Origin of the sequence: Streptomyces verrucosisporus (assembly GCF_017114865.1) — a bacterium.
Lineage (GTDB): Bacteria > Actinomycetota > Actinomycetes > Streptomycetales > Streptomycetaceae > Streptomyces > Streptomyces fenghuangensis.
Genome location: NZ_JADEYH010000020.1, coordinates 56,460 through 110,012, shown reverse-complemented (window position 1 = coordinate 110,012; position 53,553 = coordinate 56,460). Strand labels below are relative to the sequence as shown.

General features: G+C 72.4%; 39 protein-coding genes and 3 pseudogenes (1 of these 42 cut by a window edge). 29 read left to right on the top strand and 13 right to left on the bottom strand.

Annotation, left to right across the window (positions count from 1 at the left end; all coding sequences use genetic code 11):
• Positions 1-676 (top strand): annotated as a pseudogene (gene recX / locus IQ279_RS20530) (recombination regulator RecX); the annotation flags it as partial.
• Between the two features lie 59 nt (positions 677-735).
• Here recX and IQ279_RS20525 read toward each other — a convergent pair.
• From IQ279_RS20525 to IQ279_RS20505, 5 genes are all read right to left on the bottom strand, one after another.
• On the bottom strand, positions 736-2,301 hold the full coding sequence (locus IQ279_RS20525; protein WP_206350301.1) for an FAD-dependent monooxygenase: 1,566 nt from the start codon (positions 2,299-2,301) through the stop codon (positions 736-738).
• A gap of 189 nt (positions 2,302-2,490) precedes the next feature.
• Complete coding sequence (locus tag IQ279_RS20520) at positions 2,491-3,399, bottom strand: amino acid ABC transporter permease (RefSeq protein WP_206350300.1); 909 nt, start codon at positions 3,397-3,399, stop codon at positions 2,491-2,493.
• Positions 3,396-4,073, bottom strand: a complete 678-nt coding sequence (locus IQ279_RS20515; protein WP_206350331.1) for an amino acid ABC transporter permease — start codon at positions 4,071-4,073, stop codon at positions 3,396-3,398. The genes IQ279_RS20520 and IQ279_RS20515 overlap by 4 nt, the downstream gene beginning before the upstream one ends.
• A gap of 105 nt (positions 4,074-4,178) precedes the next feature.
• Positions 4,179-5,009, bottom strand: coding sequence for a glutamate ABC transporter substrate-binding protein (locus IQ279_RS20510; protein WP_372445193.1), 831 nt, complete (start codon positions 5,007-5,009; stop codon positions 4,179-4,181).
• A gap of 53 nt (positions 5,010-5,062) precedes the next feature.
• Positions 5,063-5,839, bottom strand: a complete 777-nt coding sequence (locus IQ279_RS20505) for an amino acid ABC transporter ATP-binding protein (protein WP_206350298.1) — start codon at positions 5,837-5,839, stop codon at positions 5,063-5,065.
• A 282-nt stretch (positions 5,840-6,121) separates the two neighbouring features.
• Between IQ279_RS20505 and IQ279_RS20500 the strand changes: the two genes are divergently transcribed.
• Together IQ279_RS20500 and IQ279_RS20495 are read left to right on the top strand one after the other, a co-directional pair.
• Positions 6,122-6,880, top strand: coding sequence for a response regulator transcription factor (locus IQ279_RS20500; RefSeq protein WP_206350297.1), 759 nt, complete (start codon positions 6,122-6,124; stop codon positions 6,878-6,880).
• Between the two features lie 39 nt (positions 6,881-6,919).
• Positions 6,920-8,347: a sensor histidine kinase gene (locus IQ279_RS20495; RefSeq protein WP_206350296.1), complete on the top strand. Its 1,428-nt coding sequence runs from the start codon at positions 6,920-6,922 to the stop codon at positions 8,345-8,347.
• 132 nt (positions 8,348-8,479) lie between these two features.
• Here the strand turns inward: IQ279_RS20495 and IQ279_RS20490 are convergent, their stop codons facing one another.
• Positions 8,480-9,478 carry a TAXI family TRAP transporter solute-binding subunit gene (locus IQ279_RS20490; RefSeq protein WP_206350295.1) on the bottom strand — a complete coding sequence of 333 codons (999 nt, stop codon included), beginning with the start codon at positions 9,476-9,478 and terminating at the stop codon, positions 8,480-8,482.
• Positions 9,479-9,555: 77 nt separating this feature from the next.
• On the opposite strand from IQ279_RS20490, the gene miaB reads away from it, so the two are divergent.
• Positions 9,556-11,043: a tRNA (N6-isopentenyl adenosine(37)-C2)-methylthiotransferase MiaB gene (miaB, locus tag IQ279_RS20485; RefSeq protein ID WP_206350294.1), complete on the top strand. Its 1,488-nt coding sequence runs from the start codon at positions 9,556-9,558 to the stop codon at positions 11,041-11,043.
• A 151-nt stretch (positions 11,044-11,194) separates the two neighbouring features.
• Entirely contained in the window at positions 11,195-11,908 is a 714-nt protein-coding gene (locus IQ279_RS20480; RefSeq protein ID WP_206350292.1) for a class III extradiol dioxygenase subunit B-like domain-containing protein, read from the top strand.
• Between the two features lie 48 nt (positions 11,909-11,956).
• Here the strand turns inward: IQ279_RS20480 and IQ279_RS20475 are convergent, their stop codons facing one another.
• Positions 11,957-12,148, bottom strand: a complete 192-nt coding sequence (locus IQ279_RS20475) for a hypothetical protein (RefSeq protein WP_206350291.1) — start codon at positions 12,146-12,148, stop codon at positions 11,957-11,959.
• Between the two features lie 284 nt (positions 12,149-12,432).
• Between IQ279_RS20475 and miaA the strand changes: the two genes are divergently transcribed.
• The 6 genes from miaA (at position 12,433) to IQ279_RS20445 (ending at position 19,593) form a co-directional block, all read left to right on the top strand.
• Positions 12,433-13,371, top strand: a complete 939-nt coding sequence (gene miaA, locus IQ279_RS20470) for a tRNA (adenosine(37)-N6)-dimethylallyltransferase MiaA (protein ID WP_206350290.1) — start codon at positions 12,433-12,435, stop codon at positions 13,369-13,371.
• 125 nt (positions 13,372-13,496) lie between these two features.
• A complete protein-coding gene (locus IQ279_RS20465; protein ID WP_206350329.1) occupies positions 13,497-13,979 on the top strand; it encodes a hypothetical protein in 483 nt (160 codons plus the stop codon).
• 37 nt (positions 13,980-14,016) lie between these two features.
• Entirely contained in the window at positions 14,017-14,919 is a 903-nt protein-coding gene (gene dapF, locus IQ279_RS20460) for a diaminopimelate epimerase (protein ID WP_206350289.1), read from the top strand.
• A 105-nt stretch (positions 14,920-15,024) separates the two neighbouring features.
• A complete protein-coding gene (locus tag IQ279_RS20455) occupies positions 15,025-17,172 on the top strand; it encodes a RelA/SpoT family protein (RefSeq protein ID WP_206350288.1) in 2,148 nt (715 codons plus the stop codon).
• 209 nt (positions 17,173-17,381) lie between these two features.
• Positions 17,382-18,881 carry a GTPase HflX gene (gene hflX / locus IQ279_RS20450; RefSeq protein ID WP_206350287.1) on the top strand — a complete coding sequence of 500 codons (1,500 nt, stop codon included), beginning with the start codon at positions 17,382-17,384 and terminating at the stop codon, positions 18,879-18,881.
• 106 nt (positions 18,882-18,987) lie between these two features.
• Entirely contained in the window at positions 18,988-19,593 is a 606-nt protein-coding gene (locus IQ279_RS20445) for a response regulator transcription factor (protein WP_206350286.1), read from the top strand.
• Here IQ279_RS20445 and IQ279_RS20440 read toward each other — a convergent pair.
• Positions 19,480-20,724 carry a sensor histidine kinase gene (locus IQ279_RS20440; RefSeq protein WP_206350285.1) on the bottom strand — a complete coding sequence of 415 codons (1,245 nt, stop codon included), beginning with the start codon at positions 20,722-20,724 and terminating at the stop codon, positions 19,480-19,482. The genes IQ279_RS20445 and IQ279_RS20440 overlap by 114 nt on opposite strands.
• 260 nt (positions 20,725-20,984) lie before the next feature.
• Between IQ279_RS20440 and IQ279_RS20435 the strand changes: the two genes are divergently transcribed.
• The 5 genes and pseudogenes from IQ279_RS20435 (at position 20,985) to panD (ending at position 30,535) form a co-directional block, all read left to right on the top strand.
• Positions 20,985-27,164: a DNRLRE domain-containing protein gene (locus IQ279_RS20435; protein WP_372445192.1), complete on the top strand. Its 6,180-nt coding sequence runs from the start codon at positions 20,985-20,987 to the stop codon at positions 27,162-27,164.
• A 21-nt stretch (positions 27,165-27,185) separates the two neighbouring features.
• Positions 27,186-27,503: a hypothetical protein gene (locus tag IQ279_RS20430; RefSeq protein ID WP_206350284.1), complete on the top strand. Its 318-nt coding sequence runs from the start codon at positions 27,186-27,188 to the stop codon at positions 27,501-27,503.
• Positions 27,504-27,739: 236 nt separating this feature from the next.
• Positions 27,740-28,229: pseudogene (locus tag IQ279_RS28855) on the top strand (RHS repeat-associated core domain-containing protein); the annotation flags it as partial.
• Positions 28,230-28,316: 87 nt separating this feature from the next.
• On the top strand, positions 28,317-29,609 hold the full coding sequence (locus IQ279_RS20420) for an IS256 family transposase (RefSeq protein ID WP_241028441.1): 1,293 nt from the start codon (positions 28,317-28,319) through the stop codon (positions 29,607-29,609).
• Between the two features lie 509 nt (positions 29,610-30,118).
• Positions 30,119-30,535 carry an aspartate 1-decarboxylase gene (panD, locus tag IQ279_RS20415; protein ID WP_093662665.1) on the top strand — a complete coding sequence of 139 codons (417 nt, stop codon included), beginning with the start codon at positions 30,119-30,121 and terminating at the stop codon, positions 30,533-30,535.
• 93 nt (positions 30,536-30,628) lie between these two features.
• On the opposite strand, the gene IQ279_RS20410 is transcribed toward panD, so the two are convergent.
• Positions 30,629-31,852 (bottom strand): trypsin-like serine peptidase, encoded by a 1,224-nt coding sequence (locus IQ279_RS20410; RefSeq protein WP_206350283.1) that lies wholly within the window; start codon positions 31,850-31,852, stop codon positions 30,629-30,631.
• A gap of 280 nt (positions 31,853-32,132) precedes the next feature.
• Here IQ279_RS20410 and IQ279_RS20405 point away from each other — a divergent pair, with 280 nt between their 5' ends.
• From IQ279_RS20405 to IQ279_RS20395, 3 genes are all read left to right on the top strand, one after another.
• Positions 32,133-34,148 (top strand): IucA/IucC family protein, encoded by a 2,016-nt coding sequence (locus IQ279_RS20405; protein ID WP_307792450.1) that lies wholly within the window; start codon positions 32,133-32,135, stop codon positions 34,146-34,148.
• A gap of 29 nt (positions 34,149-34,177) precedes the next feature.
• Positions 34,178-34,924 carry a GNAT family N-acetyltransferase gene (locus IQ279_RS20400; RefSeq protein WP_206350281.1) on the top strand — a complete coding sequence of 249 codons (747 nt, stop codon included), beginning with the start codon at positions 34,178-34,180 and terminating at the stop codon, positions 34,922-34,924.
• A gap of 68 nt (positions 34,925-34,992) precedes the next feature.
• Positions 34,993-37,065, top strand: a complete 2,073-nt coding sequence (locus tag IQ279_RS20395; RefSeq protein ID WP_206350279.1) for an ATP-dependent DNA helicase — start codon at positions 34,993-34,995, stop codon at positions 37,063-37,065.
• 182 nt (positions 37,066-37,247) lie between these two features.
• On the opposite strand, the pseudogene lexA reads toward IQ279_RS20395, so the two are convergent.
• A pseudogene (gene lexA, locus IQ279_RS20390) lies at positions 37,248-37,925 on the bottom strand (transcriptional repressor LexA); the annotation flags it as partial.
• Positions 37,926-38,461: 536 nt separating this feature from the next.
• Between lexA and nrdR the strand changes: the two are divergent.
• Both nrdR and IQ279_RS20380 read left to right on the top strand, forming a co-directional pair.
• Entirely contained in the window at positions 38,462-39,079 is a 618-nt protein-coding gene (gene nrdR / locus IQ279_RS20385; protein WP_241028439.1) for a transcriptional regulator NrdR, read from the top strand.
• A 113-nt stretch (positions 39,080-39,192) separates the two neighbouring features.
• Positions 39,193-42,060: a vitamin B12-dependent ribonucleotide reductase gene (locus IQ279_RS20380; RefSeq protein ID WP_206350275.1), complete on the top strand. Its 2,868-nt coding sequence runs from the start codon at positions 39,193-39,195 to the stop codon at positions 42,058-42,060.
• A gap of 143 nt (positions 42,061-42,203) precedes the next feature.
• On the opposite strand, the gene IQ279_RS20375 is transcribed toward IQ279_RS20380, so the two are convergent.
• Positions 42,204-42,734, bottom strand: coding sequence for a TerD family protein (locus IQ279_RS20375; RefSeq protein WP_206350273.1), 531 nt, complete (start codon positions 42,732-42,734; stop codon positions 42,204-42,206).
• Positions 42,735-43,040: 306 nt separating this feature from the next.
• On the opposite strand from IQ279_RS20375, the gene IQ279_RS20370 reads away from it, so the two are divergent.
• The 5 genes from IQ279_RS20370 to IQ279_RS20350 all read left to right on the top strand — a co-directional run bounded on the left by IQ279_RS20370 (position 43,041) and on the right by IQ279_RS20350 (position 47,939).
• Positions 43,041-43,649, top strand: a complete 609-nt coding sequence (locus IQ279_RS20370; protein WP_206350271.1) for a YdbC family protein — start codon at positions 43,041-43,043, stop codon at positions 43,647-43,649.
• A gap of 103 nt (positions 43,650-43,752) precedes the next feature.
• On the top strand, positions 43,753-44,475 hold the full coding sequence (locus IQ279_RS20365) for a histidine phosphatase family protein (protein WP_206350269.1): 723 nt from the start codon (positions 43,753-43,755) through the stop codon (positions 44,473-44,475).
• A gap of 202 nt (positions 44,476-44,677) precedes the next feature.
• Complete coding sequence (locus tag IQ279_RS20360) at positions 44,678-46,435, top strand: DUF4153 domain-containing protein (protein ID WP_206350267.1); 1,758 nt, start codon at positions 44,678-44,680, stop codon at positions 46,433-46,435.
• 126 nt (positions 46,436-46,561) lie between these two features.
• Complete coding sequence (rnhB, locus tag IQ279_RS20355) at positions 46,562-47,239, top strand: ribonuclease HII (protein WP_206350265.1); 678 nt, start codon at positions 46,562-46,564, stop codon at positions 47,237-47,239.
• Positions 47,240-47,306: 67 nt separating this feature from the next.
• The gene (locus tag IQ279_RS20350; RefSeq protein WP_206350263.1) at positions 47,307-47,939 is read left to right on the top strand and encodes a hypothetical protein; all 633 of its coding nucleotides are present in this window, start codon (positions 47,307-47,309) and stop codon (positions 47,937-47,939) included.
• Positions 47,940-47,976: 37 nt separating this feature from the next.
• Here IQ279_RS20350 and IQ279_RS20345 read toward each other — a convergent pair whose 3' ends face one another.
• Together IQ279_RS20345 and IQ279_RS20340 are read right to left on the bottom strand one after the other, a co-directional pair.
• Positions 47,977-48,624 carry a hypothetical protein gene (locus tag IQ279_RS20345; protein WP_241028438.1) on the bottom strand — a complete coding sequence of 216 codons (648 nt, stop codon included), beginning with the start codon at positions 48,622-48,624 and terminating at the stop codon, positions 47,977-47,979.
• Positions 48,625-48,744: 120 nt separating this feature from the next.
• Positions 48,745-50,910: a RecQ family ATP-dependent DNA helicase gene (locus IQ279_RS20340; RefSeq protein WP_206350261.1), complete on the bottom strand. Its 2,166-nt coding sequence runs from the start codon at positions 50,908-50,910 to the stop codon at positions 48,745-48,747.
• A 163-nt stretch (positions 50,911-51,073) separates the two neighbouring features.
• On the opposite strand from IQ279_RS20340, the gene IQ279_RS20335 reads away from it, so the two are divergent.
• From IQ279_RS20335 to IQ279_RS20325, 3 genes are all read left to right on the top strand, one after another.
• Entirely contained in the window at positions 51,074-52,243 is a 1,170-nt protein-coding gene (locus tag IQ279_RS20335; RefSeq protein ID WP_206350259.1) for a DUF4192 domain-containing protein, read from the top strand.
• A gap of 55 nt (positions 52,244-52,298) precedes the next feature.
• Positions 52,299-53,066 (top strand): NUDIX hydrolase, encoded by a 768-nt coding sequence (locus IQ279_RS20330; protein WP_206350258.1) that lies wholly within the window; start codon positions 52,299-52,301, stop codon positions 53,064-53,066.
• Positions 53,067-53,278: 212 nt separating this feature from the next.
• A protein-coding gene (locus tag IQ279_RS20325) for a FadR/GntR family transcriptional regulator (RefSeq protein ID WP_307792449.1) crosses the window boundary here: on the top strand, positions 53,279-53,553 show its start. The gene runs 763 nt beyond the window's last position; the window shows 275 of its 1,038 coding nt (coding positions 1-275); its start codon is at positions 53,279-53,281; the stop codon falls past the right edge of the window.

Genomic DNA, 53,553 nt, shown 5'->3' with positions numbered 1-53,553 from the left:
CGCGAAGACCGAGGCCCCCGAGGGCGAGCCGGGCGCGGACGCGGCCAAGACCGAGGCCGCCCCCGCCGCGGCGGCGAAGACGGTGCCCGCGCCGGCGACGCGAGCCAAGGCGGTCAAGAGCACCGCAGCGGCCAAGAGCTGAGCCGTGGCGGGACGTCAGGGGGAGCCACCGGCAGATCCGGAGGAGCGGGCGCGGGCGATCTGCCTGCGCCTGCTCACCGGAACGCCGCGCACCCGCGGGCAACTCGCCGAGGCACTGCGCAAGCGGGAGATCCCCGAGGACGTCGCCGAGTCGGTGCTCTCCAGGCTGGAGGACGTCGGGTTGATCGACGACGCGGCGTTCGCCGACGCCTGGGTGGAGTCCCGTCACCATGGCCGGGGTCTCGCCCGCCGGGCCCTCGCCCGGGAACTGCGGCACAAGGGCGTTGACTCCGAGTTGATCGACCATGCGGTGGAGCAACTGGATCCGGGGCGGGAGGAGCGGACCGCCCGAGCCCTTGTGGAGCGCAAACTGCGCGCCACCAAAGGGCTGGAGCGCGACAGGCGGCTGCGCCGGCTCGCCGGGATGCTGGCGCGCAAGGGCTACTCAGAGGGGCTCGCTCTCCGGGTTGTGAGAGAGGCGCTGGAAGCGGAAGGGGAGGATATGGAGGAGTACCCCCTGTACGGCGGGGACTGAGCCGCACGGTATCTGTCGGCGGCGGCACCGATCGAAGGCACCACCGGTCGACGACGGAGTCACGAGTCCGCTGCGGCCGCCTCCCCGATCAGGGTGCCGCGTACCACGTCCACGCAGGCGCGCAGCTCACCGGTCCGGGCACCGGGCAGCGCGGTCACCAGATGCCCGTCCGGGCGGATCACCAGGGCGGTGTGGGCGACCGCGCCCGGATAACCCTCTGCCACCAGCAGCTCAGCGGGCACCGTCAGCCCCTCCACCACGGCGGCCAGCTCCGGCATCAGCCCGGCCGACAGCCAGTGGCGGCTGTCCCACACATGGGTGCCGGGCGCGATCAGCAGTACCAGCAGATCACCGCCCAGCCGCTCCCACAGCCGTCCCCGCGTCCCGTCCAGGGCCGTCACCGGCACATCCCGCACAGGTGACCCCGGATCGGTCCCGACAGCGAGTGCTCCTGGAACGGTGTCCTGCCCCGGTGCCAGCGGCGAACGCCCGTGGCACGGGGGCGCGCCCAGCGGTCCCCGGCCCAGATGCCCGTCCGTCAGCAGCTCCAGGTGTCCCCGTGAGGCACCGGACAGCAGGGTGCGCAGTCCCCCGCCCCCGCGTACCAGAGGCAGCGCCTGGTCGAGGGCGCGCAGCCGGGCCCCCACCGCGCCGCGGCGCTCGGTCTCATAGCTGTCAAGCAGTTCCCCGGGCGCCCGGCCGCGCAGGCACAACGCCAGCTTCCAGGCCAGATTGGCCGCGTCCCGCAGACCCTCGTCGACGGACTGGGTGCCCAGCGCCCCCAGCAGATGCGCCGCGTCCCCGGCGAGGAAGGCCCGGTCCGAGCGCCAGTGCCGAGCCAGCCGCTGGTGCGCGATGTGCACGCCGGTGTCCAGCAGTTCGTAAGGGGGAGGATCCTCCCCGCACCATGCGGCCAGGGTGTCGCGTATCCGGGCCAGCAGCGCGTCCGGGGTGACCAGATCGCCGCGCGGTGGCAGCAGCCAGTCCAGCCGCCACACGCCGTTGGGCAGCGGACGCGCCACCACCTCGCCCTCACCACCGGGCACATCGCGGTGCAGCAGCGCCTCGCCGTCCCAGGGCAGCTGCATCCGCAGGGCCGCCACCGCGTGCCGCTCGACGGAGGTGCGCCCGAGGAAGCGGATCCCCAGCAGCTTGCGCACCGTGGAGCGGGCGCCGTCGCAGCCCACCAGATAACTGCCCCGCCACCAGGCGCCGGCGGAGCCGGAAACGCCGCGGGTGTGGGCCGACACCCCCCGCTCGTCCTGCTCCAGCTCGTCCAGGCGGGCCCCGGTGACGATCTCGGCCAGCGGCTCCCGCTCCAGCGCGGCCCGCATACCCCGCTCCAGCGCGTACTGCTGTATGTGCACCGGCGAGGTCCGGGCGTCCAACTCGATCCGCCGCACCGGTTGCCGCCGCCGCTCGGTGCGCCACGCCGCCCACCGGGCGCCGCCCAGCGTCGCCGCGTACGCCGCAGTGTCCGGCCGCAGGACGCAGGTGCGCGCCGTACGCTGCTCCACCTCGCCGTCACCGCCGTCCAGCACCACCGACGGCACACCGTGGCGTGCCAGCGCCAGTGCCAGCGCCAGCCCGACAGGTCCCGCGCCGACGACGATCACCGGGTCCACGACGAGCGGTCCTCGCAGTTCTCACGGCCCGGGCGGTTCTCACGGTCGGGGGAGGGGAGAGGGGGTGGAGCCGATGGAGCCCGGTACACGATCACACCTCGTATGCAACCCACTGCCTGTGCCCCCGTCAAGCGACGGGGGCACAGGCAGTGGGCGCACAACGGGCGCGGAAGGGGGAGCGGCGCGCGGCTACTTCCGGGCGTGGGGCTCGACGTGGGGCTCGTCGAACTCCATCTCCGTGTCGGCGCCGCCGTGCAGCACGGCCCCGGTGGACCGCTTGCCGCGCCGCAGCCGTCCCTCGAGCCAGCTCGCGAAGCTGGTGAGCAGGAAGTTCAGCACGATGAAGATCAGCGCGATCACGGTGAAGGCCGCGATGGTGTTGGCACCGTAGTTGGCGGTGATCACCCGTACCTGGCTGAGCAGTTCCATGTAGCCCAGCAGCGCGCCGCCCAGCGCGGTGTCCTTCACGATCACCACGAGCTGGCTGACCAGCGCCGGCAGCATCGCCGTGACCGCCTGCGGCAGCAGCACGTAGAGCATGATCTGCCCCTTGCGCATGCCGATGGCCTTGGCCGCGTCCGTCTGGCCCGAGGGCAGCGACAGGATGCCCGCCCGTACGATCTCCGCGATCACCGAGGCGTTGTAGAGCACCAGGCCCGTCACCACGGCGTACAGCGGGCGCACATCGGAGGACAGGTCGGTGAACTGCGCGTACGCCGCGTTGGCGAAGAACATCATCAGCAGCACCGGAATGGAGCGGAAGAACTCCACCACCGCGCCGGCGGGGACGCGGACCCACCGGTGGTCGGACAGCCGGGCCATGCCGAACAGCGCACCCAGCGGAAGCGCTATGACGATCGACAGGAAGGCGGCCTTGAGAGTGTTGAGCAGGCCGGGGATCAGATATGTCGTCCACACCCGGCCGTCGGCGACGAACGGCTCCCACTTCGCCGCCTCGAGCTGGTTCTTGTCGGCCATGGTGTCCAGCGCCCACCACAGGGCGAGGGCGAGGAGGAGCAGGAACACCACGGAGTAGAGGATGTTGCGCGCCTTGGCCCGCGGGCCCGGTGCGTCGTACAGAACGGAGAGGTTGCTCATCGCTTCACCGCCACGCGCTTGCTGACCCAGCCCAGCAGCATGCCGGTCGGGAGTGTCAGGACAACGAACCCGAAGGCGAACATCGCGGAGACCAGGAAGATGGCGTCGCTCTCGTACTCGATCATCGTCTTCATCAGCGCCGCGGCCTCCGCCACCCCGATGGCGGCCGCCACCGTGGTGTTCTTGGTCAGGGCGATCAGGACGTTCGCCAGAGGCGCCACGACGGCGCGGAACGCCTGCGGGAGGATGATGAGGAACAGCACCTGGAAGAAGCTCAGCCCCAGGGCGCGCGCCGCCTCTGCCTGCCCGACGGGCACCGTGTTGATGCCCGAGCGCAGCGCCTCGCACACGAAGGTGGCGTGGTAGGCGATCAGTCCGAGCACGGCGAGCCTGAAGCCGATCGTCTCGAAGTCGCTGCCGCCGGCGAGCGTGATGCCCAGCGTCTGGAACAACCCCAGCGAGGCGGCCAGGATGATGACCGTCAGCGGGGTGTTCCGCACGACGTTGACGTAGGCGGTGCCGAAGGCGCGCATCAGCGGCACCGGGCTGACCCGCATGGCGGCCAGGATCGTTCCCCAGACCAGGGAGCCGATCGCCGAATAAACGGTGAGCTGCACCGTCACCCAGAAGGCTCCGAGCACGTCGTACTGCCCGGAATCAAGAAAGTCGAACACGTTCTCCCGCGCTCTCGCCTCGTCGGATGGCGTCTCGTCGGACACCGTCGGAGGTGCGGTGTGCCGTCGCCGCCCGCGGACGGCGACGGCACACCGCGGACGGCGTCAGTTCGTCTCGGTGATCTCCGGGGCGGGCTCGTACTCGTAGTTGGCCGGGCCGAAGTGCTTCTTCGCGGCCTCTTCCCAGGCGCCCTCGTCGACCATCTTCTTGAGGGCGTCGTTGATCTTCTTGCGCAGCTCGGTGTCACCCTTCTTCAGGCCGATGCCGTACGGCTCGTCGCTGAGGCTGAGGCCGGCGAGCTTGAACTTGCCCTGGTGCTCCTTCTGCGCCGCGTAGCCGGCCAGGATGGAGTCATCGGTGGTCAGGGCGTCGACGGCCTCGTTCTCCAGGCCGGTCAGGCACTCCGAGTAACCGCCGTACTCGATCAGGTTGGCTTTCGGTGCGAACTTCTTGTTGGCGTTCTGCGCCGAGGTGGAGCCGACGACCGAGCAGAGCTTCAGCTCCTTGGTGTTCAGCTCGTCCTTGTTCCACGCGGAGTCGTCCTCGGCGCGGACCAGGAAGTCCTGGTGGGCGAGGAAGTACGGGCCGGCGAAGTCCACCCGCTCCTTGCGCTCGTCGTTGATCGTGTAGGTGGCGGCGATGAACTTCACGTCGCCGTTGGCGATCATGTTCTCGCGCTCGGCGCTGGGAGCCTGCTTCCAGGTGATGTCCTTCTCGTCGTAGCCCAGCTCCTTGGCGACGTACTTGGCCACGTCCACGTCGAAGCCGGTGTACTCGCCGTCCTGGGTCTTCAGGCCCAGACCCGGCTGGTCGAACTTGATGCCGATGTTGATCTTCTCGTCGTCGGAGCCGCTGGCGCCGCCGCCGCACGCGGTGGCGGTCAGGGCGAGGACGACGGCGGTGGCGGCCACGAGGCCGGGCTTGCGGAAGGTCATGGTGAACATCCCTGGAGTCGTATCGTGCAAAAATCCGCTGAGCCGTTGCCGGATCAGTGGTGAAGGATCTTCGACAGGAAGTCCTTGGCGCGGTCGCTGCGCGGGTTGCTGAAGAACTGGTCGGGAGTGGCCTCCTCGACGATCCGCCCGTCGGCCATGAAGACCACCCGGTTCGCCGCGGAGCGGGCGAAGCCCATCTCATGGGTGACGACGACCATCGTCATACCGCCCTGTGCGAGCTGCTGCATGACCTCCAGGACCTCGTTGATCATCTCGGGGTCGAGCGCGGAGGTCGGCTCGTCGAAGAGCATCACCTTCGGGTCCATCGCCAGCGCGCGGGCGATGGCCACGCGCTGCTGCTGACCGCCGGAGAGCTGTGCGGGGTACTTGTCGGCCTGGTTGGCCACCCCGACCCGGTCGAGCAGGGAGCGGGCCTTCTCCTCCGCCGCCTTCTTGTCGACGCGGCGGACCTTGAGCTGGCCCAGCATGACGTTCTCCAGCACCGTCTTGTGCGCGAAGAGGTTGAACGACTGGAAGACCATGCCGACATCGGCGCGGAGCCGGGCCAGTTCCCTGCCCTCGGCGGGCAGCGGCTTGCCGTCGATCAGGATCGTCCCGGAATCGATCGTCTCCAGGCGGTTGATGGTGCGGCACAGCGTGGACTTCCCGGACCCCGAGGGTCCGATGACGACGACGACCTCGCCCCGCGCAATGGTCAGGTCGATGTCCTGAAGGACGTGCAGGGCACCGAAGTGCTTGTTGACATTGTCCAGGACGACCAGGTTCTCCGCCGTCGGTGCGGCGTCCTTGGTCACCGATACATTGCTCATCGGCGTCATTCGCTCCGTCCTCGTCGGTTGAGGGGACCTTAGTGACCACCGTTGAGCAACGTCATCCCATCTGAGCTGAACTTGAGCATAACGATCCAGCCGCAAAGGGACTTATCGCCCGAAATGTTCACCGGCCGGCGTATCGGCTGCTTAACGTGGGGGTTCGCGTGGAGAAGAGGCCCGCCGGGTCTTGACGCGCCGGGCCGGATCGGAGTGGATGACTGCCACACCCGGGAGGGGCTGGACGGACACACGGGGGAACACCTGGGGAGAAGAGGGGCCATGAGACTGCTGCTGGTCGAGGACGACGACCGGGTGGCCGCGGCGCTGTCCGCCGTGCTCGCCCGGCACGGCTTCGACGTGGTGCACGCCCGCGGAGGCGAGGAGGCCCTGCGGCGCCTGCTCCCGGACGGAGCCGCGGCGCCCTTCGACGTGGTGCTGCTCGATCTCGGTCTGCCCGACATCGACGGTTTCGAGGTCTGCGGCCGCATTCGCCGGTTGACCAGCACCCCGGTGATCATGGTCACGGCGCGGGCCGATGTGCGCTCCCGCGTCCACGGCCTCAACCTCGGTGCCGACGACTACGTGGTCAAGCCGTACGACACCGCCGAACTCCTCGCCCGGATCCATGCCGTCAGCCGCCGCACCGCCCCCGCCCCCGCGGCTCCGGCCGGCGCACCGGCCGGCCCCGGCGCCGACCGCCCCGCGGGCGGGGAGGCGGGAAGCGCCCGGGCCGCGGGGACCGGAGAGCTGAGCCTGGGGCCGCTGACCATCGAGACCGACACCCGCCGGGTCACGGTGCGCGGCGAGGCGGTCCCTCTGACCCGCAAGGAGTTCGACCTGCTCGCACTGCTCGCCCAGCGCCCCGGCGTCGTCTTCCGCCGTGAGCAGATCATCAGCGAGGTCTGGCGCACCAACTGGGAGGGCACCGGCCGCACCCTGGAGGTCCACATCGCCTCGCTCCGCTCCAAGCTGGCCCTGCCCGCCCTGATAGAGACGGTGCGCGGAGTCGGCTACCGGCTCGTCGCCCCCACCGGCTGAGGCCGGGACCAGGACCGGGACGAAAGCGGACCGCCCGCCGTGCGCACACGCCTCCTCGCCCTCCTCAACGCCCTGATGGCCGCCGTTCTGCTCGCCCTCGGCTTCCCGCTCGCCGCGAGCATGGCCGCCGCCGAACAGCAGCACGTCGTCGTCGACCGCATCGACGACACCGCGCGCTTCGCCTCCCTGGCGCAGTACGTCACCACCCGCCCCCCGGCCCGCAGCCCCACCACCGCCGAGGCCCGCCAGCAGGACGAGCGGCTGGCCACCCTGCGGGACGAACTCACCCGGTACCACGATCTTTACGGCATCAGGGCCGGCGTCTTCTACCGCGACGGCAGCCCGATGGCCGCGGCCCCGGCGACCTGGCGGCCCCCGCGCCGGGGAGAGGGCGCCGCGGCCTTCGCCGAGGCCCTGGCCGGGCGCCGCAGCCACGACCCGCCCCAGGTGTGGCCCTGGCAGGAGGGCCGGATCGCGGTCGCCTCACCGGTCGTACGCGACGGCGACGTCGTCGCCGTCGTCCTCACGGACTCCCCCACCGGGGCGATGCGCTCGCGCATCCTGCACGGCTGGCTGCCGCTGGCCGTCGGGGAGGCGGCCGCCATGCTCGTCGCCGTCGCCTTCGCCGTCCGGCTGACCGGCTGGGTGCTCAAACCGGTGCGCGTACTGGACAAGGCCAGCCACGACATCGCCACCGGGCGGCTGGCCTCCCGGGTGGCCGCCCTGAGCGGGCCGCCGGAACTCCAGCGCCTGGCCCGGTCCTTCAACGAGATGGCCGACCACGTCGAGACCGTCCTGGAGCAGCAGCGCGCCTTCGTCGCCGACGCCTCCCACCAGCTGCGCAACCCGCTGGCGGCGCTGCTGCTCCGCATCGAACTGCTGGCCCTGGAACTGCCCGAGGACAACGAGGAGATCGCCTCGGTGCGGGCCGAGGGCAAGCGGCTGGCCCGGGTACTCGACGACCTCCTCGACCTCGCATTGGCCGAGCACACACCCGCCGACCTGCGGCTGACCGACATCGCCGCGCTCGCCGCCGAACGCGTGGCCGCCTGGCGTCCGGTCGCCGACCGCGAGGGGGTGGAGCTGCGTGCGGCCGGGCAGGGTGCGGTGACCGGCTGGGCCGACCCGGTCGCGCTCTCCAGCGCGCTGGACGCGGTCGTGGACAACGCGGTGAAGTTCACCCCCGCCGGGGAGTCGGTCACGGTCACCGTCGCCGCGGCCGGCGGGCGGGTGATCATCGAGGTCGCCGACCACGGGCCCGGCCTCACCGAGGACGAGCTGAACCGGATCGGGGACCGCTTCTGGCGCAGCGGCCGCCACCAGAACGTCTCCGGCTCCGGCCTGGGCCTGTCCATCTCCCGCGCGCTGCTCGCCGCCGGCGGGGCGGACATCTCCTTCGCCCGCAACGAACCGCACGGACTGCGTGTGGTGATCGGCCTGCCGAGGAACGCGCCGGACGCGGGGTGAGGCCCGGAGGGGGCCGCGGTCGCGGGGTGCCGCAGCCCGCCGCTCGGCCCGCGGCGTCCGTACCGGGTCCCGACGGCCTCCGCCGACCACCGCCGGCCGCCATCGGCCCCGCCCGCCCCTGGCGGGACGGGATCAGGACTTCACGGAGCGGTAGTAGCGCTCGGCGCCCCGGTGCAGCGGAAGCGGATGGGTGTAGATGGCCGTGCGCAGGTCGACCTTCTGCGCGGCGTGGACCGCGCGGCCGATGCGGTCCCGGCTGTTGATCACCGAGCGGGTGATCCCCTCGGTCAGCGCGGCGTCCGTGCCCTCCATGGTGACCAGCAGGTTCGCCACCGCGATCGTCTCGACGGCCTTGCCGTCCCGGACGGCCGGGTAGGCGTCGGAGGGCATCAGGGCCGCCCGGTAGGAGCGGGTCTGCGGCTCCTGGGCGTGCAGCACCGGCACCAGGTCGCCCAGCGGTACGAGGCGGATCTCGGTGGCCTCGGCGAGCTGCTCGATCGCGCCGGTCGGCAGCCCGCCCGACCAGAAGAAGGCGTCCAGTTCCCCACGGACCAGCAGTTCCGGCATCCTGTCGATGCCCTGGAGCACCGGCTGGACGTCCTTGTCCGGGTCCAGACCGGCGGCCTTCAGCAGCCGGCCCGCGATCAGGTTGACGCCGGAGCGCCGCTGCCCGAGCCCGACCCGCAGCCCCTTCAGGTCCTCGGCGGCGCGCACCGGCGAGCCGGCCGGGACGACGAGCTGGATGTAGTCGTCGTACAGCCGTGCGCAGGCCCGCAGCCGGTCGGCGTCCTTTCCGCCGGAGTTGACGTAGGCGGCGACCGCGTCGGCCGCGGCGATGGTGAAGGAGGCCTCGCCGGAGATCAGCCGCTCTATGTTCTGCACCGAGCCCTGGCTGGGCACGAGGGTCACGTCCACCCCGGGCAGGTCGCTGCCCAGCTGCTCCTTCAGCAGCTCCCCGTAGCGTTCGTAGACCCCGCCCCGGGCGCCGGTGGTGAAGACGACCTGGCCACTGGGCGCCGGGCCGCCGTCGGGCAGCAGCCACCACAGCAGCAGCGCGAGCACGGCGGTCGCGGCCCCGGCGGCCGTCAGCGGCCGCCGCGCCCATGGGCGCCGTATGTGCGGGGAGACCATGACACCGATCCTGCCAGGACCGCTGTGCGGAAGGGAGAGGCGGGGCGGACGGGGGAGCGCGTACCCTGTCGACTGAGATGAGTGCGAAGACTTACCAGGTGCGCACCTACGGGTGCCAGATGAACGTCCACGACTCCGAGCGCCTGTCGGGCCTGCTGGAGGACGCGGGCTATGTCCGGGCCCCGGGGGACACCGACGACGCCGACGTGGTCGTCTTCAACACCTGCGCGGTGCGGGAGAACGCCGACAACAAGCTGTACGGCAACCTCGGCCACCTCGCCCCGAAGAAGGCGTCCCGGCCGGGCATGCAGATCGCGGTCGGCGGCTGCCTGGCGCAGAAGGACCGCGACACCATCGTGCGGCGCGCGCCCTGGGTCGACGTGGTCTTCGGCACCCACAACATCGGCAGCCTGCCGGTGCTGCTGGAGCGCGCCCGCGTCGAGCAGGAGGCGCAGGTCGAGATCGCCGAGTCGCTGGAGGCGTTCCCCTCCACGCTGCCGACCCGGCGCGAGAGCGCGTACGCGGCCTGGGTCTCCATCTCGGTCGGCTGCAACAACACCTGCACGTTCTGCATCGTCCCCGCTCTGCGGGGCAAGGAGAAGGACCGCCGGCCCGGCGACATCCTGGCCGAGGTCGAGGCGCTGGTCGCCGAGGGCGTCACCGAGATCACGCTGCTGGGGCAGAACGTCAACGCCTACGGATCCGACATCGGCGACCGCGAGGCCTTCTCCAAGCTGCTGCGCGCCTGCGGGAAGGTCGAGGGCCTGGAGCGGGTCCGCTTCACCTCTCCCCACCCGCGCGACTTCACCGACGACGTCATCGCCGCCATGGCCGAGACGGAGAACGTGATGCCGCAGCTGCACATGCCGTTGCAGTCCGGCTCCGACCGCGTGCTGAAGGCGATGCGCCGCTCCTACCGGCAGGAGCGCTTCCTGGGCATCATCGAGAAGGTCCGGGCCTCGATCCCCGACGCCGCGATCTCCACCGACATCATCGTGGGCTTCCCCGGCGAGACCGAGGAGGACTTCGAGCAGACCCTCCACACCGTCCGCGAGGCCCGCTTCGCGCAGGCGTTCACCTTCCAGTACTCCAAGCGGCCCGGCACCCCGGCCGCCGAGATGGACGGGCAGATCCCCAAGGAGGTCGTGCAGGCGCGGTACGAGCGGCTGGTGGCCCTCCAGGAGGAGATCTCCTGGGCGGAGAACAGGAGGCAGGTCGGGCGGACGCTGGAGGTCATGGTCGCCGAGGGCGAGGGCCGCAAGGACGGTGCCACCCGCAGGCTGTCCGGCCGCGCCCCCGACAACCGCCTGGTCCACTTCACCCGCCCCGACGGCGATGTGCCGCGCCCGGGGGACATGGCGACCGTCGAGGTCACCTACGCCGCCCCGCACCACCTGCTGGCCGAGGGCGCGGTGCTGGGGGTGCGGCGCACCCGTGCGGGCGACGCCTGGGAGCGGCGCAACGCCGCGCCCGAGGCCGGGCCCCGGGGCGTGATGCTCGGGCTGCCGACCGTCGGCGTCCCCGAGCAGCCGCCCGCTGCGCCGGGCGGCTGCACCGCCCGCTGACGCACCCGCTTTCCGGAACGCACAGGCGCGCGGGCCCGGCGTACGCGCGCCGGTCGTGAGCCCGGCGTGCACCGGTTGCGCGCTGGTCAGGCGTGTGCGGGCCCCTGTGCGCCCGACCGCGGGGAGGGAGTGCGGCGGTAGGCTGCGAGCCATGCTTGTCGCCGCCGCCGTATGCCCCTGTCCGCCGCTGCTGGTGCCCGAGGTGGCGGGGGGCGCCGCCCATGAGACGGACGAAGCCCGGGCCGCCTGCTACGACGCCATCGGCGTTCTGGCCGCCGCTCGCCCCGACCGGCTCGTCGTCGTCGGCACCGCCGACCAGGCGGGCCGGGGCAGGTATCCGCAGGGCGCCACCGGGTCCTTCCGCCCCTTCGGGGTCGGCCTGGAGGTCCGGCTGGGGCCGGGCGAGGGTCCGTCCGCCGGGCATCCGCTGCCGCCGTCCCTGGCCGTGGGCGCCTGGCTGCTGGAACGTACGGGCTGGGGCGCGGCGCCCGTGGAGGGGATCGCGGTGGGGGAGCCGCTGCCGAAGGAGCGCTGCGCGCGGACCGGGCGGGAGCTGGCCGCCTCGGCGGAGCGTGTCGCGCTGCTGGCGATGGGCGACGGCAGCGCCTGCCGGACGATCAAGGCCCCCGGCTACTTCGACGAGCGCGCCCCCGCCTTCGACGCGGACGCGGCCCGCGCCCTGGACGCCGCCGACCCCGCCGGGCTGCTGGCCCTCGACGAGGAGCTGGCCTACGAGCTGAAGGCGTCCGGCCGGGCCTGCTGGCAGGTGCTGGCCGGTGCCGCCGAGGGTGCGGGGCTCCAGGGGCGGCTGCTGTACGACCAGGCACCGTACGGTGTCGGCTACCTGGTGGCGAGCTGGTCGTAGACCGACCAGACCCCGCCGTCCCCGCCGCACGGCGGGGACGGCGGCCGCTCAGGCGGCGGGGCCGGCGGTGTCCCCCTTCTCGTCCCTCTCACGTGTCAGCCGCTCCCGCGCCTCCCGGATCTTCGCGTCGCGGGTCCCGGTACGGCGCCGGTGCCTGCCCCTGCTCCCGCCACCGGACGTCTCCCCGGCTTTCCCGCCGTGCCGACCGGCCACGCCCCTGACCCTGTCCATGATGCCCATGGCGGTCACTCCGTTCTCTCGCGCGCCTCTCGCGCCCTGCCGACGACCCCCGCCCCGGGGCGGAGTCCCCGACTCCCCCTCCCGTGTATCACCACCAATGGTGCGAATAACCTCATATGAGCCAAAGACCTTACTCGCGCGGCGGGAGTCCCGCGTTTCACGGAGCGGTTCACCGGCCCGCGCTCCGGGCACCCGCCCACGGCCGGTGCGCGCGGCGCACGACGGCCGCGGGGCGCCGCGTGACTCGTTCGGACTCCTCCCCGTGCGTTTGCGAGACTTGGGCCGTGAGCAGCTCACCCCCCAACCCCCGTGTCATCGCCGTGGTCGGACCCACCGCGGCCGGAAAGTCCGACCTGGGCGTCGCCCTCGCCCGGCACCTCGGCGGCGAGGTGATCAACGCCGACTCCATGCAGCTCTACCGAGGCATGGACATCGGCACCGCCAAGCTGACGCCAAAGGAGCGCCAGGGCGTTCCGCACCGCCTTCTGGACGTCTGGGAGGTGACGGTCACCGCCAGCGTCGCCGAGTACCAGCGCCTGGCCCGCGCCGAGATCGACCGTCTGCTCGCCCAGGGGCGCACCCCCGTGCTCGTGGGCGGATCCGGGCTGTACGTGCGCGGCGCCGTCGACGCCCTTGAGTTCCCCGGCACCGACCCGGCCGTACGGGCCCGGCTGGAGGCCGAACTGGCCGAGTCCGGCTCCGGGGCGCTGCACGCCCGGCTCGCCGCCGTCGACCCCGGGGCGGCCCGCGCGATCCTGCCGGGCAACGGCCGCCGGATCGTCCGCGCCCTGGAGGTCGTGGAGATCACCGGCCGCCCCTTCACCGCCAACCTCCCCGGCCCCGACCCCGTCTACGACACCCTCCAGATCGGAGTCGACGTCGCACGCCCCGAGCTCGACGAGCGGATCGCCCGGCGGGTGGACCGGATGTGGGAGGCCGGGCTGGTCGAGGAGGTGCGCGGGCTGGAGCGTGCTGGACTGCGAGAGGGCCGCACGGCCTCACGGGCCCTGGGCTACCAGCAGATCCTGGCCGCCCTGGCCGGCGAGTGCACCGAGGACGAGGCGCGCGCCGAGACCGTACGCGCCACCAAGCGCTTCGCGCGGCGCCAGGACTCCTGGTTCCGGCGCGACCCGCGTGTCCACTGGCTCAGCGGTGCGGCGGACGATCGCGGCGAACTCCCCGACAAGGCGCTGGCCCTCCTCGAACGAGCGGTCACAGCCTGATCACGTGATGGCATCGGGACGCCCAGTGGGCGCTGGACGGCCGCCCAGGCGTGCCATCATCGAGCATCGGCGAGCATCGACCGTCGATTGAGCCGCAGAGCCGGGAGTTGGGAGGGCACGTGGCGATGGAGGCCGGCCCCCGCAACAGCGACGAACCGGTCGTCGAGCAGCTCCGCGCCGCCGGCGACGGCCCGAGGGCCCTGGACTGCGTGGGCCCACCGGAGGACGGGAACGGACTCGAGGTGCTGGAGGAAGCGGCCCCCGAGGAGGACGAGTCCTACGCGGAACTCCGTCCGCCCCGGAAACTGCGGCTGTGGCAGCTCGCCCCCGTCGTCGGCCTCGGCGCGGCCGGCTCGCTGATGTTCGCCTTCCCGCTCGCCTTCGGGCTCGGCGAGGGCGGGGCGGTGGTCGCCATGCTCGGGCTGCTCCTCAGCTGCTGCGCCGCCGGCTGGGGCATGATGGCCGCCCGCCGTGCCGGCCTCGCCTGGCCGGGCCTGCCTGCGCGCGGATCCGGGGAGCGTCCCGACTGGCGTCTGGTCGTCCTGTACGCGCTGATCGCCGGCACCCTGGTGGCGCTGGCCGTCTGGCGCGTCGCCCGACTCCGCTAGCGCCGGCCCGGCCGGTGGCCGGACCCCGCCCCGTACGATGGGCACCGTGAACAGCGCAGCAGGGGCCGCAGGCGCGCCCGTGCCGTTCCTCAAGGGACACGGCACCGAGAACGACTTCGTGATCATCCCCGACCCGGACGGAACGCTTGACCTCCCCGCCGGGACCGTGGCCCGGCTGTGCGACCGGCGGGCCGGGATCGGCGGGGACGGCCTGCTGCGGGTGGTGCGCTCCGCGGCCCACCCCGAGGCGCACCCGATGGCCGGCGAGGCCGAGTGGTTCATGGACTACCGCAACGCCGACGGCAGCATCGCGGAGATGTGCGGCAACGGCGTACGGGTCTTCGCACGCTACCTCCAGCGCGCCGGGCTGGCCGGGGCCGGCGACCTCGCCGTCGCCACCCGGGCCGGTGTGCGCCGGGTACGCCTGGCCGAGGACGGCGGCGTCACCGTCCACATGGGCGCCGCCAAGTTGCCCGGCGGCACGGAGGCGGACATCACCGTCACGGTGGGGGAACGCAGCTGGCCCGCGCTCCACGTCGACATGGGCAACCCGCACGCCGTCGCCTTCGTCGACGACCTCGCCCACGCCGGTGACCTGTACACCGCCCCGGCCGTGGCGCCGGCCACCGCCTACCCCGAGGGCGTCAACGTCGAGTTCGCCGTCGGCCGGGGGCAGGGCCACGTGGCCCTGCGGGTGCACGAGCGCGGTTCCGGCGAGACCCGCTCCTGCGGTACGGGCGCCTGCGCGGTCATGGTCGCGGCCGCCCGCCGCGACGGCGCGGATCCGGCCGCGGACGGCGCTCCGGCCACCTACACCGTCGACGTCCCCGGCGGGCGGCTGGTGATCACCGAACGCCCGGACGGCGGCGTCGAGATGACCGGCCCCGCCGTGATCGTCGCCGAGGGCACGATCGACCCCGGCCTGCTCACCGCTTCCTGAGGGCGACCGCTCGAACGGGTGATCCCGGCCACTGCGGACGGGAGGCGGCCCGCGGGGTGTGGGAGGCTCGGTAGGATCAAGCCCCCCGACGCAGTGGGAGGTGCCATGAGCGCAGTACGGAGCCTTCGCAAGCTCGGTCGTGCGGCCCTCCTGGGCCCGTCGCCCCGGCACGCCCTCCCCGACGCCATCGAGCACGTGGCCAAGGCGCACCGCGCCCACCACCCGGGCGCCGACCTCGACATCCTGCGCCGCGCCTACGTTCTGGCGGAGTCCTCGCACCGGGGGCAGACGCGCAAGAGCGGCGAGCCGTACATCACCCACCCGCTGGCCGTCACCCTGATCCTGGCCGAACTCGGCGCCGAGACGACGACCCTGACGGCCTCCCTGCTCCACGACACCGTCGAGGACACCGAGGTGACGCTGGAACAGGTGCGGGCGGAGTTCGGCGAGGAGGTGGGCTACCTCGTCGACGGCGTCACCAAACTGGAGAAGGTGGACTACGGCGCCGCCGCCGAGTCGGAGACCTTCCGCAAGATGCTGGTGGCCACCGGCAACGACGTGCGGGTGATGTCCATCAAGCTCGCCGACCGGCTGCACAACATGCGCACCCTGGGCGTGATGCGGCCCGAGAAGCAGGCGCGCATCGCCCGCGTCACCCGGGACGTGCTGGTCCCGCTGGCCGAGCGGCTGGGCGTGCAGGCGCTCAAGACCGAGCTGGAGGACCTGGTCTTCGCCGTACTCCACCCCGAGGAGTACGACCGCACCCGGGAGCTGATCCGCGAGCACAACGCCGGTGCCGACCCGCTCGCCGGGATCGCCGAGTCGGTGCGGGCCGTACTGCGCGATGCGGACATCGCCGCCGAGGTCCTCATCCGGCCGCGGCACTTCCTCTCCGTCCACCGGGCCCGCGCCAAACGCGGCGAGCTGGGGTCCTGCGACTTCGGGCGGCTGCTGATCCTGGTCGCCGAGAACGCCGACTGCTACGCGGTCCTGGGGGAGCTGCACACCTGCTTCACACCGATGATGTCGGAGTTCAAGGACTTCATCGCGGTGCCGAAGTTCAACCTGTACCAGTCGCTGCACACCGCGGTCGCCGACACCGGGGGGCGGGTGGCCGAGGTACTGGTCCGCACCCACCGGATGCACCGGGTCGCCGAGGCGGGGGTGATCGCCCTCGGCGACCCGCACCGGACCTCCGGCGCCCCCGGCTCCGACCCCGCCGGCGAGGCGGCCGCCGCGGACGACGGACGTGCCGACCCCACCCGTCCCGGCTGGCTGGAGCGGCTGCTGGAGTGGCAGAGCCACGCACCCGACCCGGACACCTTCTGGGCCGAGCTGCGCGACGACCTCGCCCAGGACCGCGAGATCACCGTCTTCTGCACCGATCCGGGCGGCCCCGGCCGGACCGCCGCCCTACACCTGCCCGCGGGCGCCACCTGCGTGGACGCGGCCTACGCCCGCTACGGCGCGGCCGGGCACGCCCTGGTCGGAGCCCGGGTGGACGGACGGCTCGCGGCGCTGGGCACCGTGCTGAGCGACGGCGACTCGCTGCAGCTGCTGATGGCTCCCGAGGGCACGTCCGGTCCCTCCCCGCAGTGGCTGGAGCACGCCCGCACCCCCACCGCGCGGATCGCCATCCGCACCTGGCTCGACGCCTGTGCGGAGGATGTGGAGGGCGGCGAGCGGCCGGAGGGGGCGGGCGGGGAGGTCCGTCGTGAGGCCCGGTCGGCCGCGGCCCGGGAGCCGGGCTCCCCTCCAGCCGCCGTACCGTACGGCCCGGACCGGGCCGTACGGGCCCGCGAGAGGCCCGCGGCCGTGGCCGGGCTGCCCGGCGCACCCGTACGGCTGGCCCGCTGCTGCACGCCGGTGCCGCCCGACGCCGTGGTCGGCTTCGCGGTGCGCGGCGGCGCGGTGACCGCCCACCGGGAGGGCTGCCCCACCGTGGGCCGGATGACCGCCGCCGGGCGCGAGACCGTGGCCGTGCGGTGGCAGGACTCCGGCGCGGGCTGCCGGGTGACACTGCACGCCGAGTCGCTGAGCCGCCCGCACCTCCTGGCCGACCTGACCGAGGCCATCGCGGCGGAGGGGGCCGCCGTGGTCTCCGCCGAGGTGGAACCGCCCAGGGAGCACCGGGTGCGGCACACCTACACCCTGCGGCTGGAGGACGCCGGCGAGCTGCCCCGGCTGATGCGCGCCATGCGGGAGGTGCCCGGCGTCTACGACGTCGTCCGGGCCGCCCGCCCCCAGCTCTGAGGGGCCCGATCAGGGGAGTCCGGCCCCGCGGAAGGGCGGGAGGCCGCGCAAACCAGGTGACGGCCGGGCCGGACCGTGCCACCATCATCGTGTCCGGGGCGGGCCGCGGTCCGTATCCGTACAGGTCCCCGTGCTCATGCCGGCGGGAATGTTCCGGGCGCCGCGCACGTTGACCCGGACGCCTTGACTCCATCGACGTAAGGACTCACTTGACCTTCTCTTCCTCCCTTCCGCAGAACGGCCAGCGCCTCGCCGAGACGTACCGCCGAGCCGACGCCCTGATGGAGGAGGACGTCGCTTGGAGCCAGGACACCGACGGCGAGCGTGACGGCGACCAGTACGACCGCTCCGAGCGCGCCGCCCTGCGCCGCGTCGCGGGCCTGTCCACCGAACTCCAGGACGTCACGGAGGTCGAGTACCGGCAGCTGCGGCTGGAGCGCGTGGTACTCGTGGGCGTGTGGACCTCCGGCACCGCGCAGGACGCCGAGAACTCCCTCGCCGAGCTCGCAGCCCTCGCCGAGACCGCGGGCGCGCTCGTCCTCGACGGTGTGATCCAGCGCCGTGACAGGCCGGACCCGGCCACCTACATCGGCTCCGGCAAGGCGCACGAACTGCGCGACATCGTGGTCGAGACGGCGGCCGACACCGTCGTGTGCGACGGTGAGCTCAGCCCCGGCCAGCTCATCCACCTCGAGGACGTCGTCAAGGTCAAGGTGGTGGACCGCACCGCCCTGATCCTGGACATCTTCGCCCAGCACGCCAAGTCCCGCGAGGGCAAGGCACAGGTCTCGCTCGCACAGATGCAGTACATGCTGCCCAGGCTGCGCGGCTGGGGCCAGTCGCTGTCCCGGCAGATGGGCGGTGGCGGCTCCGGATCCTCCGGCGGCGGCATGGCCACCCGAGGTCCCGGTGAGACCAAGATCGAGACGGACCGGCGGCGGATCCGCGAGAAGATGGCGAGGATGCGCCGGGAGATCGCGGAGATGAAGACCGGCCGCGACGTCAAGCGGCAGGAGCGGCGCCGCAACAAGGTGCCCTCGGTCGCCATCGCCGGATACACCAACGCGGGCAAGTCCTCGCTGCTCAACCGCCTCACGGGTGCGGGCGTGCTGGTGGAGAACGCGCTGTTCGCCACCCTCGACCCGACCGTGCGCCGTGCCGAGACCCCCAGCGGGCGCTCGTACACCCTGGCCGACACCGTCGGCTTCGTACGCCATCTGCCGCACCACCTCGTCGAGGCGTTCCGCTCCACGATGGAGGAGGTCGGCGACGCCGACCTGATCCTCCACGTGGTCGACGGCTCGCACCCGGCGCCGGAGGAGCAGCTCGCCGCCGTGCGCGAGGTGATCCGGGACGTCGGCGCGGTGGACGTGCCCGAGATCGTGGTGGTCAACAAGGCGGACGCGGCCGATCCGCTCATGCTGGCGCGGCTGCTGCGCGCGGAGAAGCACGCCATCGCCGTCTCCGCCCGCACCGGGCAGGGCATCGAGGAGCTGCTGGAGCTGATCGACCGGGAGCTGCCGCGCCCGGCCGTGGAGCTGACGGCGCTGGTGCCCTACACCCGCGGCGACCTGGTGTCCCGGGTCCACGCCGACGGGGAGGTCCTCTCCACGGAGCACACCGAGGGCGGCACGCTCCTCGCGGCCCGTGTCCACGAGGAGCTGGCGGCCGAACTCAGGGCGTACGTCACCGCGGGCACGGGGGCCTGACCCCCGGCACCGCACACGTCCCGCGACAGCGCGCACCGGGCCCGTCCCCTCTCCAGGGGGCGGGCCCGCGGCCGTGCGGCGGGGGAGGGGCGGGCATACTGAGTCCATGATCAGAGTGCTGGTCGCCGAGGACATGCACGTGGTGCGGGCGGGGCTGGCGGAGATCCTGGACGGACAACTGGGCATCGAGGTCGCCGGGCAGGCGGCCGACGGCCCGGCCGCACTGGAGGCGGCCCTGCGGCACGGGCCCGACGTCGTGCTCCTCGACATCGATCTGCCCGGTCTGGACGGCATCTCGGTGGCCGCACGGCTGCGCGAGAGGCTTCCGTCGTGCCGTTGCCTGATGCTCACCGCACTGGACCGCCCCGGACTGTTACGCAGGGCCCTGGACGCCGGAGCGGCGGGCTATCTGCTGAAGACCGCCACGCCGGGTGAGCTCGCCTCGGCCGTGCGCACCGTCGCGGCCGGGGGACGGGCCGTCGACCCCCGTCTGGCCGAACAGAGCTCGGAACTGGGGGAGAACCCGCTGACCGCGCGTGAGGCCGAGGTGCTGCGGCTGTCCGCGGGCGGGGCGGGGGCCCGGGAGATCGCCGCGGAGCTATTCCTCGGCGTGGGTACGGTGCGCAACCGCATATCCACCGCGGTGGGCAAACTCCACGCCCGCACCCTCGTCGACGCCGTCAGGATCGCCGAGCGCAACGGCTGGATCTAGCGGCAGCACGACCGACAGCCGGAACGATCCGTCCCCGGCCGCGAAGGTCAGGGCACCGCCGAGCACCGCCGACCGGGCCGCCAGGCCGGCCAGCCCCGCGCCGGTGAGCGGCCGGCGGCGCGGAGCGCCGTCGTTGGCGACGGTGAGCTCCACCCGCCCGTCGTGCTGGTTCACGGCGATCTCGCAGTTCACGGCCCGGCTGTGCCGCAGGAGGTTGCCGGTGGCCTCCCGCAGCGCCGCGCCCAGGCAGTTGCCCACGGCCGGCGACAGCCGGCTGTCCGGCGGGGCGGTGACCCGGGTGGTGATGCCGGCCTGGGTGAGCAGCCGCCGGGCGTGGACGATCTCGACCTGCAGCGACACCGACAGCCGCCCGTGCGCCACCGCCCGTACCTCGGTGTGCGTACGGCGGGCCAGCGCCGCGGCATCGGCCAGCGCGCGCCGGGTTGAGTCCTGTGAAGCGGGCGAGCCCGCGCCACAGGTCTCCGCACGGTGCAGCGCGGACTCGCACCGGACCGCTATCGACACCAGCGAGGACCCCAGCAGATCGTGCAGGTCCCGGGCGACCCGGTCGCGTTCGCGCTGCTCGGCCAGCCGGGCGGACTGGGCCTGCGCGGCCTGCGTCCGGGAGGCGAGCAGGGCCAGGTGCGCCACGCCGTAGACGCTGCTGGCCGTGATCACGGTGGACACCAGCACGTTCAGGGAGCTGCGCGGGGTGTCGACCAGCGTCCCCGCCAGCAGCGGCCCGCTGGCGACGACACCGGCCGCGATCACCACCGAGGAGGGCGGAGGGACGGTCAGCAGGACCGCTCCGGCCAGAAAGCCCAGCAGGCTGAGCCAGGGACTGGGGAAGAGCAGGATCGGCAGATAGGTCAGTAGTGCCTGCGCACCCAGCAGCCACCACCGCCAGCGGTAGGGGAGCCGGTAGGGAGGAGGCGCGTACTGGCCGAGCAGCACGGCGGGCAGGACGATCAGCAGCAGGAGGCCGGTGACCACCGTACGGCGGCTCAGCGGCTGGCTGAGCACGTCCAGCGCGACCAGGGTGAGCGATCCGGCGATCACCAGGGCGACCGTCCCGAAGGCGATCCACGAGCTCTGCGGCGCCCGGACGCGGCTCCGCTTTCCGTTGGCCATCCAACCCTCCTTTCGGCGGCGGGGGTTGAGGAGTACCCGGCACCCGTGAAGCCTGTGGGAAGTTGTACGCGGAATCGGTGAAGATCTCACTTCTTTTGCGGTCGGGCCGGTGGTCGGATCAGCGGCGACCTGTGCTGCCGAGGAGAAGGACACACCCGGTGAGAGACCACACACCCCCGCCCGAGGAGTGGGAGGGGTCCGTACCGGCGCTGCAGCGCCGCAGACGCCTGCTGCCCCGTATAGCCCTGGCCGCCGCGGCCCTGCTCACCGCCGAGACGGCGCTCGTCGTCGCCACGTCGGGCCAGGCCGTCGCACTCCCGGCGAAGAAGACCCAGGCCCCGGCCCGGCCGGAGAGCGGGAAGGGACCGCGGAGCGCCGCGGACATCCCGTCGGCGAAGGTGGCGGCGCGGTTGTCGGGCCGGCGGGTCGAGGCGCTGTCCGAGCGGACGGAGACCTCGACGACGTGGGTGAACGAGGACGGCAGCCTGACCACCGAGCTGTCGGCCGGCCCGGTCCGCTTCGAGCGCGACGGCGAGTGGACCGAGGTGGACGTCGAGCTGGTGCGGCGGCCGGACGGCTCGGTCGGGGCCGCCGCCCACCCGGCGGGGCTGAGCCTGGCGGGCAAGGGCGGCGCGCTGCCCACGTCCCTGGCGGCGGCGGAGAAGGCTCCGGCCCGCGACCTGGTGACGCTGGGGGAGGGGGATGAGCAGATCACCCTGCGGTGGAAGGGCGGCCTGCCCGCCCCGACCCTGGAGGGCACCCGCGCCACCTACGCCGGTGCGCTGCCGGACGCCGACCTGATCGTGGAGGCCACCCGGACCGGGTTCGAGCAGTTCGTCGAGATCGACAAGCGCCCCGTGGCGAAGGAGTACTCCTATACGCTGCCGCTGAGGACCGACGGGCTGAAGATCAAGCAGCAGAAGGACGGCAGCCTGCTGTTCACCGACGCCGCCTCCGGCAGGAGGAAACGGGCGGTGATGCCCGCACCGGTGATGTGGGACGCCGCCGTGGACAAGGTCTCCGGCGAGCACACCAACCGGGCCAAGGTCGACTGGGAGATCGTCAAAACCGGCGACGGCGTCGACCTGGTCATCACCCCCGACGCCGACTTCCTCGCCGACCCGGACACCCGGTACCCGGTGACGGTGGACCCCTCCACCTCGGCGCTGTCCAACGTCTTCGACACCTACGTCCAGCAGGGCGAGACGCGGGACTGGTCCACCGACACCGAGCTGGACTGGGGCAACCCCGGCACCACCAATCCGGACGGCACCCCCCGCTACGCACGGTCGTTCATCACCTGGGACACCGCGCCGATCTCCGACGCGCTGGTGACCGGCGCGAAGCTGTCGCTGTGGAACTTCCACTCCGGCAACACCGACTGCAAGCCGTACGAGTGGACGGTCTGGGAGACCGGCGCCCCCTCCACCTCCTCGCGGTGGACCAGCCAGCCGTCCTGGATCGAGCAGTACGCCGCCTCCACCGAGACCCGCGGCAACCCCGGCTGTTCCACCCAGCCCGACGGCTGGATCAACGCCGACGTCACCGGTCTGGTGCAGACGTGGGCGTCGGCGAAGACCTCCCGCGGCCACATGGGCCTGCGCGCCCCGTCGGCCGCCACCGACCAGTGGAAGCGGGTGAACTCCGCCAACGCCGCCGCCAATCCGCCGAAGCTGGTGGTGGACTACAACTACCGGCCGCGCACCGGCACCAAGCAGGAGGCCGGTCCGCCGTACTTCTCCTACGGCGGCGCCTACACGGTCAACACCACCACGCCCACGCTGCGGGACACCTTCGTCGACGCCGACGGGGACAAGGTCAACGGCACCTTCCAGATCTACGACAACGCCACCAACACCCAGGTCGGCGACGTGATCGTCTCCAAGTACGTGCCCAGCGGCCAGGTCGCCTCCGTCACCGTCCCCGCCGGGGTACTGGCCAACGGCAAGACGTACAGGTTCCGCACCAGCCCGTATGACGGGGCGCACTACAACACCGGCTGGTCGGCGTGGAAGACCTTCACCGTCGACACCACGGCCCCCTCCGCCCCCACCAAGATCACTTCCACAGACTACCCGTCGGGTTCCTGGGTCAGGGGCGCCGGGCAGGTCGGCACCTTCACCGTCACCCCGCCCGCCGGCGGCGACCACCACTGGCTGGAGTGGACGCTGGACGGCGTGACCTGGACCAAGGTCGCCACCGGCGGCGCCGGCGCGGACAAGGCCCTCTCCATCGCCCCGCCCAAGGACGGCACCCACACCCTCCAGGTGCGGGCCGTTGACAAGGCCGACAACAAGTCCGAACCGGCCGAGTACACCTTCCACGTTGGACCCGGCGGCTTCCTCCAGCCCGCCGACGGCGAGCGCACCGCCCGCCGCCTGGCGCTGGCCGCCGAGGCCGACGGGGCCAGGTACGACGCCGTGTCCTTCTCCTGGCGCCGCTCCGAAGCCGACGACTGGACGCGCATCCCGGCCGGGGACGTCACCTTGGGCGGCACGGCGCTGACCGCCTGGCCGGTGCCGCTGACGGGCGGCAGGAACGCGCCGCTGAGCTGGGACGCGGCCGGTACGGTCAGCCCGGACGGAGCCATCCGTATCCGTGCCGAGTTCACCGGCCCGGCATCCGCCGCGGGGATCAGCGACCCGCTGACGGTGGTCGTAGACCGCGCCGCCGACAACGCCGCCACGCAGGAGGTGGGACCGGGCTCGGTCAACCTCCTCACCGGCGACTACACCCTGTCCGCTACAGACGTGGCCTCCTACGGCCTCTCCGTCAGCCGGACCGCTTCCTCCCGGACGCCCACCGAGGCGGCCGACCAGCAGGGACAGGCCGCGATCTTCGGGTCGGCCTGGGTGTCGGGTGTGTCCGCGCAGTTGACGGAATCGGACTACTCCCACCTGAAGCGTATCTCCGACACTGCGGTCACGCTCGTCAAGAGCGACGGTACCAAGGTCAGCTTTACAGCGAACACGGCTCGCACTGCCTGGATCTCTGAGCCCGGAGCGGCCGACCTCAGCCTTGGCGGCAGCGTCAGCGCCACCTTCACCCTCAAGGACAGCGAAGGCGTCGTAACCGATTTCGCCAAGACGTCCGCCGGTGTGGACACCTGGCAACTGACCTCCTCGCGCCTCGAAGGTCTCGACGAGACCACCACGACCATCCTGTCCGAGACCGTGCAGGCGGGTGGCAGGAGCGTGGCCCGGCCGGTGCGTATCGTCGCCCCGAGCTCGGCCGTCGACAACGCCACCTGCCTCTCGACGCCAGCCACCAAGGGCTGCCGAGTCCTGGAACTTGTCTACGCAACCTCCACCACGGCCACTGACGGGGCCTTCGGCGATGTGACGGGCCAGGTGCAGGAGATCCGCCTGTGGTCCACCGCCCCTGGCGCCGCCGCAGCCACATCCAAGCCGGTCCAGAAGTATCTGTACGACGGCGCCGCCCGGCTGCGTGAGACCTGGAACCCGCAGATCAGCCCCGCGCTGAAGACTGTCTACGGCTACGACGCGGCGGGCCGGGTCACCGGCCTCACCCCCGCAGGCGAGCTCCCCTGGTCCTTCACCTACGGCCAGGTGGGCAACGCCGCCACCGCCGGACCGGGCATGCTCCTCAAGGCGTCCCGCTCCGGCCTCAAGCAGGGCACCAAGGACGTCCTGGAAGACACCTCGTCCATCACGCTCGTCTACGACGTCCCGCTGACCGGGTCCAAGGCCCCGCACCAGATGGGCGCGAAGGACGTGGAGACCTGGGGCCAGACTGGCGTTCCTACGGACGCCACGGCCGTCTTCCCGGCCGATGCGGTGCCCGTCTCCTCCACCGGCGGTGATCTCGCCGCAGCGGCCTACGGCCGCGCGAGCCTGAGCTACCTCGACGCCTCTGGCCGCACCGTGAACGAGGCCACCCCCGGCGGCCACCTCACGAGCAGTGAGTCCGACCGCTTCGGTAACCCGGTCCGTGAACTGACTGCGGGTAACCGTTCCATCGCCCTCGGTCTTACCGCCGCGGACCGGGCCGCCCAGGCCGACCTCGGCATTGGACAGCTCGGCAGCGCGGAGCGGGCCCAGTTGCTGTCCACCATCCGCGTCTACGACGCAACGGGAACCCGTGAACTCCAGGAGTTCGGTCCGCTCCGACGGCTCGACCTGACCTCTGACCTCACGTCCGGAACCACCGTCCTGGTGGCGGCGGACACTTCCGTGACCGGACGTGCCTGGACAGTCAGGGAGTACGACGAAGGCCGTCCCACTGACGGCAGCGCCAAGGTCAAGGACCAAATCACCCTCACCACCACCGGGGTCCAGGTGCGCGAGCACCCCACCGTCCACGGTGATACCAGGGCCGAACAGACCGTCTACGACTGGTCCCGCGGCCTGCCGATCAAGAAGATCAAGGACCCGGCCGGTCTGGCCCTGATCACCGACTACCAGTACGACGCCAAGGGCCAGCTGACCAAGGAGACGCCGCCCGGCGCGACCGGCACGGACGCCGCCACCCGCGTGACGGCGTACTGGTCAGCGACCGGCACCGGCGCCTGCCAGGGCCGCCCGGAGTGGGCCGATCTGCTTTGCTCCACGGGTCCCGCAGGCGCCATCACCGGCGGCGGTGCCAACCCCGCCGCGCTGGCCACCAGCACCTACCAGTACGACGTGTGGGGCAACACGGCGGTCATCACCAACACCGCCAACGGTGTCACCCGTACCACCACCACCACCTACGACGGTGCGGGTCGCGCCACCACCGCCACCGTCACCGGTGGCCTGGGCCAGGCCGTCCCCGCGACGACCACGGCGTACGACCCTGCCACCGGCCGGGTCGTAACCGTCAGCTCGGCCTCCGCCGGGACCATCACCAAGGCGTACGACAAGCTCGGCCGCCTGATCTCCTACACCGACGCCGACGGCGGGAGAACCACCACCGAGTACGACCGGCTGGACCGCCCGGTCAAGGTCACCGACAGCGTGCCCTCGACCCAGACCTTCACATACGATCACAGCGTCGAACCCCGTGGTCTGGTCACCGCAATCACCGACTCCGTCGCCGGAACGTTCAAGGGCGCCTACAACGCGGACGGCACGCTGGTCAGTGAGAAGCTGCCCGGCGGATACACCCTGTCGGTCCATACCGACACTGTCGGCTCGCCCATACAGCGCGACTACACCCGGGACAGTGACGGCACCCTCGTCTACGGCAATGTCGTCACCGAGTCCGTCCACAACCAGAACACGAGCAGCGCCGGCTGGTCCGACCAGAAGTTCGGCTACGACGCCGTCGGCAATCTGACCAGCGTGCAGGACACCGCGGGCACGGTGTGCACCCGGCGGATGTACACGTTCGACGGCCGGACCAACCGCACCCGCCTGACCACGGCCAAGGGCGGACCGGGCGAGGACTGCCCAGTCTCCGGCGGGACCACCGTCACCACCGCTTACGACTCGGCCGACCGGGCCGTGGCCGCGGGCTACGTCTACGACGCCTTCGGCCGAACAACCTCCCAGCCGGGTGGCGTCACCACCGGCTACTTCGCGAACGACATCGCGCGGCAGCAGACTACGGCCACCCAGCGGCAGACCTGGACCCTGGACGCCGCGCTGCGCTTCCGCTCCTGGACGGTCGAGAGCAAGACCGGCACCACGTGGACGCAGATCGGCAGCAAGACCAACCACTACAACTGCGATGCGGACAGCCCGCGGTGGATCGTCGAAGACAACACCACCGGAGCGGTCACCCGCAACGTGTCCACCCTCTCCGGCGATCTGTCCGCCACGACGGGCGCGACCGGCGACACGGTGCTCCAGTTCACCACCATCCACGGTGACGTCGCGCTCCAACTGCCGTTGGACACCTCCGTCGCTCCGACGGCACTCGACACCGACGAGTACGGCAACGCCCGCGCGGGCCAGCAGATACCCCGCTACGGCTGGCTGGGCGCCAAACAGCGGACCGCGGAGACGGTAACCGGCCAGATACTCATGGGCATCCGGCTGTACGATCCGGCGACCGGCCGCTTCCTCTCGGTTGACCCGGTCTTCGGCGGCGGTGACAACCGCTACGGCTACCCCGGCGACCCGGTCAACAAGAACGACCTCGACGGCCGCAAGTGGAAGTGCAAGGCCAAGTGCCAGCTCGCCGGACGCGGTTCGCACTGCACCGGGTACATCTGGGGCGCGGGCTCGGGCCACAGCAAGGAGGAGGCCGCCCGGGATGCCAAGCGCGATACCGTGCACCAGGCCCCCCGCGGCTGCTACGCCCGCCACTGCAGGGCGTACGACTGCACGAAGAACCGTGCCCGCCAGTGGTGGGATAGCAACTACAGCCCGCGTAACATCCACCGCCGCAACCCGCCCAACTGGATGCGCAGGGCCAACCACAACTCGTGGGGCATCCTGTTCCGCAGCGAGGTGTGGCGGGGCACCTACGGCAGCTGGTGTGGCTGCAGCCCCTGATCTGCCCGGAGGACGTCCGAAATGCCCGAGACCGCCCCTGACACCGACCCCGGTGCCAGCCCCGACGCCGACAGCGGTTCCGAGGAGCCGAGGCTCTGGCAGGTGAAGATCGCCGTGATCGCCACCTCCGCCGAGCACGAGGAGCTGATGGACCGCCTGGCGGACGTGCTCTGCCCGGACCCCGATCACGAAGGCCCCTGCCCCGTTCCGTGGGGAATGCACAGTGTCAACGGGGACTCACTGACCGACGAGGAGCGCTCCGCACTCCTCACGGAGATCGAGGAGACCAACTGGGATCCTGAGGAGGACCCGAAGGACGGCGGAGGCCGAGAGCAGTAGCGAGACCGGAGGCCCCCGGACAGTCCGACTGACACTGTTGGTCACTTCGGGGCCTGGCGTGACGTCGGCCTTCAAGACCCGGTCGTGGTCTTGAAGGCCGACTCTCGAAGATTCCGGACAGGAACCGTCGACAACGGTGCCAAATGGCGGGCCCTGCCTGCGGATCTCCCGCCCCGGGAGGGGGTTTACGGGTTTTCCGGAGGTGGAACCGGGTCAGGGGGTGGTCCGGCCCCGCGCCCGGCGTCGACTGCCCCACCACAGGCACCGCCACCAGCCACACCTACGACAGCGCCGACCGCCTCGTCGACTCCGGCCACACCTACGACGCCTTCGGCCGTACCACCACCGCCCCCGGCCAGGGCACCATCGGCTACTACGCCGACGACCTGGTCCACCGGCAGGACCGGCGACACCGTCCTGCAGCTGTCCAACATCCACGGCTACGTGGCCCTCCGGTTCCCGCTGGACACCACCAAGGCGCCCGTCGCCCTGGACAGCGACGAGTACGGCAACCCCCGGGCAGGTCAGCCGGTCACCCGCTGCAACCGGCTCGGCGCCAAGCAGCGTTCCACCGAGACCCTCACCGGCCTCACCCTCATGGGCGTCCGCCTCTACAACCCGGCCACGGGCCGGTTCCTGTCCATCGACCCCGTCTACGGCGGCAACGCCAATGCCTACGAGTATGTCAACGCCGACCCGCTCAACCGCTACGACCTCGATGACAAATGAGGCTGGGCCAAGAACAAGTGGAAGAGATCCAAAAAGGGGACTGTAAAACGTTCGGTGTAACTCCTGATCAAGGAAGATGCACCGATGACCAGTGAGAACGTGACCGAGGCCGAGACCGTCGAGCCGAGTAGGCCGCAGCCGTCGAAGGCCGTGGACGACCGGCTGATCGACGAGCTGGTGGGCCGCGCTCAGGCCGAGGGCCTGCAGCTGACCGGGGAGGGCGGGCTGCTGCAGCAGCTGACCAAGCGGCTGCTGGAGTCCGCCCTGGAGGGTGAGATCACCGACCACCTCGGTTATGACAAGCATGATCCGGCGGGGAAGAACGGCGGCAACTCGCGTAACGGCACCCGGGCCAAGACCGTGCTCACGGACGTCGGCCCGGTGGAGATAGCCGTGCCCCGTGACCGTGAGGGCTCCTTCGAGCCGAAGATCGTCAAGAAGCGGCAGAAGCGCTTGTCCGGCGTGGACGAGATGGTGATCTCGCTGTCCGCGAAGGGGCTGACGACCGGTGAGGTCCAGGCCCACCTGGCCGAGGTCTACGGCGCGGAGGTCTCCCGGCAGACGATCTCCACGATCACCGACAAGGTCATGGACGGCATGGCCGAGTGGCAGAACCGGCCGCTCGATGCGGTCTATCCCGTGATCTTCATCGACGCCATCCACGTCAAGATCCGGGACGGCGCGGTGGCCAACCGGCCGATCTATGTGGCCCTGGCAGTCACCGTCGAGGGCCGGCGGGACATCCTGGGCCTGTGGGCCGGCGACGGCGGGGAGGGCGCCAAGCACTGGATGCACATCCTCACCGAGATCAAGAACCGCGGCGTGAACGACGTCCTCATGCTGGTCTGCGACGGGCTGAGGGGCCTGCCCGACGCGGTCGAGACCGTCTGGCCTCGCACAGTGGTGCAGACCTGCGTGGTCCATCTGCTGCGCAACAGTTTCCGCTACGCCGCCCGCCAGGACTGGGACAAAATCGCCAAGCTCCTCAAGCCCGTCTACACGGCGCCGACCGAGGAAGCCGCACTGGAGCGGTTCGCCGAGTTCGCCGACACCTGGGGCAAGAAGTACCCGGCGGTCGTGCGGCTGTGGGAGAACGCCTGGGAAGAGTTCACCCCGTTCCTGCGCTTCGATGCCGAGATCCGCCGCATCGTCTGCACCACCAACGCGATCGAGTCCGTCAACGCCAGGATCCGGCGGGCGGTCAAGGCCCGCGGACACTTTCCCAACGAAACCGCCGCACTCAAGTGCGTCTACATGGCGATCATGTCGCTGGACCCCACCGGCAAGGGTCAGACCCGCTGGACCAGCCGTTGGAAGACCGCGCTGAACGCCTTTGACATCACCTTCGACGGCCGCCTGTCGGCGGCCCGCCAGTAACCTCAACCACCCCGGTTACACCGAACGTTTGACAGACCCCCAAAAAGTCCCGAGTCGCCAAGTGGGCCTGGCGGAACAAGTGGGACATGGCCGGACGGTGGCGTGAGGGGGTTCCGCGTGCCTCGGCCGCCGAGCGGTTCGCCTGGTTCCTGTCCTGGCTGGCCGCCGGGGTCGTGGTGGTGTTCGCAGTGGGGATCGTCTGCGGCCTGGTCTTCTTCGGAGGAGGCCTCGACGGCCTTCTGGACGGTGCCGTTTCCCTTCTGCTCGATCCGGTCTCCGCCGTGCCGGTGGCGGTTTTGGCGGCCTGGTGCGCGCTGTCCCCGGTGGTGTGGCCGGTCAGGGGGCTTTATCTGTGGTGCCGGAGTCTGCGCCGCGGGAGGCGGCGGCCGACCGACCGTGATCCGGGTCACGCTCCACCGGGTGGCCGGGGGCGCGGCCGTACGATGGGCAAGACGGCGCGCATCCCGCCCCGGGAGCGCGACCCTACCCACCTTCGAGGAGTCGGCACCGTGCTGCGCACCATGTTCAAGTCGAAGATCCACCGTGCCACGGTCACCGAGGCGGATCTCCACTACGTGGGGTCCGTCACGATCGACGCGGACCTGATGGAGGCCGCCGACCTGCTGCCCGGAGAGCTGGTCCACATCGTCGACATCACCAACGGCGCCCGCCTGGAGACCTACGTCATCGAGGGGCGGCGCGGCTCCGGAGTGATCGGGATCAACGGCGCGGCCGCGCATCTGGTCCACCCCGGGGATCTGGTGATCCTCATCAGCTACGCGCAGATGGACGACGCCGAGGCCCGCTCCCACCGGCCCGCGGTGGTGCACGTCGACGCCGACAACCGCATCGTGGAGCTGGGCAGCGACCCGTCCGAGCCGGTGCCCGGCAGCGACACGGTGCGCAGCCCGATGGCCATGGTCTGACCGCCCGGCGCGGCACTCCCGCCCGCGCGCGAGGGCCCCGCCGCTTCCCTTCGGGGAAGCGGCGGGGCCCTTTGCGTACCGTCTCCGGCGCGCTCAGTTCTTGCCGGCGAACTTCTCGCTGACGCCCTCCAGGACGCCCTCGGCCTCCTCGCCCAGCCGCGGACCGGCCAGCCAGGTGTGGTCGATCGTGCCGATGGAGGTGACCGACACCAGCCTCTGCTCACCGGAGCCCTTCCCGGCGAACCAGCCGCCGCCGGAGGAGCCGCCGGTCATGGTGCAGCCGATGCGGTACATCGTGGACTCCGACTCGCTCAGGGTCAGCCGGCCCGGGCGGTCGGTGCAGGTGTGCATGGTGAGCCCGTCGAAGGGCGGGGCGGCGGGGTATCCGTAGGCCCGTACCGATGAGAGGGAGGCCACCGGCGGCTTGCCGAAGTCGACCGGTACGGCGGTGCCGACGGTCTCCTCCAGCGACCTGCCGCCCTTGTCCTCGGCCTCCACCCGCAGCACGGCGAAGTCCTGCGAGGCGCCCAGACCGCCGGTCTCGGCGCCGTCGGAGATCCAGTGCTCGGCCGTCTGCGCCCAGGTCGCCCAGAACACGCCGTGCGGCGCGACATCGGTGGGGGAGGCCTGCTCCAGTTCGGAGACCTTCAGCGCCGAGTCGTTGTAGGCGGGCACGAAGACGACGTTGCGGAACCAGCCGCCGGAAGAGCCCGCGTGCACGCAGTGCCCGGCGGTGGCCACCAGGTTGGACTTCCCCGGGCTGCGGGGGTCCTCGACGACGGTGCCGGAGCAGACCATGGGGCCCTTGGGGGTGTCCATGAACACCTTGCCCACCGCCGGTGCGTTCTCCCGGTACGGCGTCGCGACCGGCCGGGCCCTCCTCGGCGCGGGGTCGGGGTCGGTGACGCCCTCGTCGCCCTCACCGCCGGTGCTCCCCTCACCGGTGTCGGGGTCGACCCTGCGGTCATTCTCCTCGGCGTCCTTCATCCGGTCCGGGTCCCACAGGCCCTCGATGATCGGGTTGACGAAGTCCCGGGCCTCACGCAGCCAGTCGTCCTTGTCCCAGTTCCGCCACTCCCCGTTCTTCCACTTCTCGGGGTCGAAGTCCCTCAGGGCCGCGGGCAGTTCCTCCGGCAGACGCAGGTCGTCGATGCCGGGTCCGCCCTTCCCGCCCTCCCCGTCCGGCGCGGTGGCGCTCGGACCGGCCTGCGCACCGGACTCGTCCTCGGCGGGGCCGCACGCGGTGGCGGTGACGGCCAGGGCCGCGGCGATCGCCGCTGCGGCCAGCACGGACCGCCTCCTGCTCGTAGCTGACATGGACTGAGAATCCCCCGAAACGGAACGCCGCACCTGGCGGCCTGTCATGGGCCCCGCCGAACGGGGCGGGCCCCACTATGCCGGTGCTCCGGGGGACGGCGCACGGTGGGTCGGCGGTTCCAACTCTCCCGGTAGGAGCGGATCTTGCTCCGGACCGTGATCCGGCGGGGGCGCCGTCGTTGGTACGGGCGAGGACACGGCGCCGCTCGTACCGGCGCCGTGCCACGGGAACCGGACGACCACGCACCGGTGCGGTGCCCTCACCCCCAGGGAGACTTCCGTGAACGCATGTCCCGCTCCGGACGGGATGACGACGCAGGAGGCGGCGGACCCGGTGGGAGGACGGCCCGCCGGGTCCGCGGGTCCGGCCGCACCAGCCGCACCCGCGGAGCCCGGCGTACCCGGGCAGCCGCGCCGCGCCGTACCGTCGGCGCGTACCGGTGAGCGGGAGGCGGGCGGCCCGCTGGAGCACCCCGACCCGCTGGAGCACCCCGACCCGGTCGCGGCAGCCGACGCCGCGGCCGCCGAGAACCTGCTGCGCTGCTGGGTGCGGGAGAACGGTCTGCCCCGGCCCGGCGGCACCGGCGTCCCAGGGAGACCGGGCGGCTTCGCGGGCGGGGCCGTTCTCCGCGTCGCGCTGGCCTCCTGCGGCCTGGTGCTGCGGGTGCCGGTCCGCCACTGGTCCGCCACCGGCTGGCACCGCTTCGGCCCGCCGGCCCTGGAGGGAGCCGCGCCCGGCACCGCCCCCGTCGACGCCGTGACCCTGGCCGCCCTGCTGGCACGGGAGTCCGCGCACCGCGGCCCCACGGCCTCGGGGTCCGCCGTGGGGGAGGGGGCGGAGCTGGTCGGCCGGGTCGCCGACTCCGTACGCCGTACCGCCGCCTTCCTCGCCGACCGCCGCGCCCGCCCCGAGAGGCCGCCGGCCGCCGACCCGTTCCTGGACGGCGAGCAGTCCCTGGTCCTCGGGCATCCGCTGCACCCGGTGCCCAAGAGCCGCGAGGGCATCACCGACGCGGAGGCACGTGACTGGTCTCCGGAACTGCGCGGATCCTTCCCCCTGCACTGGATGGCCGTCGACCGCTCGGTGCTGGCCTCCGACTCCGCCTGGACCGACCGCGGCCGGACCGTGCCCGCCGAACGGATCGCCGCCGAGCTGGCCGGGCCCGGGCTGCGCCTGCCCGAGGGGACGGTCCCCCTTCCGCTGCACCCCTGGCAGGCCCGCGAGGTGCGCCACCGCCCCGCCGTCGCGGCGCTGTTGGAGGCCGGTCTGCTGCACGACCTCGGCCCGCACGGCGACCCCTGGCATCCGACATCCTCCGTGCGCACCGTCCACCGGCCCGGCGTACCCGCGATGCTCAAGCTCTCGCTGGGCCTGCGGATCACCAACTCCCGCCGGGAGAACCTCCGCAAGGAGCTGCACCGCGGGGTGGAGGTGCACCGGCTGCTGCGCACCGGCCTGGGCGCGCGCTGGCGGGCGGCCTTCCCCGGGCGCCCGGGCTTCGACATCGTGCGCGACCCCGCCTGGCTCGCCGTCGACGACGGCGGCGGGGAGCCGGTGGCCGGACTGGACACCGTAATCCGCCACAACCCCTTCGGGCCCGGTGACGACGCCGTGTGCCTGGCGGGGCTGGCCTCCCCCCGGCCCTGGCCCGGTGATCCCCGTGGCGCGCTCCGCTCCCGGCTGGCGGACGCCGTCACCCGGCTCGCCGCCGGTACGGGACGACCGGTGGCCGCCGTCGCCGTCGAGTGGTTCCTGCGCTACCTCCACACCGTCGTGCGCCCCGTGCTGTGGCTGGATGCCGAGGCGGGCGTCGCCCTGGAGGCGCACCAGCAGAACACCGTGGTCCTGCTCGACGGCGACGGCTGGCCGGTGGGCGGCCGCTACCGCGACAACCAGGGCTACTACTTCCGCCAGTCCCACCGCGCCGCGCTCCGGCGGCGGCTGCCGGGCATCGGCGCCGACAGCGACACATTCGTCGCCGACGAGGTCGTCGACGAGCGCTTCGCCTACTACCTGGGTGTCAACAACATGCTGGGCCTCATCGGGGCGTTCGGCTCCCAGGGCCTGGCCGACGAGGGGCTGCTGCTCGCCGCGCTGCGCCGCTTCCTCGTCGGCGCCGACCGCTCCGGCGACGGCGGCGGCAGGTCGCCGCTGCCCGCCCTGCTGCTGGACTCCCCGGTCCTGCGGTGCAAGGCCAACCTCCTCACCCGGCTGCACGGGCTGGACGAGCTGGTCGGGCCGGTGGACACCCAGTCCGTCTACGTCACCGTCGCCAATCCCCTGGTGAAGCCCTGAACCGCCCGGACCGCCCAGGAGGTACCACCATGACCATCGGTGTTCCACCGGCCCGCACCGTGTCCGCCGTACCCGCCGCACCCCTCGCCGCGCGCGTCCCGGCGGACGTGGCGCTCCCGCAGGCCGCCGGCGCCCCCCGCCCGCGCCCTCCCGCCGGCCCGTCCGCCGCGCGGTACGGCACCGGGCCGGAGCCCGTGTCGCGGCCGGATCCGCTGGACGGCGTCGCCGGCTGGGGGCCGGTCACCACGGCCGCCGGGGTCTTCCGGCTCGTCCCCGTCCGCCCCGAGCACGATCTGCGGCTGATCACCGCCTGGATGAACGACCCCGCGGTGGCTGAGTTCTGGCACCTGGCAGGCCCCGCCGGGACCACCGCCGCGCACCTGCGCGCCCAGACCGGCGGCGACGGGCGCAGCGTGCCGTGCCTGGGGGTGCTCTCCGGCGTCCCCATGAGCTACTGGGAGATCTACCGCGCCGACCTCGACCCGCTCGCCCGGTACCACCCGGTGCGCCCGCACGACACCGGGCTGCACCTGCTGATCGGCGGCGCGGCGGACCGGGGCCGCGGGGTCGGCACGGTGCTGCTGCGGGCGGTCTCGGACCTCGTCCTGGACCGGCGGCCGGCGTGCGACCGCGTCATCGCCGAGCCCGACATCCGTAACGTCCCCTCCGTCGCGGCCTTCCTGCGGGCGGGCTTCCGGCTGGCCGCCGAGGCCGACCTGCCGGGTAAACGCGCCGCCGTGGTGGTCCGCGACCGGGCGCTGCGCCACACCCTGTGACTCCCCAGGGTGGGCCGCGGACCGTACCGGGCACGGCTGTCGGCGCCGCCGCGTAAGGTGGCGGTCCTATGACCAAGCCCGCCCTCACCGACCTCCTCCACGCCGCCGTCACCGCCGTCGGAGGCACCGAGCGACCCGGCCAGGTCGCCATGGCCGAAGCCGTGGCCGAGGCCGTCGACAGCAACGTCCACCTGCTGGTCCAGGCGGGGACCGGGACCGGCAAGTCGCTGGGTTACCTGGTGCCCGCCCTGGCGCACGGCGAGCGCACGGTCATCGCGACCGCGACGCTCGCCCTGCAGCGGCAGCTGGTCGAACGCGACCTGCCGCGCACGGTCGAGGCCCTCCATCCGCTGCTGCGCCGCCGTCCCGAGTACGCCATGCTCAAGGGCCGCTCCAACTACCTGTGCCTGCACCGCCTCCACGAGGGAGTGCCGCAGGACGACGAGGACGGCCTGTTCGATCCCTTCGAGGCGGCGGCCCCCACCAGCCGGCTGGGCAAGGACCTGCTTCGGCTGAGGGACTGGGCGGACGAGACCGAGACCGGCGACCGCGACGACCTCACCCCGGGGGTCTCCGACCGGGCCTGGTCCCAGGTGTCGGTCTCCTCGCGGGAGTGCCTGGGAGCCACCCGCTGCGCCTACGGGGCGGAGTGCTTCGCGGAGGCGGCGCGCGAGCGGGCCAAGCTCGCCGAGGTGATCGTCACCAACCACGCGCTGCTGGCCATCGACGCCATCGAGGGTGCGCCGGTGCTTCCCGGCCACGAGGTCCTGATCGTCGACGAGGCGCACGAACTGGTCTCCCGGGTCACCGGGGTGGCCACCGGCGAGCTGACGCCGGGCGGGGTCAACCGGGCGGTGCGCCGTGCGGCCAAGCTGGTCGACGAGAAGGAGGCCGACCGGCTGCAGACGGCCGCGGAGGGCTTCGAGCGGCTGATGGAGCTGGCGCTGCCGGGCCGACTGGAGGAGGTCCCCGAGGATCTGGGGTACGCCCTGACGGCGCTGCGCGACGCGGCCCGCGCGGTCATCACCGCGCTGGGCAGCACCCGCGACCGGTCCGTCCAGGACGAGGACGCCGTCCGTCGGCAGGCCCTGGCCTCGGTGGAGAACGTCCACGCGGTCGCCGAGCGCATCGTCCAGGGGTCGGAGTACGACGTCGTCTGGTACGAGCGCCACGACCGCTACGGCGCCTCGCTGCGGGTCGCCCCGCTGGCGGTCTCCGGGCTGCTGCGGGAGAAACTGTTCGAGGACCGGTCGGTGGTCCTGGCCTCCGCCACGCTCAAGCTCGGCGGGGACTTCGACGGGGTGGGCGCCTCTCTCGGGCTGAGCGCCGAGGGACGGATCACGGAGACCGGCGGAGCGGCCGAGCACTCCGGGGGCGCCGGAGAAGCGGGAGGCGCGAGCGTCGCCGACGGTGAGGGCGAGGGCGGGGAGGGCGCGGCGGAGACGGACGCCGGGATCCCGCGGTGGCGGGGGCTGGACGTCGGCTCGCCCTTCGACTACCGCAGACAGGGCATCCTCTATGTCGCCCAGCACCTGTCACCGCCCGGCCGGGAGGGCAGCCGCGGCGACATGCTGGACGAGCTGACCGAGCTGGTCCAGGCGGCCGGAGGGCGCACGCTCGGGCTGTTCTCCTCGATGCGGGCCGCCCAGGCGGCGGCCGAGGAGCTGCGCGGGCGGCTGGAGGTGCCCGTGCTGCTGCAGGGTGAGGAGACTCTGGGCGAGCTGATCCGGCGCTTCGCCGCGGACGCCGAGACCTGCCTGTTCGGGACGCTGTCGCTGTGGCAGGGCGTGGATGTGCCGGGCCCGAACTGCCAGCTGGTGGTGATGGACCGCGTCCCGTTCCCGCGCCCCGACGATCCGCTGATGAGCGCCCGGCAGAAGGCGGTGGAGGAGGCGGGCGGCAACGGCTTCATGGCCGTGGCCGCCACCCACGCCGCGCTGCTGATGGCGCAGGGTGCGGGCCGCCTGGTGCGGGCGACGGGGGACCGGGGTGTGGTCGCGGTGCTGGACCCGCGGCTGGCCAGGGCGCGCTACGGGAGTTTCCTGCGGGCCTCGATGCCCGACTTCTGGTACACCACCGACCGCGATCAGGTGCGCCGTTCGCTGGCGGCCATCGACGCCGCGGCCAGGGAGGGCGCGTAGAGCCGGGCAGGCCAGGCAGTGAGGCAGGGGGCAAGGGAAAGACCCCGGCGGGGCTCGGAGCCCCGGGCTTCGCCGGGGTACGGGTGCGAACCGGGCCCCGGGACCGGCGCAGTGGTCCCGGGGCGGCCCGTTCCGGCCGTCGTGCGACCGGTGCCGTGCGGTCGGTGTAGTGCTGCGGCGCGTCAGACGCGCCGCAGCACCGCGACGACCTTGCCGAGGATGGTCGCCTCGTCGCCGGGGATCGGCTGGTAGGCGGCGTTGTGGGGGATCAGCCACACATGCCCGTCCTCGCGCTTGAAGCGCTTGACGGTCGCCTCGCCGTCCAGCATGGCGGCGACGATGTCGCCGTTCTCGGCGACCGGCTGGCGGCGCACCGTGACCCAGTCGCCGTCGCAGATCGCCGCGTCGACCATGGAGTCGCCGACGACCTTGAGCACGAAGAGCTCGCCGTCGCCGACGAGCTGGCGGGGCAGCGGAAAGACGTCCTCCACCGACTCCTCGGCGAGGATCGGGCCTCCGGCGGCGATCCGTCCGACCAGGGGGACGTAGGAGGCGGCGGGCTTGCCGGTGGTGTCGGTGGTCTGGCTGGTGGGCGCGTCCGAGGCGCGCACCTCGTAGGCGCGGGGGCGGTGCGGGTCGCGCCGCAGGAAGCCCTTGCGCTCCAGCGCCATCAGCTGGTGGGCCACGGAGGAGGTGGAGGACAGGCCGACGGCCTGGCCGATCTCCCGCATCGACGGCGGGTAGCCGCGGCGCTGCACCGAGTCGCGGATCACCTCGATCACCCGGCGCTGCCGGTCCGTCAGCCCCGAGCTGTCGGCGCGGATCCCCGGTGGACGGCCGGGCAGCGAGCGGGTCGGCCTGGGAGCCTCCGCGCCGTCGGACGCGCCGTCGGACGCGCCGGGCACGGCGTTTGCTTCCCGCACATGATCGGCCCGGCCCCGGGAACGGTCCCGTGCTGTGATGGTGGCGCTCTCTGCGGTGGTGGTCACGTCGGCCCCTCTCAAGCGGTTCTCCCTGGTTGGACAACGGTATGTGCTTTCGAAAGGTTGCGCCAAACACACGTTCGAGTGAAATTTCGCAGATTGGCTGACGTGCTCGATAAGGGCGGTGTATGGGCTGCGAGTCGCCTCCGATCGCTACGGTAGCCTCTCGTACGTTTGCCGTTCCGGCGTCTCCGACACGCATGGTGTGTTCGTCAACCAGCCACCAGATGTAGTGGTTAGATGTTCTGCGGCTACCCAGAAGTTGTGGTCCCCCGGTCCTGAGGAGTCATGGGCATCACCTATGCTGGTGGCCGCTTTCGAGGCCCGCCCGCCGGGTACTCGAACGCGTGTCCAATGCTGTTCTGCTGCGCCGCTCATGCTGCGCCATCGAGGGTGAAGGAGGGTGGGAAGCGATGCACTGCCCCTTCTGCCGGCACCCCGACAGCCGCGTCGTCGACAGCCGCACCACCGACGACGGCACCGCTATCCGCCGACGCCGCCAGTGTCCGCACTGCTCCCGCCGCTTCACGACGGTGGAGAACGCGTCGTTGATGGTCATCAAGCGGAGCGGGGTCACCGAGCCCTTCAGCCGGGACAAGGTGATCGCCGGAGTGCGCAAGGCCTGCCAGGGACGTCCGGTCACCGAGGACGCGCTCGCCAAACTGGGCCAGCGGGTCGAGGAGGCGGTACGCGCCACCGGCAGCGCCGAGCTGTCCACGCACGACGTCGGGCTGGCCATACTCGGTCCGCTGCGGGAGCTGGACCTCGTGGCGTACCTGCGCTTCGCCTCCGTCTACCAGGCGTTCGACTCGCTGGAGGACTTCGAGGCCGCGATCACCGAGCTGCGCGGGGAGCGGGCCTCGGCCGACGGCGAAGGCGGCACGGCCCCGGGCAGAACCACGGCCGCGGGAGCCGGAGGCCGCGGCGGAGCCGGGGACACCGGAAACGGAAGTGACGGCGGGGGCGAACGTGACGGCGGAGGCGGCGCAAGCCCCACCGCCCCGCCCGCGCCACTGGCCGCCGGGAACTGAGCGGCCCCGCACGGACCGGACCGGAGCGCGTCGCGCTCCGGCCATCGAAACGAACACCACACCCCGGGAAGTGCGGGGTGTGTCAGGGCGTTATGCCTGTACAGGGAGGCGGAATGACAGAGACGACGAGCGACCCGGCACGAGGGGCCCGGTCCAAGGGGACCAAGGCCGCCAAGGGGCTGCGGATCGAGCGCATCCACACCACCCCCGGGGTGCACCCGTACGACGAGGTGGTCTGGGAGCGCCGTGACGTCGTCATGACCAACTGGCGCGACGGCTCGGTCAACTTCGAGCAGCGCGGCGTGGAGTTCCCCGACTTCTGGTCGGTGAACGCGGTCAACATCGTCACCAGCAAGTACTTCCGCGGCGCCGTCGGCACGCCCCAGCGCGAGACCAGCCTGAAGCAGCTCATCGACCGTGTGGTGAAGACCTACCGCGCCGCCGGTGAGAAGCACGGCTACTTCGCCTCCCCGGCCGACGCCGAGATCTTCGAGCACGAGCTGGCCCACGCGGTGCTCCACCAGGTGTTCTCGTTCAACTCCCCGGTGTGGTTCAACGTCGGCACCACCCAGCCCCAGCAGGTCTCCGCCTGCTTCATCCTCTCCGTCGACGACTCCATGGAGTCGATCCTGGAGTGGTACAAGGAAGAGGGGATGATCTTCAAGGGCGGTTCCGGCGCGGGCCTGAACCTCTCGCGCATCCGCTCCTCCAAGGAGCTGCTCTCCTCCGGCGGCAACGCCTCGGGCCCGGTCTCCTTCATGCGCGGCGCCGACGCCTCCGCCGGGACGATCAAGTCCGGCGGTGCCACCCGCCGCGCGGCCAAGATGGTCGTGCTCGACGTGGACCACCCCGACGTCGAGGCGTTCATCGAGACCAAGGTCAAGGAGGAGGAGAAGATCCGCGCCCTGCGCGACGCGGGCTTCGACATGGACCTGGGCGGCGACGACATCACCTCCGTCCAGTACCAGAACGCCAACAACTCCGTCCGCGTCAACGACGCCTTCATGAAGGCCGTCGAGAGCGGGTCGAAGTTCGGCCTGCGCGCCCGGATGACCGGCGAGGCCATCGAGGAGGTCGACGCCAAGGCGCTGTTCCGCAGGATGGCCGAGGCCGCCTGGGCCTGCGCCGACCCCGGCATCCAGTACGACGACACCATCAACCACTGGCACACCTCGCCGGAGAGCGGCCGCATCACCGCCTCCAACCCGTGCAGCGAGTACATGCACCTGGACAACTCCTCGTGCAACCTGGCCTCGCTGAACCTGATGAAGTTCCTGCGCGACGACGACGCCGGCAACCAGTCCTTCGACGCCGAGCGCTTCGCGAAGACCGTCGAGCTGATCATCACCGCGATGGACATCTCCATCTGCTTCGCCGACTTCCCCACCGAGAGGATCGGCGAGACCACCCGCGCCTTCCGCCAGCTGGGCATCGGCTACGCCAACCTCGGCGCCCTGCTGATGGCCACCGGCCACGCCTACGACTCCGACGGCGGCCGGGCGCTGGCCGGTGCGATCACCTCCCTGATGACCGGCACCTCCTACCGCCGCTCCGCCGAACTGGCCGCGGTCGTCGGCGCGTACGAGGGCTACGCCCGCAACGCCGACGCCCACCAGCGCGTCATGAGGCAGCACGCCGACGCCAACACCGGCGCCAAGCGCATGGACGACCTGGACACCCCGGTGTGGGCCGCGGCCACCGAGGCGTGGCAGGACGTGCTCCGGCTGGGCAAGAAGAACGGATTCCGCAACGCCCAGGCGTCCGTGCTGGCCCCCACCGGCACCATCGGCCTGATGATGGACTGCGACACCACCGGCATCGAACCTGACCTGGCCCTGGTCAAGTTCAAGAAGCTGGTCGGCGGCGGCTCGATGCAGATCGTCAACAACACCGTGCCCAAGGCCCTCAAGCGGCTCGGCTACCAGCCCGAGCAGATCGAGGCGATCGTCGAGCACATCGCCGAGCACGGCAACGTCATCGACGCCCCGGGGCTGCGCCCCGAGCACTACGAGGTCTTCGACTGCGCCATGGGCGAGCGTTCCATCTCCCCGATGGGGCACGTGCGGATGATGGCCGCAGCCCAGCCGTTCCTGTCCGGCGCGATCTCCAAGACGGTCAACATGCCCGAATCGGCCACCGTCGAGGAGGTCGAGGAGATCTACTTCGAGGGCTGGAAGCTCGGTCTGAAGGCACTGGCGATCTACCGCGACAACTGCAAGGTCGGCCAGCCGCTCTCCGCCAAGAAGAAGGACGTCAGGGGCGAGACGCAGCCCGAGGCCGAGAAGGTCGTCGAGTACCGCCCGGTGCGCAAGCGCCTGCCCAAGGGCCGGCCCGGCATCACCACCTCCTTCACCGTCGGCGGCGCCGAGGGCTACATGACCGCCAACTCCTACCCGGACGACGGGCTGGGCGAGGTCTTCCTGAAGATGTCCAAGCAGGGCTCGACCCTCGCGGGCATGATGGACGCCTTCTCGATCGCCGTCTCGGTGGGCCTGCAGTACGGCGTGCCGCTGGAGACCTACGTCTCGAAGTTCACCAACATGCGCTTCGAGCCGGCCGGTATGACCGACGACCCGGATGTGCGGATGGCGCAGTCGATCGTCGACTACATCTTCCGCCGCCTGGCGCTGGACTTCCTGCCCTTCGAGACCCGCTCGGCCCTCGGCATCCACTCCGCCGAGGAGCGCCAGCGCCACCTGGAGACCGGCTCCTACGAGCCCGCCGACGACGAGCTGGACGTCGAGAGCCTGGCCCAGTCGGCCCCGCGCCGGGTGGAGCCTCCCAAGACGGTGAGCAGCAACTCCGAGCCGCAGGCCCCGGCCCCGGCGCCGAAGGAGGCGCACAGCTCCACCGAACTGGTGGAGATGCAGCTCGGCCTCAACGCCGACGCGCCGCTGTGCTTCTCCTGCGGCACCAAGATGCGCCGCACGGGCAGCTGCTACCTGTGCGAGGGCTGCGGCTCCACCAGCGGCTGCAGCTGATCCTCGGTGCGGCGGCGGGTACCCGCCGCCGCACCGAGGGGACGACCGGAGGGCGCCGACCGTGAGCGGTCGGCGCCCTCCGGCGCCCTCCGCGCCCTCCGGCGCCGGAAACCGCGTGGGCCGCCGCGCGGTGGGCCGGGCCGTCAGACGGGGGCGCCGCCCATCAGACGGGTGAACGACTCCGGGTCGGCGTCGAACCCGCGCAGATGCTCGCGGAACTCCCAGGCGCCCGTGCCGTTGCGGGTGAACTCAGCGACGGTGGCGGCCGTCGCCCCGGTCACGCCGGAGAAGTCGTGCTCGGCCAGCTCGACGTAGCCCTCCCTGATCCGCACACCGGTGCGCGCTATGTCGCCGAACGTCCGGCGACCGCTGTGCTGCTGGACCGCCACGCCCACGACCACCCGGGCGTAGGAGGAGGCCAGCCGGCCCAGCTCCAGGGTCATGACCTCGTCGTAGCCGAGACCCAGGCCGGTCCGGCTGTCCCTGCTGAGGTTGATGGTGCCGTCGGGCGAGCGGCTGTCGAAGTGCACGACGTACGCGGGCTCGCCGTGCGGGTCGTCCGCGGTGTAGGTCGCGGCGATGATGTCGAGGTCGTGGGGCGAGGACTCGGAGGGGCTGGGGTCCCACCTGACCGCCACCTCGACCTTCTCCACCCCCTTGTTGGGACTGCTCACCAGGCTCCCCTTCCTAGGAACTGAGCTGCTGCGGGACACGGCCGCTCCCGGCGCGGGGGCCGGTGCGGTGCGACCGCCATGACAGCACATCAACTCTCCTGTCCACCAGGCGGTTTGTCCACAGCGCCCGGTGGCTGCGGGGTGGCCCGCTCCAGGGCGCGCCGCCGGCTCGCAGGAGCCTTGCGCGAGGACCGGGGCCCGGCGGCCGCGGAGATGGCCGAACGCGGGACCGGGCCCCTCGCGCCGGCCGCCCCCGCCCGCGGCAAGCCATGCGATCAGTCACCGATATGGCCGTACGATGGCGCGGTGCTGGTCAAGTGGATGCGCTGCACGGTGGTGGACCGACGAGGCTTCGAGCGGGGGCAGCGGAAGTGGGCCGGGCTGCTCGGCGAGCCGGGCTTCCGGGCGCAGGGCGGCGGCTGGAGCCGTTCCCGGCCGGGCGTGGCGCACCTCTTCGGCTTCTGGGAGAGCCGGGCCTTCTACGACTCGTTCATGGCGCGCTCCCACGACCGGCTGGCGGCCTCGCAGAACGGCACCCACAAGGACGCCCAGGTCCGTCTCTTCGAGTACCGCTTCGATGTGAAGGTGGGTTTCCGTCCGCAGTTCACGGACGCGGACCTGCTGCGTGTAGCCCACTGCCGGGTGCGCCGCGACCGGATCGAGCACTACACCCTGATGCAGGAGAAGGTGTGGAACCCTGCGATGGCCGGGTCGCCCGGGATGCTGCGGGGGGTCTTCGCACAGGCGCAGGCCGAGGACGAGTTCCTGGTGCTGTCGATGTGGGACTCGGCGGCGGAGCACGGCAAGTACCGTACGGAGCGGATCGAGCGGCTGGCGCTCCGTGCCCAGCTGGGGGCGGACGTCACGGCGGTCGGCGGGGACGTGATCGATCTCGAGTCGTCCTGGACGGTCTGACGCCGGTGTCGGAGCCTGCGCCGGTGCCGGTTGCTGCCGGTGCGGGGGCTGTGACCGGGCTCGTGGCTGGGCCGTGGAGCCTTTGCGTGCTTAGGGTGGGTGCATGGCACGACCCCGGCGCATCGTCCTGGTCCGGCACGGCGAGTCGGAGGGAAACTTCGACGACGCGGTCTACGAGCGGGTGCCCGACCACGCCCTGAGCCTCACCGAGCGCGGATTCCGGCAGGCCGAGGCGGCGGGGGAGCGGTTGCGGGCCCTCTTCGGAGAGGAGCGGATCTCGGCCTACGTCTCGCCGTACCGCCGCACCCACCAGACCTTCCGCGCACTGCGTCTGGACCCGGCGCGGGTGCGGATGCGCGAGGAGCCCCGGCTGCGCGAGCAGGACTGGGGCAACTGGCAGGACCGCGAGGACGTACGGCGGCAGAAGGCGGCGCGCGACGCGTACGGGCACTTCTTCTACCGTTTCGCGCAGGGCGAGTCGGGCGCGGACGTCTACGACCGGGTCGGAGCCTTCCTGGAGAGCCTGTGGCGCAGTTTCGAGTCCCCCGACCACCCGCCGAACGTACTGCTGGTGACGCACGGGCTGACCATGCGGCTGTTCTGCATGAGGTGGCTGCACTGGACGGTCGCGGAGTTCGAGTCGCTGTCGAATCCGGGCAACGGGGAGATGCGGGCCCTGGAGCTGGGAACGGACGGGCGCTACCACCTGGACCGGCCGTTCGAGCGCTGGTGCACCCCCGAGTCGTACGCGGGGCCCTACGAGGGGGAGTCCGGGGAGACGTACGGGATGTCCGGGGTGCGCGGGCGCCCCGGAAGGCCCCGGTGAGGCGCTGGCGGCGCGGCGGGCACGCGCCGGCCCTTCCGGCGTGTGCCGGGCGGGCCCCTCGCCGTCCCCTTGTCACCGCTCTGTCACAGAGCGGCGCTCGGAACGCGGGTGCGCGCCGGAGGCGCACTACGGTGGCGCCCGAGTCGCCGCGTTGATCACCGCAAGCCGGTAGGGGGATGCGCGGTGAGGGGAGGGGAGGCCCATGTCCGATCAGCCGTCCGGCGTGCCCGCGGCGAACGAGGTGGACGACACCCCGCCGAAGGACGCCGTCCGGGAGGAGGGCGGGCGCGGGGACGCCCGGCGGGAGGAGGCCGCCCCCGGCGGCGCCGAGCCGGCGGAGAAGCCCGTCCGGACGGCGGGGGAGCCCGTCCACACGCCGGGGAGACCCGCCGCCCCCGGCGGGCGGCGATCCGGTGCGACCCACGGCACGACCCACGGGGCATCCTCCTGGGCCGCGTACGAGCCACCACCCCCGCCCGCCTGGGTGACGGCCGCGAGGCCGGAGGAGCCCGGGCCGATCGGCACAGCCGCGCTCTGGGCGGTGCTGGCCACCGGGGTGCTCGCCGGGTTGCAGCTCGGTGACGGACTGGGCCTCAACATGCTGCTGGCCGCCGCGCCGGCCGCCCTCGCCGCGTACCTCGCCGGACGGGCCGCGGGGCGCGGTGTGCGCCCGTGGTCGCTGGTGTGGGCCGCAGGCGGGGCGGCGCTGCTGCTGGTGCCCGCGCTGCGGGACGCGGGGTGGCCGACCTTCCTGGCGCTGGTGGCGGCCCTCGCGTCGGGGTCGCTGGCGCTGCACGGCACGCGCACCTGGCGGGGGACGCTGATCGGCTGCGTCGGCGTGCTCGGAGAGGTCCTGCCGGGCGCCCTCTGGGCCTGGCGCGGGCTGCGCGAGCGGGCGGACGGATCGCGCGACCGCTGGTGGCCGGCCGTTCGGACGGCCGGCGTCGCGGCCGCGCTGCTGGCCGTCTTCGGCGCGTTGTTCGCGGGTGCGGACGCGGCCTTCGCGGACCTGCTGGCCGGGCTGGTGCCCGATGTGTCGGTGTCGGACGGACCGGCTCACGCCCTACTGGCCGTCCTGGGACTGGCGGCCGCGCTGGGAGCGGCCCGCACCGCCGCGGCCCCCTGGCGCTGGGACCGCGTCGAGGGCGGCCGGGGGCGGCCCCGGGGACGCATGGAGTGGGCGCTTCCCCTGATCGTGCTGAACGCGCTGTTCGCCGCCTTCATCGCCATCCAGCTCGCGGTCCTCTTCGGCGGCTACGACAAGGTCCTCGAGGAGACCGGGCTGACCTACTCGGAGTACGCCCGCCAGGGCTTCTGGCAGCTGCTGACCGTCACCCTCCTGACCCTCGCCGTGATCGCGCTGGCCCTGCGCTGGGCGCCGCGCGGTGTGGCCCGCGACCGCACTCTGGTCCGCGCCGTCCTGGGCGTCCTGTGTGCGCTGACCCTCGTCGTGGTGCTCTCGGCCCTGCGCCGGATGGAGCTGTACGTCGACGCGTACGGCCTGACCAGGCTGAGGGTGTCCGTGGCCGGGGCCGAGCTGTGGCTCGGCGTCGTCATCGTCCTGATCATGGCGGCCGGGGTGTTCGGCGGGCGCTGGCTGCCGCGCGCGGTGGTGACGAGCGCGGCGGGCGCCGTACTGTGCTTCGGACTGGCCTCGCCGGACGCCCTGGTGGCCGAGCAGAACGTGCGGCGCTTCGAACGCACCGGGCAGATCGACCTGGCGTATCTGAGAGGGCTCTCCGCGGACGCCGTACCGGCCCTCGACGCCCTGCCCGAGCCTCAGCGCTCCTGCGCCCTGCAGGACATCGCCGACGATGTCCTCGGCGCCGACAAGCCCTGGTACGCGACCAGTTACGGCGAGGTGCGGGCCCGCGCCGTGCTCACCGGGCGTCCCGCCGACCGGACCGGTCTGCCCTGCGGGCGGCTGGACCGGGAGGGGCGGCTCCCGGAGTACCGCTGAACAGTGCCGGACCGGGCCGGGCCGGCGGGAGACGGGGGACGGCGGGCGGGAGGCCCTCCGGACCCGGGAAGACCCCCGGCCCCGGGGGACGTCCTCCGGAAGGTGGGGCGTACCCTGGCTGACGCCATGCCGTACGAGCCTCCCACCCACCGCGTCGAACGTTCCCTGCGGGCCACCACGGGGGCGAGGGTCGTCGCAGGGATCGACGAGGTCGGCCGGGGCGCCTGGGCGGGGCCCGTCACCGTCTGCGCGGCGGTCACAGGGCTGCGCAGGCCACCCGACGGGCTGACGGACTCCAAGCTCATCGGGCCCGCCCGCCGCACCGAACTCGCCGGGCGGCTCACCGACTGGGTGACCGCCCGCGCGCTCGGGCACTCCTCCCCGGAGGAGATCGACGAACTGGGCATGACGGCCGCCCTCCGGCTCGCCGCCGTACGCGCGCTGGAGGCGCTGCCGGTCCGTCCCGACGCGGTGATCCTCGACGGCAGGCACGACTATCTGGGGGCGCCCTGGCGGGTCCGTACGGTGGTCAAGGGTGACCGCTCGTGTGTCCCGGTGGCCGCGGCGTCCGTGATCGCCAAGGTGCACCGGGATGCCCGTATGGCCGAACTGGGCGTCAAGCACGCCGAGTTCGGCTTCGACCGCAACGCCGGCTACCCCTCGCCCGTTCACCGTGCGGCCCTCGAGGAACTGGGGCCCACGCCCCACCACCGGCTGTCGTGGTCGTATCTGGACGCACTGCCGCGCTGGCGGCACCTGAAACGGGCGCGTGCCGAGCGGACCGAGCAGATCGGCCTCTTCTGAGTCGAAACCGAATCTTTTTCTGAACCCGCCGACGCGTCCGGCGCCGGCGTTTGATAGACAACACCCCATGCCGCACAGCTCCGAGGAGCCCAAGATCCACCCGAATGTCCCCGGCCCCCGCAACATGACGGGCACTGCCCGGGCCCCACAGGTTCCCCGCCCTCCCGCACCCGTTCCCGGTCCCCGGCCCGGTCCTCGGCCGACTCCGCAGCGGGCCGACCGCAGCCGTCCCGTTTCCGGCAGGCCGGCGCCGACGCGCAACGCCGGAGCCTCGCGCCCCGCGGCGGAGGCGGCGGGCACGAAGGCGGCCCCGGGGAAGGCCGCACCGCAGATCCAGCTCGTCGAGGCCACCGACGCCACCGCGGTCGAGGTCGCGGACGAGACCGTCGACAGGCTGCTCGACGAGGGTCGCTCACCCGCCGACGTCCTGGTGTTCACCACCGGTGAGCAGCACCCCTGGGCGCAGCACGAGCTCACCTTCGGCGAGGAGGCCTACTGGCGCCAACAGGCCGAGGGCGATGACGTCTTCTACGCCCACGCGTCGGCCGCGGAGCGCACCACCGGCCGTCCGGTCGTCGTGCTCGCGGTCAACGGTGGTACGGACGAACAGGCTGCCCAGGCACTGCCCGCCGCCCTGACCAGGACAGGGTCGAGGCTGATCGTCTGCGGCGATCCGGGCCGACTGCGCACCCTGCTCTGAACCGGCGCTCCGGCCCGCGGGCCCGCCACCCGGCGGGTCAGCGGGCCGCCGTACCCCACCGCGCCCCGGAGCGCCCCGGGGTCCTTCTCCCGGGGCCGCTTCCCTGCGGGCCGCTTTCCTCAGGTGTCCCGTCGTCCCGGTCCCCGCTTTCCGGCCGTGTGTCCCAGACGGCGGGGCCGCCGACATACGGCCGTCGTCCACCGCGGTCCTCGCCGAGCACCTGCCAGCCGGTACGGGTCACGGTGATGTACGCCCCGCACCGCAGGCCGTGCAGTATGCAGGCGTCACGCAGTCCCCACATCCACGCGCCGTCCTCGTCGCTCCAGCCCGGGTCGTCCTCACGGCAGCACAGCAGGACCGCGGTCCGCGAGGGCCTGCGGCGGCGCAGGTCGTGCGGGACGATCCTGCGCATCTGGGACAGCAGGACGTTGCGGCACTCCCAGCCGTCCGGAGTGGAGTTGGCCCGCGAGAACGACGCGCTGGCGATGATCCGTTCGTCCGGGCCGAGCACCGCGACGACGGAGGTGGCTGGCCCGGGCCGGTGGCGGGTGTGCAGCCCGGCCACCAGTTCGCGCGGGCTGCGCAGCAGAGGGATCCCGGCGGCGGCCCACTCGGCGGGTTCGAGGACGCGTCCGGCGTGGGACGGGGTCCCGGCGGGCGGCGGTGAGACGAAGCCAACGGTCATGGTCCTCCCTCCGTGGCACCGAACCAATTCTCACGGGTGAACACGGCTGCGGCAATGGAGTACCGAGTCGCCCTGATCACGCCGGGTCCCTCCGCGGTGGACCGGCGGGCGGACCGTGACTCAACCCCGCACGGCCAGTACCAGCGGCATCACCCCCTGGGCCCCGGCCCTGCGCAGCAGCCGGGCGGCCACGGCCAGGGTCCAGCCGGTATCCGTGACGTCGTCCACCAGCAGCACCGGGCCGCCGGCCGCCGCGACCGCATCCGCCAGCGGCCCGGGCACCGTCAGCGCACCGTGCAGGGCCCGCAGCCGCTGCGCGCTGTTGCTGCGCGGGATACGGGTGTCCGACGCCCTGTCGGCGTATTCCACGGTGCCCAGCAGCGGCATCCGGCCGACCGCGGCTATCCGTTCCCCGAGAGACCTGATCAGCTGTGGCCGGGTCCGCGAGTCGATCGTCACGACCCCCACCGGGCGGGCCGGCGCGTCTTCCTCCCCCGAGGCCCAGCCGCCCGGTCCCCGCGCCCAGTCGGCGAGTACGGAGACCACGGCACCGGCTACGTCGTCGGGCACCGGTCCGTCCTGCGAGGGCGGCTCCAGCAATGGGCGCAGACGGTTGCCCCATCCGATGTCGGACAGCCGGCCCAGCGCCCTGCCGGGGGCCGCCTGCTCGCCCGTAGGGATGCGGCCCTTGAGGTCCAGGCCGATCGCGGGAAGCCCCGTCGGCCACATCCTGCGGGGCTCCACCTCCACGCCGGGGCGCCCCAGTTCCCCCCTGGCGGCCTCCAGCGCCGCCGGGTCGACGTCGGTGCCGAACCGGGGGCCCGCGCAGTTGTCGCACCGCCCGCAGGGCGCCGCCTCCGCGTCGTCCAGCTGCCGTCGCAGGAACTCCATCCGGCACCCGGAGGTGGCGGCGTACTCCTTCATCGCGCGCTGCTCGGCCTCCCGCTGCCGCGCCACCCAGGCGTACCGCTCGGTGTCGTAGGACCAGGGCTCGCCCGTGGAGACCCAGCCGCCGCGCACCCGCCGCACCGCCCCGTCCACGTCGAGCACCTTGAGCATCATCTCCAGCCGCGAGCGGCGCAGTTCCACCAGTGGCTCCAGAGCGGGCAGGGACAGCGGCCGCCCGGCCGACGCCAGCACGTCCAGAGTGCGGCGCACCTGCTCCTCGGGAGGAAAGGCCAGGGAGGCGAAGTACCGCCAGATCGCCTCGTCCTCCGGGCCGGGCATCAGCAGCACCTCGGCGTGCTCCACCCCGCGTCCGGCCCGGCCCACCTGCTGGTAGTAGGCGATGGGGGAGGAGGGGGAGCCGAGATGGACGACGAAGCCCAGATCCGGTTTGTCGAAGCCCATGCCCAGCGCGGAGGTGGCCACCAGTGCCTTGACCCTGTTGCCCAGCAGGTCCGCCTCGGCCGCCTCCCGGTCGGCGTTCTCCGTCCGTCCGGTGTAGGAGGCGACGGTGTGCCCCCGCTGCCGCAGGAACGCCGCCACCTCCTCGGCGGCCGAGACAGTCAGCGTGTAGACGATGCCGGAGCCCGGCAGCTTGTGGAGGTGGCCGTCGAGCCAGGCCAGCCGGTGCGCCGCGTCCGGCAGGCGCAGCACCCCCAGGCTGAGACTCTCCCGGTCCAGCGGGCCGCGCAGCACCAGCGCGTCCGTCCCCCTCCCGCCGGTGCCCAGCTGCTCCGCCACGTCGGCCGTCACCCGGGCGTTGGCCGTCGCGGTGGTGGCCAGCACCGGGACGCCCGGGGGGAGCTCGGCGAGCATCGTCCGCAGCCGCCGGTAGTCGGGCCGGAAGTCGTGGCCCCAGTCGGAGATGCAGTGTGCCTCGTCAACCACCAGCAGTCCGGTGGTGGCGGCCAGCTTCGGCAGGACCTGATCGCGGAAGTCGGGGTTGTTGAGGCGCTCCGGACTGACGAGCAGCACATCCACCTCGCCCGCGGCCACCTCGGCGTGGACCGTCTCCCACTCCTCGGTGTTCGCGGAGTTGATCGTCCGGGCGCGGACGCCCGCCCGCTCCGCGGCCTCGACCTGGTTGCGCATCAGCGCCAGAAGAGGGGAGACGATCACCGTCGGCCCCTCGCCGCGCTCGCGCAGCAGCGCGGTCGCCACGAAGTACACCGCCGACTTGCCCCAGCCCGTGCGCTGCACCACCAAGGTCCGCCGGCGTTCCACCACCAGAGCCTCGACGGCTCGCCACTGGTCGGCGCGCAGCCTCGCCTCACCGGTGGTGTCGCCGGTGAGGCGGACCAGTACGGCGTCGGCCGCGGCGCGCAGATTCTCCTCGCTCATGCGTCCATGCAACCCGATGACACCGACACCGTGCGAACCGCCTGTGGATAACCAGACCCCCATGCAGTCAATGTGATCATCGGTATATCGGTGCATATGCCTGTTGGAGCCGCCTGTGGACGGAGCCGCACGCCGCCCCGTCCGTCCGCGTCACTGTCGGGGCATGACACAGCACAGCGAATCCACCCGGCAGCCGTCCGCCACCGCCCAGGTCACCCTGCGCGGTCCGGCCGAGCTGGTCGACTCCCTCCCCTACCTGCTCGGCTACCACCCCGACGACTCTGTCGTCCTGGTCGGTCTCCACGGCCCGAACGGCCGTTTCGGCGGCCGGCTCCGCGTGGGCATTCCCGCTGGGGAAGGGGAGTGGCCCGAGCTGGCCGAACAGCTCGCCGACTGTCTGCGCGGCAGCGGCGTCCCACGAGGCGACCGACCCGACGCGGCGCTCGTCTTCCTGTGCCAGGATCCGGCCGGCGGCGAGAGCGGCCGGGCCGTCATGGAACGGCTCCGGCCACTCGCCCAGCGGCTGCGGACCGCCTGCGGGGCGCTGGACATGCCGGTGTACGAGGCGCTGTGCGTCTCCGGCGGCCGCTACTGGTCCTACTCCTGCCCCGACGCCAGGTGCTGTCCCGCCGAGGGCACACCGCTGGGCGTCCCCGGCACCTCGGCCATCGCGGCCGCGGCCGCGTACGCCGGGCTGCGGGTGGAAGGGACCCTGAAGGAGATGACGGCCAGGCTCGTGCCGCTGGGGCCGCCGACCGCCGGGCCGCAGGAGCAGGCCCTCGACACCGCGGGCGCGGCCCTGGTGCCCCGGATGCTGGGTGAGGCCGACCGCGAGACGGTGCGTGCCGAGACCCTGGCGCTCGCCGGGCGGCTGCTCGATCGCTACCGGAACGCGCCGACGGCGGCCCGGAAGGAGGGGATGGCCGGGGGCGACGCCCGGGACGACCGTCTCCTGACCCATGAGGAGGCCGCCACCGTGATTCTCGGTCTCCAGGACCGGATCGCCCGGGACTGGGCCGCGGAGTGGATGGAGGGCGGTGACGCCGTTCCCGCGCTGCGGTTGTGGAGGGCGCTGGCCAGGCGGTGCGTCGGGGCCTACGCCGAGCACGCCGCGGCACCGCTCACCCTTGCCGGATGGGTCGCCTGGTCCGGTGGGGACGAGCCGGGCGCGCGTGTGGCGCTGGGCCGGGCGCTTGACCTGGATCCGGGATACGTCTTCGCGCGGTTGCTCCACGGAGCGTGCAACAGCGGGCTCGACCCCGAACCACTGAGGCAGTGCCTGCGGAGGCAGCGGGCCGCGCGCGGTCTCGGCACCTCGGCGGTCCAAGGCTGACGGGGGAGCGGCGCAAGCCTCTGTTTATCGTCAGGCAGACGACTATGATCACGCCATGCCCTACGACCCGTCGGCCTTCCCTCCCTTCGCCGTCACCGTCGATCTGGTCGTGCTCACCGTGCGAAGGCATGCCCTGTGCGCGCTGGTCGTACGCCGGGGCGAGTCTCCTTACCAGGGGCGGTGGGCGCTGCCCGGAGGGTTCGTGCGCATCGAAGAGGATCTCGGGGCCGCGGCCGCCCGCGAACTCACCGAGGAGACCGGACTGCACGTCCAGGGGCCGGACGACCGGCACACCGGCGCCCATCTCGAACAACTCGCCACCTATGGCGATCCGGGACGGGACCCGCGGATGCGAGTGGTCAGCGTCGCCCACCTGGTGCTGGCCCCCGATCTGCCCACTCCCACGGCCGGCGGCGACGCCGACAGTGTCCGCTGGGCACCGGTGGACAGCCTGCTGCCCCCTGGGCAGCCTTGCGGGGACGGCCCGGACCGAAGTGGCGGGCAGCCCGATCCGCTGGCCTTCGACCATTCCAGGATCCTCGCGGACGGAGTGGAGCGGGCGCGGTCGAAGATCGAGTACTCCTCGCTCGCCACCGCCTTCTGTCCACCGGAGTTCACCGTGGGAGAACTGCGACGGGTCTACGAAGCGGTGTGGGGGGTCGCACTCGACCCGAGGAACTTCCACCGCAAGGTCACCGGCACTCCCGGCTTCCTGGTGCCCACCGGCGGTACGACGACTCGTCAGGGTGGTCGGCCCGCACAGTTGTTCCGGGCCGGCGGCGCCACGGTGCTGAATCCACCGATGCTGCGCCCGGATGTCTGAGGAGAGGAGAAGGAGAATCCTCGCCCCTCCAGGGCGGTGCTCGGCCCGCGGACCGGCCCACCGGGGAGCCGGCGCGGCTCTCACCAGCGGATCCGGGCCCCGGCGATACCGCTTCGCCGCGGGCTGCCCCGTCTGCCGCACGTGCCCGGTCGGAAGACCGTTTCTTTCCGATAAGGCGTCAATCGCGAGGAGGCCGCTGATCACCCTTTCGTGTGCTTTTCACCAAAGCCCTCAAGGCCGTCCGGAGCACCGCCGACAAAGGATGCGTGACTACCCTTGCGCACACCATGATGACCTCGGCTCGCTCCGCCGACTCCGGCCTCACGGGTTCGGGCGGGCCGGACCGTTACGCCTATGCGGAGTCGACCGGCGCGACCCGTACCACCACCGTCCCCGCGTGGGACGGCGGTGAAGCGGACATGGCCCGGGCCGGGCGACGTGCCGCCGGAAACCGGGGACGCGGACTGCACGGCCAACTCGTACAGCA

Excerpts from the sequence above, each read along its gene's own strand:
- IQ279_RS20345 (WP_241028438.1), bottom strand. The coding sequence starts at position 48,624 with ATGACCGTTGGCTTCGTCTCACCGCCGCCCGCCGGGACCCCGTCCCAC.
- IQ279_RS20380 (WP_206350275.1), top strand. The coding sequence starts at position 39,193 with ATGACAGAGACGACGAGCGACCCGGCACGAGGGGCCCGGTCCAAGGGG.
- IQ279_RS20500 (WP_206350297.1), top strand. The coding sequence starts at position 6,122 with ATGAGACTGCTGCTGGTCGAGGACGACGACCGGGTGGCCGCGGCGCTG.
- IQ279_RS20365 (WP_206350269.1), top strand. The coding sequence starts at position 43,753 with ATGGCACGACCCCGGCGCATCGTCCTGGTCCGGCACGGCGAGTCGGAG.
- IQ279_RS20505 (WP_206350298.1), bottom strand. The coding sequence starts at position 5,839 with ATGAGCAATGTATCGGTGACCAAGGACGCCGCACCGACGGCGGAGAAC.
- IQ279_RS20360 (WP_206350267.1), top strand. The coding sequence starts at position 44,678 with ATGTCCGATCAGCCGTCCGGCGTGCCCGCGGCGAACGAGGTGGACGAC.
- nrdR (WP_241028439.1), top strand. The coding sequence starts at position 38,462 with ATGCACTGCCCCTTCTGCCGGCACCCCGACAGCCGCGTCGTCGACAGC.
- IQ279_RS20330 (WP_206350258.1), top strand. The coding sequence starts at position 52,299 with ATGCCCTACGACCCGTCGGCCTTCCCTCCCTTCGCCGTCACCGTCGAT.
- dapF (WP_206350289.1), top strand. The coding sequence starts at position 14,017 with ATGGGCACCGTGAACAGCGCAGCAGGGGCCGCAGGCGCGCCCGTGCCG.
- IQ279_RS20510 (WP_372445193.1), bottom strand. The coding sequence starts at position 5,009 with ATGACCTTCCGCAAGCCCGGCCTCGTGGCCGCCACCGCCGTCGTCCTC.
- IQ279_RS20455 (WP_206350288.1), top strand. The coding sequence starts at position 15,025 with ATGAGCGCAGTACGGAGCCTTCGCAAGCTCGGTCGTGCGGCCCTCCTG.
- IQ279_RS20400 (WP_206350281.1), top strand. The coding sequence starts at position 34,178 with ATGACCATCGGTGTTCCACCGGCCCGCACCGTGTCCGCCGTACCCGCC.
- IQ279_RS20410 (WP_206350283.1), bottom strand. The coding sequence starts at position 31,852 with ATGTCAGCTACGAGCAGGAGGCGGTCCGTGCTGGCCGCAGCGGCGATC.
- IQ279_RS20335 (WP_206350259.1), top strand. The coding sequence starts at position 51,074 with ATGACACAGCACAGCGAATCCACCCGGCAGCCGTCCGCCACCGCCCAG.
- IQ279_RS20340 (WP_206350261.1), bottom strand. The coding sequence starts at position 50,910 with ATGAGCGAGGAGAATCTGCGCGCCGCGGCCGACGCCGTACTGGTCCGC.
- IQ279_RS20480 (WP_206350292.1), top strand. The coding sequence starts at position 11,195 with ATGCTTGTCGCCGCCGCCGTATGCCCCTGTCCGCCGCTGCTGGTGCCC.
- rnhB (WP_206350265.1), top strand. The coding sequence starts at position 46,562 with ATGCCGTACGAGCCTCCCACCCACCGCGTCGAACGTTCCCTGCGGGCC.
- IQ279_RS20445 (WP_206350286.1), top strand. The coding sequence starts at position 18,988 with ATGATCAGAGTGCTGGTCGCCGAGGACATGCACGTGGTGCGGGCGGGG.
- miaB (WP_206350294.1), top strand. The coding sequence starts at position 9,556 with ATGAGTGCGAAGACTTACCAGGTGCGCACCTACGGGTGCCAGATGAAC.
- IQ279_RS20475 (WP_206350291.1), bottom strand. The coding sequence starts at position 12,148 with ATGGGCATCATGGACAGGGTCAGGGGCGTGGCCGGTCGGCACGGCGGG.
- IQ279_RS20520 (WP_206350300.1), bottom strand. The coding sequence starts at position 3,399 with ATGAGCAACCTCTCCGTTCTGTACGACGCACCGGGCCCGCGGGCCAAG.
- IQ279_RS20430 (WP_206350284.1), top strand. The coding sequence starts at position 27,186 with ATGCCCGAGACCGCCCCTGACACCGACCCCGGTGCCAGCCCCGACGCC.
- IQ279_RS20395 (WP_206350279.1), top strand. The coding sequence starts at position 34,993 with ATGACCAAGCCCGCCCTCACCGACCTCCTCCACGCCGCCGTCACCGCC.
- IQ279_RS20350 (WP_206350263.1), top strand. The coding sequence starts at position 47,307 with ATGCCGCACAGCTCCGAGGAGCCCAAGATCCACCCGAATGTCCCCGGC.
- IQ279_RS20440 (WP_206350285.1), bottom strand. The coding sequence starts at position 20,724 with ATGGCCAACGGAAAGCGGAGCCGCGTCCGGGCGCCGCAGAGCTCGTGG.
- IQ279_RS20420 (WP_241028441.1), top strand. The coding sequence starts at position 28,317 with ATGACCAGTGAGAACGTGACCGAGGCCGAGACCGTCGAGCCGAGTAGG.
- IQ279_RS20490 (WP_206350295.1), bottom strand. The coding sequence starts at position 9,478 with ATGGTCTCCCCGCACATACGGCGCCCATGGGCGCGGCGGCCGCTGACG.
- IQ279_RS20465 (WP_206350329.1), top strand. The coding sequence starts at position 13,497 with ATGGAGGCCGGCCCCCGCAACAGCGACGAACCGGTCGTCGAGCAGCTC.